Consider the following 57,671-nt stretch of genomic DNA (forward strand, 5'->3'; position numbering starts at 1 on the left):
CGGCCCCGCGCTCTGCGGCCCCGCGCTCTGCGGCCCCGCGCTCTGCGGCCCCGCGCTCTGCGGCCCCGCGCTCTGCGGCCCCGCGCTCTGCGGCCCCGCGCTCTGCGGCCCGCACCCGAGGGTCAGAACCGATCGCGAGATGGTCGGCAGATTGATCGAGGCCGATTTGAAATATTGTGTGCGTCGTCACCTTTCCGAGCGGCGAGCTGGCCCGTTATCGTTTCGGGGGAAAGACTCCCGCATTCTGGATTTGTTTTGACCAGGGCGCGTGGAGCAAGAAGGATCGGAGGCATGCTGTTGCGCGACGTACGACTGACGTCCCGCCTCGCCATCGATCTTCTCCGGTGTGCGAGCGCTCGGTGTTGCGCCCACGGGTTCTCTCGATGAGCTGACAGGGCGCGCGCCAGCGCGCCGCAGGCGATGAGGCCTGGGTGTAGGAGTCGGCCGTCCGAAGGCCGGTGGTTCTCGGTCCACTCCCGCGAGGTAGCGGAATGGGTCCGAAGTGGTCGGACGGCCTCAGTGATGAGGATGCTTCGAACGGATCCGCAGCTGCAGTGGCTCCGAGACTATGGCCGCGGATCTTATGCTCCGCAGACTCTTGAGGCCGCGAAGTTCTGTTGCCGTGGGGCTCTGAGGCCGTGAAGCCCCGGGGCCGTAGGGCTCTGAAGCCGCGAGACTCTGTGGTCACGCAGACTCTGAGGTGACGCAGACTCTGAGGCCGTGAGGCTCCGTGGCCGTGAGGCTCGGAGGCCTTGAGACTTCGAGGCCCTGGGGCTCCGTGGCCGTGAGGCTTCGAGGAGGCCGTGAGGCTTTGAGGTTCCGTGGCCGCGAGGTTCTCGTTGATCGTCCGCCGCTCCTTCTTTCGTATGAACTCACCAGCGCACCGATGCGCTTATAATCCTACCCAACACGTGGGAGAAGTATTATTCGACCGCCGTCGAGATCCGGCTGCGGTGGCATCTCCGGAGGTCCGCATGTCCGTTCTCGCCGTCGCCGACCTGTTCCCGCGCCGCGTCCCGACTGCTCGCCGTGGTCCCGGCGGCCGCCCCCGAAGCGCGCGCATGCGCCCGATCACCGGCGACCCCGTCTCGTCGGTGACCTTGACCATCACGCTCGGAGCGCCCGGTTCCGAGGACAGCGAGCGACTCCTGGCCGCGCTGCGAGACCTTGTCGAGGCCGCCGGTCCCAGCGCCGACATCGCCTTGGACACGCCGGTGGTTCCGCCGGTGGCAGCCCTCGAGCCCGAGCGGACCCGCACTGGTCTCCACCTGGACCTGCGACCGCGCACCGCCACGCTCGGCGACAAGGTGCTCGACCTGAGCCGACTGGAATACGAACTTCTGGTCTTCCTTGCCTGCAACCCCCGACAGGTCTTCGGCCGCAACCAGTTGCTCGGCCACGTCTGGGGACACACCCACACCACCGTGCGAACCGTGGACGTGCACGTGAGCCGGCTGCGCACCAAGCTGGGCGACCCGGACATCATCACCACGGTGTACGGCGTCGGCTACCGCCTCTCCGACGACGCGCCCATCACCATCAGCGAGTCCTGACCGCTGCCTGTCGCCCACGAAACGGCCCGTCCACATTGATGGACAGGATGCTGACGGTCCGTTCGCAAGCCGCCGTCGTTCGCAAGCGGCCAGCCTGCGGCTCATCCCGTCAGTGCCACCCGGCCGCTGCTTGACCCAGCGGCCGGCCCGCCTGCGTCTGGCTGGGCCGCGTCAGGCTCGCCTTTGTGCGGATGGGCTACGTCTGTGCGGAGGGGCTACGTCCGGCTTGGGTGGGCGTGGCTGGCTGGGCTAGGTTTGGCCGGGCTGCCTTTGGCTGGCTGAGCGTGGCGGGCTGGGCTGCGCGCGGTAGAGGTGTGCCCGGCTAGGCGGCGCCCGGCTCGGGCCGCCTCCCGCTCGGCTGTCTACGGCCTGCCTGCCTTGCCGGCGGGCGGCCAACGGTTCGATGGCGCGCCGCTTGGCTGCTCGACGGCACAGCGTGGCTGCTCGACGTGGCTGCTCGACGGCACAGCATGGCTGCTCGACGGCTCGGCCTGGCTGCTCGACGGCACCTGGTTGAGGGGTCCGGCTGCATGCTGTCCGGTCGTCCGTTGAGGTCCTGGTGTTGGTCGTCGGCGCAGTGATGAGAGTGCCGGTGCCCGCGATGAGGGCGAGGAGAAGCTCGACCCGCGACTTCGAGCGACCGCGCTGGCGGCGCGGGCGGGGGATGCGGATGTCGAGTATCGTGCGGGCGGCCCGCGATGTGGCGCGGCTGGCCGCATGATCGGCGCGGCGGGGTCCTGGCTTCCAAGGCCTCCATTGCCTATCGTGCTGATAGGAGATTGGGGGTGCCATGCGGCGCACGGTGGCGGTGGTCGGAGGCGGGTGTTCCGGCGTCCTGGTGATGCGGGAGTTGCTGCGATGCGGCGACGAGGACCAGGTCGTTCTCATCGAGCCCGACGAGCCCGGCGGCGGGGTCGCGTACGGGAACGCCCAGCCCTGGCACCTGCTCAACTCGCGCGCCGGGGCCATGAGCGCCTATCCGGACGACCCGGACCACTTCGTACGGTGGTCCGGCGCCGCACCCGGTGAATTCCGGCCGCGCCGTGAGTACGGCCGCTATCTGCGTGCGGTGTTCGACGAGGCCGTCGCGGCCAATCCCGGGCGGGTCGAGGTGCGGCGCGCCCGGGCGACTCGGATCGTGCCGGAGGATGGGGGTGGCGCGGTCGTGCTCGACGATGGGTCGATCGTGCGCGCCGATCACGTCGTTCTCGCCGTCGGTGGTCCCACCGTTGCCCGGCAGCCGTTCGAGCATCCCCACTACATCGACGACCCGTGGCGTCCCAGTGTGTTGGAAGCGCTTCCGACCGACCGGCCCGTGCTGCTCATCGGCACCGGTCTTACCGCGGTCGACGTGGCGCTCACTCTCACCGCCGACGACCGACGCAGCGCGCCAGTCGTGGCGATCAGCCGGCGGGGTCTGCTGCCGTTGACCCACACCGTCGACGCCGCGCCGCCCGAGGAGCCTGTCCTCGACGACTGTGCCACCCTGCGTGATGTGATCCGGGCCGTGCGGTCCGCCGCGGGCGAGGCGGGGGATTGGCGGCCGGTGGTCGATGGGATGCGGCCGTACCTGGATCAGCTCTGGACCGCGTTGACGCCGGAGGAGCAGGACGCCTTCCTGCGGCACCTGGCCCGGACCTGGGAGTGCCACCGGCACCGGATGGCGCCCGAGGTCGCCGCGCGGGTCGTGGCGTTGCGGGAGGCCGGACTGTTGGAGATCCGCCGGGGTGGAGTCGCCGCCTGGCCCGGTCTCGCCGACTATGCCGCGGTGGTCAACTGTGCCGGGCCGGGGCGCCTTCCCGGTGCCGCGGGTCCGCTCGTCGGTGGCCTGCTGGCGGAGGGGCTGGCCCGGCTGGGTCCGCACGATCTTGGGCTCGACATCGACCAGGCGGGCCGGCTTGTCGCCGCCGATGGTCGGGTCAACGAGCGGCTCTGGGTGATCGGCCCGCTGCGTCGCGGCGCGCAGTGGGAGACGACGGCCGTGCCGGAGATTCGGGCTCAAGCTCACCGGCTCGCTACCGACCTGCGCCCCCGGCCAGTGCTCGCGGGCGTCGGATAGGGCGAGAGCCGAACACCCGCCGGAAGCCGCACCGCGCGCCAGAGCCGCACGGCGGGCGGGCAGTGGCAGGGCAGGTGGGCAGTGGCACGGCCACCCGAAGTGGACGGCAGGCGGGGAGTCGCACGACCGGCTGAAGTGACGGTAGGCGGGAGCCGCACGGCCGACCAGATTTGCCCGGCGGGCGGAAAGTCGCATGACGGGCGGGGCCCGCGCGGGCGAGTGCGAACGGCTCGCCGAGCCGTTACGCGTCGCGGGTCACCCTGCGTCGGGGGGAGTCGCGCAGGAAGTCGCAGTCGCATGGCGGGCGACGAGCCGCCGTCGAGCGGTGCGAGGTGGTGCCGGGCGGTGCGAGGTGGTGCCGGGCGGTGCGAGGTGGTGCCGGGCGATGCGAGGCGGTAGCCGCAGTTGAGGACGCACGGCGGGAGTCGCATTACGGGCGAGCGGTCTCGGAATCGCATGGCGAAAGTCGCGCAGCGGCGTCGCAAAACGGGAGTGCCGGAATGTTAATCATGAACAACCGTGGCATCCCGGATGAGTGATAGCCCAGTGATATGCAAGTCACGAACCCCCAGCTCAGGGGTGATTTGAAGAACATCGTGGTGACACTCGGTACGACATTGTTGCCTTGAGTTGTCATTGATTGTTCTCAATACTACGGGTGGCACTCGGTACGCCGGGCTCCCGGCGTACCCCCCATCCCCCTGGGAGGACCCCGTGCGTATCCCCGGCTCCAAGCCTGGCCGACCGATCGCCGGCCTCGCCGTCGCCCTGCTGCTGGGCAGCGCCTTCGCGTCACCCGCGTACGCCGCCCCGGCTGGTCCCGCCGCAGACCCCACCTTCGCGACTTCCACCCTTGCCACGAGCCTGGACGCTCAGCTCGGCGACAAGGCTGCCGGATCCTATGTCGACTCGGCCGGCAAGGTCGTCGTCAACGTGACGGATGCGGCGACCGCGCAGTCAGTGACCGCCGCCGGCGCCATTCCCCGCTACGTCATTCGTAGTGGCGCCGCGCTCGCCGCCGCCGACGCCACCCTCAAGGTCGACCTCAAGACTCCCGGCACCTCATTCGCTCTTGACCCGGTGAGCAACCAGATTCTGGTGACCGCCGACAGCACCGTGACCGGCGCGAAGCTGGCAGCGGTCAAGGCCGTCGTCGCCAAGCTGGGCGACCGGGCCCGGGTCGAGTCCGTGCCCGGCACGCTGAGCCCGCTGATCTCCGGTGGCGACGCCATCTACACCGGCGGCTCGCGGTGTTCGCTGGGCTTCAACGTCCGCAGTGGCAGCACGTACTACTTCCTGACCGCCGGCCACTGCACGAACGCCGGTTCGACGTGGACGAACGGCTCGGTGACGCTCGGCACCCGGGCCGGCAGCAGCTTCCCGACCAACGACTACGGCATTGTGCGCTACACCAACACGAGCATTTCGAAGCCCGGGTACGTGGGCTCGCAGGACATCACCAACGCGGCTACCCCCGCCGTGAACACCACCGTCTACCGCCGTGGCAGCACGACGGGTACGCACTCCGGCCGGGTCACCGCCCTCAACGCGACGGTGAACTACGCCCAGGGCACCGTGTACGGCATGATCCGCACCACCGTGTGCGCCCAGCCGGGCGACTCGGGCGGCCCGCTCTACGCCGGCACCACCGCGATGGGCCTGACCTCCGGTGGTAGCGGCAACTGCTCCTCGGGCGGCACGACCTTCTTCCAGCCGGTGACGGAGCCCCTCGGCGTCTACGGCGTCTCGGTCTACTGAGCCGGTTCTCCATCCAGCAAAGAACACATAAGAGCCGTCCCCCACCAAGGAAAGGCCCCGGCCGCCCGCCGGGGTCTTTCCGCTGAGACCCGTCTGCCAGGCCCGCGAGGGAGACCGGCAGCGACACCGGAGGGGCGACGGGCAGGGAGACCGGCAGCGACACCGGAGGGGCGACGGGCAGGGAGACCGGCAGCGACACCGGAGGGCGACGGGAAAGGGGACCCGGGAGCGACACCGCAGGGGGACCGGGAAGGGAGACCGGGAGCGACGCCGGAGGGCGACCGCGAAGGAGGCAGGAACGGACGCCGGGCGCGGGAAGGGGATCGCGAAGCGGCGGAGAAAGGCGGTGGTGGCCAACCTGTTCCGGTTGGCCACCGTGGACATCGCCGTGCCAGGTGCGCAATGGTCACGCCGCCGGAGATCGCCTCCTGGCGGTCATGAACCGGTGCCGCCGGTCGCCGTGCCGCCGGTCCAGTTGGTGGCGCCGCTCGCGACGGTGCGGCCGGGGCCCAGGCTCAGGGTTCTGCCGTCGGAGAAGGTCACGGTCTGGGCCGCGCCGGTGATGTTGACCGCCACGTACGTCCGTGCGCCGTTCTTGGTGAACACCTTGGCCAGCGGATGGTTCGCGGTCACCCCGGTGTCGACCTGGCCGAGGGCGGCGAGGTTGCGGATCCAGTGGAAGGTGTGCGCCTTGCTCTCGCCCTCCTCGGACGTGTATGTGCTGTTCGCCCGGAACTTGGCCAGTGCCGCGTCCGGGTCGCCGAGAGCGAGGTACTGCCACAGCATGTCGCGCCAGACCGTCGGTTCGCCGCCGTTGTTGCGGACCAGTTCCGCGTACGTGTTGCGGACAGCCGCCGGGTAGTCGCCGAGGTAGAGCTGTCCGCCGGTCATCGGCAGCATGTTGATGCCGACGATCATCGCGTGGTCGGCGGAGAACCAGGTCGCGTACGCGCCGCCGGACCCCCACGCGATCGCCGAGTAGTTGTGTCCCCAGGTCGCGGGGAAGTTCTCGTTGCGGACGTCGAACCAGTACTCGTTGATCGCCGCGGACTGGGTGGTGTGCAGCCAGATGCCGGCGTCGCGGACGGCGGTCTTGCCGGTGGCCTGCCCCCACTGGATGAGGGCGTTGGCGAAGTTCTGGCCCTCCGACGAGGATTCCTGGTTGTTGCCGGCGCCGAACGCCCCGTGCCCGGAGGCCCAGTCGTGGCCGGCGTAGATGTCGAAGTCGCGCAGGTAGGGGAACCGCGTGTCGGCGCGGTCGTAGTTGTTGGCGTCCCGGATGAGCAGGTCGACCATGCCGCCGTAGCGGCTGTCCGTGGCCCAGCCGGGGTCGAACTTGGCGAGGGTCGCCGCCGCGGCCACGAAGTAGCCGTAGTGGAAGTGGTGGTCGTTGAGGTCCTCGTCGGAGAAGTACGACGCCGGGTAGCCGATCAGCGTTCCCCAGTTGCGGTCGTAGTAGAACAGCCGGGAGGTCTTGCCGGGTGAGGCGGTGAACCAGTCGGTGATCCGGGTGCGGATGACGGTCAGCGCCGAGTCGCGTACGGCGGTGAGACCGAGCTGGTCGGCGATTTCCGCGATCCGCGCGGCCCGGCCGAGTCCCTTGCCGGTCCAGTAGGTGTCGTCGCCGCGGAAGGCGGCCGGGTCGGCCAGTTCGTTGTTGAGGTACGTGGTGATCTGGGCCAGGTCGGCGCCGCTGGAGTCGCCCACGGCGGGGATCTCCGGCAGCACGCCGGTGTACTTCATGGACGTGCCGAACGACGTACCCGTGACGATCTTCATCGTGCCGCGGGGCGAGACGTACGTGCGCGAGAGAGGCGATCCGCTGGAGAGGTAGCGCCACTGGTGTGGGTAGAGGGCGATGACCGTCCCGGAACCGCTGCCCTCGCGGGCTGTCGTGGTGAACGAGTACGTCGTGCTCACCGTGCCGGCGCTCTGGTTGTAGGCGTACGAGACGCGGGTGTCGGTGACGTGCTGGTGCGCGTACCGGCCGAAGGTGTCGGCGAGAGCGATCTTGTCGGCGGTGCTGGTGCCGGAGTCCGTGGGCAGGACGGCGACGGAGAAGTAGCCCTTGCCGGCCAGGCTGGAGCGGATGGTGCTGCCGTTGACCGTCCAGGTCGCGCCGGTCGGGCCGTAGGCGACGTAGTCGTGGCCGCCGATCGAGAAGCCGACCCGGTCGCCGGCGTTCTGCCAGGTGGTGGGCGGTCCGGTGATGGTCAGCAGCGCGTCGCCGCCGGTGGCCTGGAAGAACGACATGGGCAGGCCGTGGCCGACGGTGGCCTTGAGGGTCCGCGTGCCGTCGTTCCAGCTCGGCGTGACCGTCCAGTCGCTCCAGTCGTCGACCAGCGCCTGCGACGCGTGAAGGCCGTCGACCCCGATGACGATGTGCTGCGCGTATGGATAGTGGTATTCACCCAGTCCGGTGCCGCTGCCGCTGATCGCGGCCTCGGTCTGGTACGACAGCCCCAGTCCGCTGGCGACCGGCCGGTAGGAGGCCGGCCCGGCGAACAGCGGCTGCGAGAAGTTGCACTCGTCGCCCTTCTTGAACAGCAGCGAGGACCACCAGTCGTTGGTGGGCACCGGTCCCGCGGGCGCGTTCGGGGTCACGTACTGCCGCGGGTTGGTGGACAGCGAGCCGCAGCCGGTGGGGAGCTTTCCGCCGGGCGGCAGGGTCTCGGTGTAGCTGCCGGCGCCGACGGGCGCGGCGTCGGCGCCGCTGGCGACGGTCACGGCGAGCACGCCGGCGGCGAGGGTGAGGGCGGCGGTGGTCAGGGCGGTGAGGCGGCGCCGGGGGGACGGCATGTCGGGTACCTCCGGGGGCTCGGGGGTCGCCGGGGGTGAGAGAGCGCTCTCACGATGCCGCCACGGTAACTGTCACCACTTTGTTTCGTCAATGTTTACGTATGTAAATAGGCGCTGGTCAGCGGGCGTCGGGCAGGTTCTCCTCGGCCACCCGCTCCTCGCCGCGGCGGCGCAGCAGCTTCAATCCCGGCAGGCCGACGATGGCCAGGTGCAGGTCGTTGGTGACCGCCAGCAGCGCGTGCAGATCCGGCCCCACCTGGTCGAGCTTGCCGAGCAGCGGCATGACGTCGTTGCTCAGGTGCTCCCGCAGCCGCGGCAGCTCGTCGATCATCTTGATCGCCGCGGTGACCTCTTCGGGCGTCAGTTCCTCGACGAAGCGGGCCGCGAGCGGGGCGGCCCGGCGCAGCGTCGGGGCGTACCCGTCAAGCAGTTCCTTCGCGGTCGTGGAGGTGCCCTCGGCCTGGCCGACCACGGCGGATGCCGCACTGGTGATCGCCGCGACCTCCTGGACCGCGAGCGCGGCCGCCGCGAGGATCGCCCTGGTCTCGCGGACGGCCTCGGCGGCGTCCACGACGGTGCCGCCGACGCCCGCGACCATCGTGTCGGCGTCCCCGGCGGTGCGGTCGACCCGCGCCACGAGGGCCTCCGCCTCCCCGGCGGTGCGATGCACCCGCGCCATCAGCGTCTCCGCCTCCCCGGCGGCGCCGTTGACCCGGGCCATGACCGTCTCGGCCGCCGCGGCCGTGCTGCCGGCCCGCCCCACCAGGGCGTCCGCGTCGGTGACCGTGCTGTCGACGCGGGTCATCAAGGCGCGGGCGCCGCCGACGGTGTCGTCGGCCTGGCCGGTCAGGGAGTCGACCCGGCCGAGCAGGGAGTCGACCCGGCCGGTCAGGGACTCGACCCGGCCGGTCAGGGACTCGACGGCGTCGACCGCGTGCTCGACCCGGTCGATCAGACCGTGCGCGCGCTCGGCGAGGACGGTGACCCTGCTCACGAGCAGCTCGGTCTGACCCAGCAGGCCGAGCAGCCGCACGGGCACGGTGGCGACGGTTGCGGCCGTTTCCACCACCTGACCGACGGCATATCGGGAGAAATCGACAAGGGCTGCGGGGGAGGGGAGCAGGGCCATGCCCACCATTGTGCCCGCACCGGTCGTGACCAACCGTGCCGGTGATCATGCGCAGCGTCAAAGGGGTTTGGGATCTCGCGGGAAGCACGGCACTATGCATGGGTGCGATCTACCCGGGCCTGGCTTCTCGCGTTCGCGATGGCGATCATCGTCGGGGGCGTTGCCCTGATCGGGTTCGGCGTGCGGGACGGCCGCGGCGGTGGCGGCCTTCTGCCCAGCGCGCTGACGGTCGGCGACGACACGCCGTCGCCCCGCCCGTCCGCGACCTCCCGTGGGCCGAGTCCCGAGGAGCTGGCGGCGGCGGAGCGCGCCCGGCGCGTCGATCGTCTCGACACCGCCCTGAAGAAGGTCGCTGCCTCCGCCCCGGAGTTCTCCGTCGCGGTTCTGGACAGGCGGACGGGCGAGCGCTACTCCTATCGCGGCTCGGCGAAGTACGACACCGCCAGCATCGTCAAGGTGCAGGTGTTGGCCTGCGTGCTGCTGCGCGCCCAGGACCAGGACCGCAACCCCACCTCGGGGGAGTTGGCACTGGCCGACCCGATGATCCGACGCAGCGACAACGACGCCACGTCCGCGCTCTTCGAGCGGCTCGGCGGCCGCGCCGGTCTCACGAAGTGCAACCAGCGCCTCGGTCTCACCCAGACGGTGGTCAGCCCGGCCTGGGGTCTGACCAGGACGACGGTCGACGATCAGGTCAAGCTGCTCGAGAAGCTGGTCGACGCCGACGGCCCGCTGGACAAGGGCTCCCGCAAGACCGCGTTCTCGCTGATGAGTACGGTCGACGACAGCCAGCAGTGGGGCGTTCCGGACGTCGCCGAGAAGGGCGAGACGGTGACGGTCAAGAACGGCTGGGACACCCGGACCGAGGACGGTGGCCTCTGGGTGATCAACTCGGTCGGCCGGGTCGTCTCGGACGACGAGCAGTCGGATGTCTCGATCGCTGTCCTGTCGCACAACAACCGTTCGATGAACGGCGGCATCGCGCTCGTCGAGAAGGTCGCCGGACTGACCCGGCAACACCTCAAGTACTGACGTCCTCGGCCTCGCTGGAGGCCGTGCGCCGCTTGGCGACCAGGTTGACCAGCTGGCCGATGACCAGCACCAGGACGATGGCCGCGACGACGCCCTGCCACGGTTCGGGGAAGATCGAGCCGCCCGCCACCCCGATGCCGGCGTACACGGCGGCCCACAGCGCGCACGCCGGTAGGTTGGCGATGACGAAGGTGCGCCAGCTCAACCCCAGGAAGGCAGCCGCCAGCAGCACCGGCACGCGGCCGCCGGGCAGCAGCCGGGAGACCAGCAGCACCGGGATCTGACTGCGCCGCAACCTCTCCTTCAGCGGCACCAGGCGCTCCTCGTCGCGCAGCCACCGCAGGCGGCGGGCGAGCTGCTCGCCGCCGGCCCGGCACATCGCGTACATGACGAGGTCGCCGACGTAGGCGCCGGCGGCGCCCGCGGCGATCACGAGGACGATCAGCAGGGGATGGTCGTGGAAGGCGAGGACCGCGGCACCGCTGACCGCCGCGCCGGTGGGGACGACCGGGACGATCGCGCCGAACGCCACGACCGCGAAGAGCCAGGCCAGGGCGCCCAGTTCGGAGATCACGCGGCCGGCTCGATCGTGAGGGTCTCGCTCTGTGCCAGGACCCGCACCCGGGCGTCCGGCGCGGCCATGGCGGCCCGGCGGGCGAACTCCGTGCCCGGGTCGCGGAACATGTGGGTACGGACGCGGCTCATGCCGACCGGCCAGAACGTGCCGTAGTGCACCGGCACCGCCCAGGTGGCCTTGACCCGGCGCAGGGCCTCCGCGCCGTCGGCCGCGTCGAGGTGGCCGTGCGCGCCCAGCGTGGGACCCCAGCCGCCGACCGGGATCAGGGCCAGGTCGAGCGGGCCGAGGGCGGACATGCCGTCGAACAGGCCGGTGTCGCCGGCGTACCAGGTGCGGTTGGCGCCCTCGACGACGAAGCCCATCGCGACCGAGCGCAGCCGCGACCAGGGACCGCGGCCGCCGTCGTGTGCCGCGGGCACGGCCCGGACCGTCACCGACCCGACCATCGTCTCCTCGCCGGGGACCAGCTCGACGCAGCGGTCGCCGTAGGCGCGGCCGAGGGACTTGGCCACGAACGCGGCCGAGCCCCGGGGGACGACCAGCAGCGGCTCGCCCGGCACCGCCTTGAGCGACGGCAGGTGGAAGTGGTCGGCGTGCAGATGCGACAGCAGCACCGCGTCCGGGGCGCCCGGCAGCACCGGCGTCGGTCCCGCCAGCCGGCGCAGGTGGATCAGCCGGTCGGTGAGCACCGGGTCGGTGAGCAGGCGGACGCCGGAATCGGCCAGCCACATGGTGCTGTGCCCCCACCAGGTGACGCTCGTCTCGGGCACGGATCAACCGTACGCCGGGAGGGCGCACAGTTTCCGCAGGGCGCGGCCGCAAGCCCGGGCGTAGAGGTGCTGGGCGAGCACGGCGGCCGGACCGCCGAGGCGCATCAGCGGGCGCGCGGGCAGGCTGAAGGCGGTCACGGAGAACCACACCTGGCCGTCGGCGTCCCGCTCGACGAGGAAGGCCTCCTCGCCGCGGGCCTGGTGGCCGGGCAGCGTCCCGTACCCGAATCCGGCGCGGTTTGGTTCCTCGGCCGTCCAGACCACCTCGCAGGGCGCGCGCAGCGGCCCGGCGCCGACGGTGAGCCGGACGCCCGGCGCGGCCCGGTCGGCGGCCGTCCGGATCTGGGCGCCGGTGCGGCGGTGCATGCGAAACGTCAGGATCGCCTCGGCCGCGCAGTCGAAGACATCGCGGCCGAGAGGGGTGCGGTAGCGCAGGTGCCGGTAGCCGACCGGCAGTGGTTCACGCAGGGTTGCGCCGACCTCGGCGTAGGTGAACATCGGTGACCTCTTTCGCTTACTGGACCATTGCCCCGACACGGCGCCAGCCCACCATGCCGCATACCGCGAATCCGAGCGCGTTCGCTATCCCGTGCGTCGCCGCCATCCAGGCCAGGGACGGGTGCGGCAGGCCCGTGGCCTCGCCCAACGCCCAGCTCACCGCGAGCACCATGGAGGCCGCGAGCACCAGCGCCGAGCCGCCCAGCAGCGCGGCGGTGAGCCGGTCGGTCGCGCCGGTGCGCGCGTGCAGCCAGGTCAGCGCCCCCACGGTCCACATGCCGGCGGTGAGCACGAGGGCGCCGGCGAGTTCGACCCACTCGGCCGTGAAGTAGCCCACGAACACGATCAGGGTGCCGGCCGGCACGGTCAGCGCCGCGGCGTCGGCGAGGGAACCGGGTCGGACGCGCGTCAGCAGCCCCGCGATGAGCGCCGCGGCGAAGCCGGCGAAGTGGAAGTGCGCCACGGTCAGGGACAACACCCCCAGCTCGAACCCGAACAGGTGATAACCGCTGCGTTCGGCGACCAGGGCGCTCGCGGCGATGGCCGGGCCGATCAGCGCGGTCAGCACGGCGGCCTCGGCGGGCCACTCGCGGCGGGGGCGGGTCGGCCGGCTGAGCGCGTACGCGCAGAGCACCGCCGTCGTGATCGCGTAGCCGGTGGCGAGCGCCGTGGCGACGGCACCGCGCGGCAACCACAGGCTGAGCGCCCCGGCCACGGCGCCGTATGGCCAGAGCCGCCGGGCGAGCTCCGCGGCCGGGTCGGCGAGCATCCGCAGGCCGGCCGGGACGACGACCAGCATGCCCACCATGACCAGAAGGTTGACGAGCACCCACATGGCGACCTCCCCGTTCTTGAACGCGTTCAACTTGATGGTGCCACTGTAACCCCTGAGTGCTCGGGTCGCCGTAACGGGCCTTGTCCGGCACACTGTCGCCGTGACCGGACCCCGTACCGCCGTCGTCGTGAACCCCGTCAAGGTTCCCGACCTGGATCTGCTGCGGCGCACCATCGTCGAGGGGCTGGCCACGGCCGGCTGGCCCGAGCCCCAGTGGCTGGAGACCACCGTCGAGGACTCGGGGCGCGGCCAGACCCTGGAGGCGATCGAGAAGGGCGCCGAGCTGGTCTTCGTCTGCGGCGGCGACGGCACTGTCATGGCGGCCGTCGGCGCGCTGGCCGGCACCGACGTCGCGCTCGCCGTCATCCCCGCCGGCACCGGCAACCTGCTCGCCGCCAACCTGGGCCTGGGCGGCGACGCCGCGACCGGCGTGGAGATCGCGCTGCAGGGCGGCCGGCGCCGGATCGACGTGGGCGTCTGCGGCGACCGGTGCTTCGCCGTCATGGCCGGGATGGGCTTCGACGCGCGGATGCTCGAGGGCACCTCCGAGACCGCCAAGAAACACATCGGCTGGATCGCGTACGTGGGCGGCGCGCTCAAGCACCTGCGCGACAAGCCCATGCCCGTGGTCATCTCGCTGGACGGCAAGCCGGCGTTGCGGCGGCGGGCCCGGACGGTCATCGTCGGCAACGTGGGACGGCTGCAGGGCGGCGTACGGCTGCTCAGCCAGGCCGACCCCGCTGACGGCCGGCTCGACGTCGCGATCCTCAGCCCGCGCAACCTCGCACATTGGGCCGCCCTCAGCTGGGCCGTGATCCGGCGCCGGGAGCGGATTCCCCGGATGGAGACGTACACGGCGAAGCGGGTCGAGATCCGCGGCATCGCGCCCCAGCCGCGCCAGCTCGACGGCGACCTCATCGAGCCGGGCGTGAGCATGTCCATCGGAATCCAACCGCGGGCCCTGCTGCTGTGCGTGCCCCAACCGGACAGCGATCCCGACCTCGCCTACGACAGCGGTGCCGCCAAGAAGGCCGCCGAGGAGGTGCGCGCCGCGGCAGAGGAGGCCAAGTGAGGGAGCTTGCGACCGAATCATGGAGCTCAGTGCATTTGTGCCTCATGGCGTCGGTGAGCGAAGCGAGGCGACGTCATGAGTAGCACATCTCCCGTGCCCGAGACCAAGATGATGCCGGGGGACGAGCTCTCGGCGGATGACGCCTTCCTCGCGCTGCGCCACTACGGGCGGTGGCATCTGCTGCGGGACGCGTTCGTCCGGTTCCGCTACGGCGACGGCTTCAGCCACTCGCGCGCCCTGGCCCTGCAGCTCTGCCTGGCCATCGTGCCGTTCATGATCGCGCTGTCCGGCCTCGCCACCGATCTGGGCGTCGAGGAGGGCGGCCAGGTCGTCGCCGACACAGTGATCGCGCTCACCCCCGGTGCTAGCGAACCACTGGTCCGGGAGCTGCTCAACGACGACGACCGCACCGAGGACGCCGGCGAGCTGGCGCTGAGCCTGGGCCTGCTGACCGGCCTGGTGGCGCTGACCACGGCGATGGCGCAGATCGAGCGTGGCGCCAACCGCATCTACGGCGTCGAACGCGACCGCAAGGCCCTGGAGAAGTACATGCGGGCCGCCGTCCTGGCCGTCGTGGCCGGCCTGCCCGCCCTCTTCGGCTTCCTGCTGCTCGTCGCGGGCCACGCGACCGGCGAATCGATAGCCCGGCAGGTGGGGTGGGATCACGGCGCCCGCGTGGCCTTCGACATCGCCCGGTGGCCGCTGAGCCTGCTGCTCATCGTCTTCGCGGTCGGGCTGCTGTTCCGGCATTCCCCGCGCCGCCGCCAGCCGGCGCTCACCTGGCTGCTCTTCGGCGCCGTCCTGGCCACCGTGCTGTGGTGGGTCGCCAGCCTGCTGTTGGCCGGGTACGTGCAGGTCAGCGGCGGCTTCGGCGCCACGTACGGCCCGCTCACCGCGATGATGGCGCTGCTGCTGTGGGCCAACCTCACCGGCATCGCGCTCTTCCTCGGCCTCGCCTTCGCCGCGCAGCTCGAGGCGCAGCGGGTGGGCGTCACCCGGCCGGCGCTGCGCGACCGCTGGGAGCCGGGCACCGACCAACCCGGTGTACCGGAACAGCGCACGGGGTAATCGGGGCGCACCCCCCGAGAAACCAGGAGCCTGGCGACATGGTGACCGAGCAGCAGGACAGGACGGCGGCCCGAGAACCGGTGCGCGGAAAGCCGCTTGCCCACTTCGCCGAACGCAGCGTTCTGGGCCTGTTCGTGGTCCTCGCGCTCGGGCTGGGCTTCGGCATTCTGCTGCTGCTCGTCCGTGGACACTGGGGCCCGTTGCAACGCCTCGACTCCGGTGTCGCGGACGGCCTTAACAGGCTGGTCTCGACGCGGCCCGCCGTGGTGGACGCGCTGGAGTTCGTCGCCCGGGCCGGCGGCCGGCCGATCATGATGTGGCTGGTCACCATCGCCGTGGTCGCGATGCTGATCCGCAGACGGTTCCGGCTCGCGATCTATCTCGTGGTCACCGGCGTCGGCGCGCTCCTGATGGACCCGTCGCTCAAGGCCCTGATCGCCCGGCTACGCCCGGTCGTCGACATCCCGGTCGCCAGCGCGCCCGGCAACAGCTTCCCCAGCGGCCACGCCCTCGGTTCGATGATCGTGTACGGGGCCCTGCTGCTCGTCTTCCTCCCGGCCGTCTCGGCGCGGCACCGCAAGTGGTTCATCACCGTGATGGCGATGATCGTCGTGGCGATCGGGATCACCCGGATCTCGCTCGGCGTGCACTACGTCTCGGACGTGCTGGCCGGCTGGATGCTCGGTGCCGCCTGGCTGGGCGTCACCGCGTACGCCTTCCGGGTCTGGCGGCGCGAGATCGGCCGCCCGGAGGTCCCGCTGGAGGACGGCCTGGAGCCGGAGGCCGCCACCGACGTGCGTCCCGGCACACCCGGCGAGCATCTGCTGCCCCACCCCTGGGCCGGCGCCATGGAGATCCTGGTCGGCTGGGTCTTCGTCTTCGGCCTGCTCTACGTGCTCGGCTGGGCCCTCACCGACTACACCGAGGGCACCTGGATCGACCGGTTCGACGACGGCGTGCCGTCCTGGCTGCAGAGCATGCGCACGCCGACCTGGGACGACGTGAGCTGGGCGTGGAGCAAGGCCGGCGACACGCACGCGATCCTGCTCGTCTCGCTCGTCTTCTGCCCCCTCGCCCTCGCCGTCTGGCGGCACTGGCGCATGGTGCTCTACGTCGTGCTCGCCATGGTCGGCGAGCTGACCCTCTTCCTCTGCGCGGCGGCGGCGGTGGACCGGCCGCGTCCGCCGGTCGAGCAACTCGACGGCAAGATGCCGACGTCGTCGTTCCCGTCCGGGCACATCGCCGCGACGATGTGCCTCTACGCCGCCATCGCCCTGCTGCTCATGCCCCGCCTGCGGCAGTACTGGTGGCGCTGGATCTTCGTCGTTCTCGCCGTGATCATGCCGCTGGGGGTGGCGGTGTCCCGGATGTACCGGGGAATGCACCACCCGACGGACGTGCTGGGCGCCATGCTGCTGACCGCCGGCTGGCTCACGGTGCTCTACTTCTCGGTCCGGCCCAACGCGGACGTGCGCCATGACGCTTAGCCTGCTCACCTGGAACATCAGGACCGGAGGCGGCGGCGGCCGGCTCGACGCGATCGTGGCGCTGCTGAAGCGGCAGCGTCCGGACATCGTCGCCCTGCAGGAGCTGCGCGACTTCGCTCGGCACGACGCTCAGCGCATGCGCGAGGTGGCGAACGCGCTCGGCATGACGGCGCACCTGTCTCCCTCCGCCTTCGGCCAGCCGGTGGCCGTGCTGGTGCGGCCGCCGCTGAACATCGCGGGCCGCTCGACGGTCCGCTGGCAACTGCACCACGCCGCGGCGGCCGTGGAGGTGCCCACCTCGGCCGGACCGCTGACGGTGGTCAGCACACATCTGAACCCGTTCCGGCCGTACCGGCGGATGCGCGAGGCGCGCTGGCTCGCCCACCGCCACCGCGGGCCGCTCACCGTGATCACCGGCGATCTCAACGCCTTGGACCCGCACACGGCGCACACCGAACGCCTCGCCCGGCTGGCCCCGCTCTTCCGCCGCCGGCATCTGGGTGCCGACGACCGGCCCGACACGCGGGCGATCGAGGCGCTGGGCGCGGCTGGGTTCGTGGACGTGTGGCGTACGGCGGGGGAGGGCGACGGTCTCACCGTGCCGACCACCCGCGGAGGCGGCCGGGAGTTCTCCAACTGCGGCATGCGGCTGGACTACATCATGGTCCGCCCGGAGCTGGCCGCCCGGGCCACCCGCGCGCGGGTCATCCGCGGCGACGAGACCGAGTGGGCCTCCGACCACTATCCGCTCGCCGTCGACCTGGACCTCACAGCACGTTGAGCAGGACGGTCAGCAGTACCGACAGCACGATCGACACGATGATCATCGTCAGGCAGCCGAGACCGCCGCCGAGGACCCGGACCTCTGTGTTTCCGATACGCATGGCACCCCGACTACCCCGTAGCGCCGGAACCACTCGTCACCGCGGCCAGATGCGCGGCGATCGCGTCCGCGGCCGCACCTCCCGCGGTCGTCAGCGCGTTGTGCGCGGCCCTCGGCACGGTCACCGAGACCCCGTCGGTGAGCTGCGCGATCCGGGTACGCCACCGCAGGGGAGCGACCGTGTCCCGGTCGCCGCCGAGCACCAGGGTCGGCACCCGTACCCGGAGGAGGTCTTCCTCGATCCGGTGCCGGACCGAGTGGCCGACGGTGGCCCACACCCGCCACGGCCGCGCCTGCCACACGTCCCGGGCCAGGATCGCGGCCTGCCGGGGATCCTCGCCCGGCAGGTCGGCGAACCACCGGGCGACGAGCGCGCGGCGGCTGCGCGCCTGCGGATCCGCCGTCGGGCTGGCCAGCACCAGCGCGGTCACCGCGTCCGGTCGCCGGACCGCGAGGGCCGCCGCGACCTGCGCCCCGAACGAATGGCCCACCACGGCCACGCCGCTGAGCCCGTGGGAGTCCAGCCAGGCGGAGACGAACTCGGCGTGGCGGACTACGTCGTAGGCGACCGGCGGTTTGCCGCTGAACCCGAAGCCGGGCAGGTCCGGCACCAGCACCGGATGGCGGTCGGCCAGCGCGTCGGCGGTCGGCATCAGATACCGGTGGGAGACGGCCAGCCCGTGCAGCATCACCACGGGCAGCCCGCCGACGGGATTGGCGCGGAGGCGTTCGTGGGTACGGACGCCGGCCACCGTCGACCAGCGGCTCACCCACCCGCGGTGCTCATCAGGCGCGGACAGGGCGAGCGGCAGCATGATCGGGGGATACCCAGCGGCGGCCGGCTCAGACGTCGGCGACGACCCGGTCTCGTCCCTCGCGCTTGGCGACGTACAGGTTGCGGTCGGCCAGCGAGAGCAGCGATGAGGGCGAGCCGCGCCCGTCGTCCGAGGTGGTCACCCCGATGCTGGCGGTCACCGGCAGGGTTCCGGTGACCGGCTCCCAGGCGTGTGCGCGGATTCGCAGGCGCAGCCGTTCGCAGCGCTCGGCGGCCTCCTCCGCGTCCGCACCCGGCATGATCAGCAGGAACTCCTCGCCACCCATCCGCGCGGCGATCATCGGCCCGCTGACCGTCTCCAGCAGGAGCTGGGCGATCTCCTGGAGGACGATGTCGCCGGTGTGGTGCGAAAGCGTGTCGTTCACCCGCTTGAAGTGGTCCAGGTCGAGGATCGCGACCGAGATCGGTGTGCGTCGCACCAGCGCCTCGCCCAGCAGGGCGGGGAGCCGCTCGTTGACGTACCGGCGGTTGTAGAGGCCGGTCAGGGCGTCACGGTGGGCCATCTCCCGGAAGTGCTCACTCGCGCGCCGCGCCTCGGTGGCCTCGAAGACCGCCTGCAGGGCCCGGGCCCGCGCCTCGCGCTGTGCCGAGTGCAGGGCGGTCGCTGACTTGTGGAAGGCGCGGTGCTCGTCGTACGCGTCCTGGAAGCGTCCGGTGGCGGCGTACAGGGCGGCCTGCTCCTCGCGGGCCTTGGCGCGTACCCGGTCGAGTCCGCGCTCCTCGGCGATCCGGACGGCCTCGTCCAGGGCCTGCTGCGCGGCGGAGTAACGGCGATCCAGCCGGCGGGCCTCGGCGAGGGTGAGCAGGCAGACAGCTGGCGCGTCGCCCTCGTGCGACTCCACCTTCGACTGGCCACCCTCGAGCAGAGCGCTCAGCGTCTCCTCGGCGGCGTCGTATCGCCCGCCCATCATCTCGATGCGCGCGATCGTGTCCAGCTCGTGCGCGCTGAACTTGCGTGAGCTGCGGGTCTCCACCTCGCGCAAGTGCCGGACAAGATCCAGGGCGGCGGCCTCGTCGTTGTTCTCGTACGCCGTGTACGCCATGTTGTTGAGGATGTTGAGGGTCAGCTCGATGTCGCCGACGGCCGTGGCGATGCTCAGCGCCTCCCGGAACCTCCGATCGCCCTCGGCGGTGGAGCCGCTCTCGTCGAGCGCGATCCCGAGCGCCATGAGGTGTCGCGCCCGGACGTCCAGCGGCTCGTCCTCGGTCAGGTGGGCGTTGCACTGGACGGCGTGGGTGAGCCCCTCGGCGAGGTCGCCGATCTGGCGGTAGAAGCTCGACAGGGTCCGGTGCGCGCGGGCGAGCAGGAACGGGTGGTCGTTCTCCTGGGCCCACGCGAGCACCTGGTGCGCCCACCGCCCACCCCGTTCCAGGCGGCCCTCCCGCACGAGGACGGCGGCGCGCAACAGCTTCGCGCGAATGGCCAGATCGTCGAAGCCGAGGGCCTCCGCCCGACGTTCGACCACGGCGGCGGGCACTGTGACGCTGCGGAACCACGACACCGGGCGCTTCTCGAGCTCCTCCAGGCTGGCCTCGAGCTGTGCGCGCGTGTCAACGGCCAGCATCGCGCCGGCCGCCTCCGCCGCCTCGGTCGTCACAAGCGTTCCGCCCTTCCCGGCCGATCCCTGTACGGGTCTTCGGTGATGCGGCTTTGATCGGGCGCCGGCGGCGATCGCTGAGGTGTTGTCCGCCACGATCTTGGTTATCTACGTCACATCATCGGCGCGTGGTGCACACCGCCTGAGAGGCGGCCACCTTGTCGACGGTGTAGACGACGGCGATCGTGAAGCAGTAATCGTTGCGCTCGTTGAGGCCGTAGACGACGTACTCGGTGGTCCCGGCGGGCAGTTGCTGGAAGGCCCGCTGCACCTGGCCCTCGCGGCCGCCGGAGATCAGCACCGGCCCCTCCGAGCCCTGCGGGTAGCGCCAGGTCAGCGAGACGCTGTCGCGGTTGTCGCGCAGTTTGACGTCGATGGGCGCGAGAGGATCGACCGGCGCCGACGGGACGGGCGGGGCGGCGCTCGCCGCGCTAGCTGAGCCGGCGCCCGCCGGGCCGGTCGCGCCGGCGCTCGCCTGGCCGGTCGCGGCGGTCGTCGGAAGCGGTGCGCCGGGCGTCTCGGCCCGGTCGCCGCGCGGCAGGGTCACCGCCACGATGGCGGCGGCTGCCGCCACGCCGGCGACCAGCACCGTGGCGAGGATGAACGGCTGCCGGCTCGCCGTCTCCGACGCGTCCACGGGTGCGGGCAGCCGACGCTCGACGACCCGGGCGGTGGCCCGGTCGACGGGCTGGCGGAACAGCCCGGGACCGCCGGTATCGCCGGTCTGGTAGACGCCGGGAGCGACGGCCGGGATGTCGCCGGTGGCTTCGGGGCCTCTCTCCTCCTGCCGAGGGACGTAGCCGGGCCGGGCGGCGGCAACCGGCTCGCCCGGCTGCTGGGGCGTCGGCGGCTCGACGCGGGCATGGCGGCCGGTGAGGTCGCCGGGCGGCTGCTCCTGGCGCACCGGATCCCCACCCGGGCCGGCCGAGCGTCGCACCCGCCCGCATTGGTGCAGCCCGGACGCCGGGCTCCCGGCCAGCCGGGCGATCTGCCGCGCCAGGGAGTGGTCGGCGGGAAGGTGGCGGGCACACAGCTCCTGAGCCAACGCCAGGTGCTCGCCGGCGTCCTCGTCGTGGCCGCATTCGCGTTCCATCGCGCCGAGCCGGGCGAGCATCTTGATCCCGGCGGCGGAGGCGTCGCCGTGCACCTCGCGGTGCCGGGTCCAGGCGTCGGTGAGCCGTGCCCTGGCCGCGGTGCACTGACCCGCGGAGTGCTCGGCGGTCGCCAGGTCGGCCTCGGCCGCGAGCACCCGCGCGGACAGCGGGCCGTCCAGCGTGGTCAGCTCGCCGACGAGATCGTGGTAGAGCTGCGCGGCGCGGCCGTGGTTGCCGACCCGGTGCAGCACCGCCGCGTGGGTCGCGGCGGCCGCGATCGTGAGCTCGTCGTGCGGGCCGTGCAGCCGCTCCTCGGCCGCGTGTGCGAAGCCCGCCCAGACCCGGGCCGCGTGCGCTTCGCCCAGCGCGATGAGGATGCGTGCCTGCAGGGCGGCGGCGAGCGCCAGATCCGGCGTGGCCTGACGCGGGTCGGTCTCGGCCGGATCGAGGACACCGGCGAGCACGGCCCGGGCGCCGGCGAGGTCACCCTCGGCCGTCAACGTCTGCGCCTGGGCGGTCAGGGCGGCGAGCGGGAGGGGCACGTGCCTCATAGTGTCTGCTCGGCAACAGAAGGTACAAGTCCCGACTCGCGTAGCGCCGCGCCGCCGTACCGGGTAGAACTCGGATATGAGCGCCGACAGCATCGCCGACGTCAAACGCGAGATTCTCGTCCGCCACCTGGAGGCGTGGGCCCCGGCGGCGCTGCACCGGTCCCGCCGAGCGGTCTACGCCCACGGGTACGCCGAGGCCACCCGTCCGCTCGCCGAGGCCGCGCTCGGTGTCTTCACCGAACAGTCCGACCTGGTCAGGGGGCGGGAGCTCGCCATGGTCGCGGTCGGCGGCGAGCTCGGCGGCACCGGCGCGGCGGGGCTGAGCGTCCACAGTGTGCCGGGTCGCACCGAGGACTCGTGGGGGCCGGCGCTCAAGGCGGCGGGTGCTGTGCGCGTACCCGTGCTGGGTTTTCTGGACGCGACCACCGTGGGTGGGCCGCCCGGCGCGAGTCTGCTCACCGCCCTGGCGGCGGGGAAGCCCGCCGAGGCCCTCGTCGTCCTGCCCGGGACGTCATCGGTGCCGCGGGCGCGCGACGACCTGCGGCAGGCGGGCTTCCCGCTCGTCGCGGCGGTCGAGTTGGCGGTCTCCGACGAGCCGGGCGAGATCCTGCTCTACGCCACCACACTCGGCAAGAGCCTCGAGGGCTTCAAGGAACTGCTGTGGGCGGTCGACGAGTACGCGGGCGTCCGCTACCGCGACCCGGGCGACCCCGAGCGGCACCTCATCGACATCTCGCTCAGCCCGCACCCCGGCCCGCTGCGGCGCGAACTCCTGGCCCATCTGGGTTCCAGGGGCGAGGCGACCGTGACCGACCTGCGGACGTTCGCGCTGACCGAGACGGTGTACCGGGCGGCGGACGCCACCCGGGTGCTGCACACGCTGCTGGACGCCGGGACGCTGACCCGGCGCCCGGAGCACGGCCGCCTCGGCGGAGACGTGGTCATCTCGGCCTGACGTGGTTATCTCGGCCTAGGACCGGGTGCCCGACTTGTCCTGCTTCCAGGAGAGCGGGCCCGGAAGGTCGACGCGGTGCGCCTTCGCCTTGGAGTTCCAGGACCAGCGGCCGATCTTGATGGTCCAGGAGGAGAGGCCCCGCTGCGTGAAATTGAGAATCAGCGGCCCGAACTTCTTGCGGCTGCGGTACATGATGCCCATTGGGGGGTCCTTCCGTCGAGTCGCCAGTTACCCGACGAATTCCCGAGGGCCGATCTTCCGAAACGCCGGTGGGGTCAGCGGGGCTGCCAGGCATCCGGGCGGGTGGTCAGCTTGCGCACGTGCGCGGGCATCCGGCCGCTGATCAGATCGGCGAGGCTTACCTCGTCCACCACCTCACGCACGGCCGCGCGCACGGCGACCCAGAGGTTGGGCAGGTTCTCCGCCGCGCCGGAATACTGGGTCTCCTCGGGGCGCAGCCCGCGGACCCCCGCGAGCGGGCCGTCGACCGCGCGCAGGATCTGGCCGATTGTCACATCGCGAGGCGGTTGTGACAGCGTGTAGCCACCCTCGGCGCCCCGTTGCGCACGGACCACCCCCGCCCGGCGCAGGTCCGCCAGCACGGCTTCGAGGAACTTTCGGGGCATGTTCTGGTCCTGGGCGACGGCCTGGGCGGACATCAGGGCCGGAAAGGCGTTGGCCAGGCTCAGCGCCGCCCGCACCGCATAGTCGCCACGCGCGGAGATCTGCACCCCACCATCATGCCGCCTCCGGCCACGCCAACCTCGTCCACCCCGGGAATTATGGGAATTCGGACATCACGCAGCGTCAGCGGGTGCTGGCTCTGTCAGTCTTTCGGGGATCTTGGCGTCGGTAATCGCCGGTTCTCGCCGGTTCTGGTCGGCTCCCGCCGGGCTCCGCCGCCCGGGTCAGTCGGCGGCCGGGCGTTGCGTCGGCACCCGGCGACCCGCATCGGCCGCGTCCGCCGATGGCTTTCCTGCCGGGGCTCCCGGGGTCCATGCCGCCGCCCAGGTGCGGAAGGCGCCCGGGCTCATCCCCGCCTCACGGTGGAAGAAGCGCCCGAAGTTGGTCGGCTCGCCGAATCCGAGCCGGCGTCCGATCTCCGCCACCGAGAGCTCCGTGCAGGCCAGCAGGCGGCGTGCCTCCAGCGCCACGCGATCGTCGACGACCTGTTTCGCCGTACGGCCGGCCAGGGCCAGACTGGCCCGGGTCAGGGTCCGCACCGAGCAGCCGATCCGGGCCGCGTAGTCCTCGACCCGGCGGCTCTGCGCGTGCCCCTCCTCGAGATCGCGCCGGAATCGCACGAAGGTCCGCGCCTCGGAGACCGAGGTCGCGGCGCGGGCGCCGGCGCCCAGCAGGGCGATGCGCAGCAGCAGGACCGCCACCTGGTGTCGCAGCAGACCCGCCGCGATCGCCCCGGACGAGTGTCGCGCGCAGTCGACGCCGAGCTGCGCCACCTCGCTGATGACCGCGTCCTCGTCCTCGCCGGCCAGCTGCCAACTGGCCGGACCCGGAAGATCGTCCACGGGTACGCCCGTGATCTCGGCCGCCGGCAGCAGGTCGCGTCGCCACGTCACCAGGGCGGCGTCGAGTCCCGGCCCGGCGCCGAACCGCACGGCCTGGCCGGGCCGGATCCACAGCAGGGTCCCGGGCCGGCACCGGTGCTCGGCGAAGTCGATCTCGACCGCGCCCTGTCCCACGGTGGTCAGGGCGAGCAGGTGGTAGGGCAGCCGCCGTGGCCGCGAGAGGTCCGCGGCGAGGTCGGTCGCGGACAGCGTGCAGGCACCCACGCCGACCCCCGGCGGGGCGGGTGCGAGCCTGCTGCGCTGCTGTCCCGGTGTGACCATCGAGGCCGACCGTATCCGGCCGTGACCTGCGATGCACGTGGGAGTTCAGAGGTCGGCGGATATCCGCCAGACGATCAGGAAAACAGGCATTGAAACGGACAAAATAGACGCCCTTTCCGTACGCAAAAAAGCGACCCGTGCGGACCGGCAGTGTCCGCACGGGTCGCCCCGTAAATCGCTTGTCGCTATCGACCGGCCAGTAACCGGTTGACGGCCGCGTCCACGTCCAGGTGATCGGACTCCCGACCCCGCGGAACCACCACATAGGTGCGCCGAAGGAACCGGACCAGAACGCTGCGTGGTACTTCGAACAGCGCATTGCCGTCGGGCGACGACAAGGCCAGAGCAACGAAGTCGCCCCGCGGCGTGGCCCACGGCCACACCCGGACGTCCCCGATCCCCGCCGGCTCATCGAGCCCGGTCACGAGCAGTTCTCGCGCAAAGGACCAGCTCACGGCTTCCCCACCGGCTGATTCTGCGTGGAACAACACGTGGACCGCGTACGGGTCGGCTGGGTCGTAACGCAGGCTGGCGCGCACGGGCAGGGCCGTGGCGTCAGGCGCTACGAGCCGCAGCGAAGTTTCGACCTCGACGGTCGTTGGACGAATGGTACTCATGGACGAACTCCCCCCGGCACCGCTGCGAGGCTGGTGAACCCCGCGTTTCCCATACTCAGGTGATCCCTGTCATTACGCTCCGCCATACGCTGATCTCACCCAGTAGTGGGAAGACGGTTCCGATAAGCTCTCCGGACGAGCCGTTAAACGGTATGTTGTCTTGTTTGCCCAAGTACTCGGTTCCGCCCGGCGTCGGGTGGGTCCAGCAGTTGACTCACTCCGGTAACGTCCATTCCTCCCGGGTAGTGACGGGGAGGCGGAACACTAGGGGATGAAATGACCGGGAGCACGCGATCTTTGCCGTGAAAGTGAACGAGATGTCCCAATCAGACCCCGTGACCGATTCCGACGCGCCCGTCGGCGTGCTGGACCGCATCCGGTCCAACCGCACCAGCCACCTGGCCCTCAAGGTCGGCATCGGCATCCTCGGCGCCGTCGTGGTCGCGGTCGGCATAGCCCTCATCCCGCTCCCCGGCCCCGGCTGGGCCATCGTGATCCTCGGCCTCGCCATCTGGGCGGTCGAGTTCGTGTGGGCGCGCCACCTGCTCCAGTTCACCAAGAAGCACGTGCAGGGATGGACCCACTGGGTCATGCGCCAGTCGCTGCCCCTGCGAGCCCTCATCGGCCTGCTCGGCTTCGTCTTCATCAGCGCGGTGGTCTGGCTCTCGGTCAAGCTCACCATGGGCATCGACCTGATCGTGAAGATCCGCGACCTCCTCACCGGCGCCTGACGCGCCGACCCCTGATTCGCCCGCCCGCTGGGTGGTCCGGTACAGTCTGCTGCGGCAAGGGCGATTAGCTCAGCGGGAGAGCGCTCCGTTCACACCGGAGAGGTCACTGGTTCGATCCCAGTATCGCCCACACAGTCATTTACCTGCTAAAACACCCGCCGTCAGGATCCACAACGGCGGGTGTTTTGTCACACTTCTCCGAAGTGTCCGGCTTCGACGGCTCACCGGAGTCGATGCGCAGGCTCCAGCTGGAATACGGCGCCGAGATCGGCCGCGCGATCGTCAACTTCGACGGCCCGATCGTATTCTGCGTGATCTCCCGCTACCACGGCGGCGCCTTCGTCGTGTTCTCCAGGGCCCTCAACCCGCGCATGACCGCGCTGGCCCTGGAAGGCGCGTTCGCCTCCGTTCTCGGCGGCGCCCGGCCGCGGCCGGGCTGTTCTCCGGCGAGGTGAACAACCGCACCGCAACCGACCCGCGGGTGGCCGAGTCGCAGGCGCAGGTCGCGCGGCCAGCGGCGTCGAGCGGGCGGCACTGAGCTCCCGGCTCGCCGAGGTGCAGTCCCTGGTGCGGGCAGGGAAGGTCGGCCAGGTGGCTGCCGAGTTCGACCGGGTGCACAGCATCCAGCGCGCGGCCGACGTCGGCTCGGTGGACGCGATCATCAGCGCCGCCGAGCTGCGCCCGCGGATCATCGAGGCGATCGAGCACGGCACGAAGCGCTGACTGCCGGGGAGGTCATCCGCTCAGGAGCGTTCGAGGCGGCGCGCCAGATAGCGCCCGGTCGCGCTGTCCCCGGCCTCGGCGATCGTGGCGGGAGGGCCGGTCGCGACGACCCGGCCGCCCGCGTTCCCGCCGCCCGGGCCGAGGTCGATGACCCAGTCGGCGCCGGCGATGGTGTCCAGGTCGTGCTCGACCAGGACGACGGTGTTGCCGGCGTCGACGAGCCGGTGCAGTTGCCGCAGCAGCAGCGCGATGTCCGCGGGGTGCAGCCCCGCGGTCGGCTCGTCGAGCAGGTAGAGCGCGTGGCCGCGGCGGGCTCGCTGCAACTCGGTGGCGAGCTTGATGCGCTGGGCCTCGCCACCGCTGAGCTCGGTCGCCGGCTGGCCCAGCCGCAGGTAGCCCAGCCCCACCTCCCGGAGCGTCTCGAGGCTGCGGGAGGCGGCCGGGACGTCGGCGAGGAACTTGGCGGCGTCGTCGACGGACATCGCCAGCACGTCCGCGATGTTCTTGCCGCGGTAGGTCACCTCCAGCGTCTCCGCGTGGTACCGCGCGCCGTGGCAGGCCGGGCACGGCGCGTAGGTCCCGGGCAGGAACAGCAGTTCGACCGCGACGAACCCCTCGCCCTGGCAGGTCTCGCACCGGCCTTCCGCGACGTTGAAGGAGAACCGCCCGGCCGTGTACCCGCGCGCCTGCGCCTCGTCCGTCGCCGCGTACAACTTGCGCACCGCGTCGAACATCCCGGTGTAGGTGGCCAGATTGGACCGGGGCGTGCGGCCGATGGGCCGCTGGTCGACCCGGACCAGCCGGTCGAACGAGTCGAGCCCCGCCGCGTCCCGGACGTCGACGTCGAGCTCCGCCTCGTCGGGCTCGTCGCTCGCCAGCCCGAGGTGGCCGCGCACGACCTCGGCGAGCACCTGCGTGACCAGTGTCGACTTCCCGGAACCGGACACCCCGGTCACCGCGGTCAGCACCCGCAGCGGCACGTCGACGGACACGCCGTGCAGGTTGTGGCGGGAGACGCCGCGCAGGTGCAGCCAGCCCTGCGGCGTACGCGGGCGATGGTCGAGCGGTTCGGCGCGGCCGAACAGGTATCGGCTGGTGGCCGACTCCTCGACCTGTTCGAGGCCGGGGACCGGACCGCTGTACAGCACGCGTCCGCCGCTCTCGCCCGCGCCGGGGCCGATGTCGACCACCCAGTCCGAGCGTCGGACCACGTCCATGTCGTGCTCCACGACGAACAGCGAGTTGCCCGCCGCCTTCAGCCGGTCCAGCACGTCCAGCAGCGGCTCCGCGTCGGCCGGGTGCAGGCCCGCGGAGGGCTCGTCGAGCACGTAGACGACCCCGAACAGCCCGGAACGCAACTGGGTGGCGATACGCAGGCGCTGCGCCTCGCCGGGCGACAGCGTCGTCGAGCGGCGCCCGAGGCTGAGGTACCCCAGGCCGAGGTCGAGCAGCACCTCGACGCGCGCGACCAGGTCGGCGCTGAGCCGGACCGCGACCTCGGTCGTCTCCCCGGACCGGGCGGTCGGCGTGGCGGCCCCGGCCCCGGACAACCCCGCGGCGGGCCGCAGGAGCGCCACGACGGCGGCGAGGGGCATCGCGTTGACCTCCGCGATGGTGCGGCCGGCGAAGGTCACCGCGAGCGCCTCCGGGCGCAGGCCGCTGCCGTGGCACACCGGGCAGGGCACGCTCCGGACGAACCGCATCGCCCGCTCGCGCATCCGGTCGCTCTTAGAGTCGGCGAGAACGTGCATGACGTGCTGACGGGCGCTCCAGAACTTCCCGTAGTAGCCGCTGTCGATACGGTCACGCTCGGGCTCGACGAGGACGGACGGCTGCTCGTCGGTGTAGAGCAGCCAGTCCCGGTCCTTCTTCCTGAGCTTGCGCCACGGTCTGTCGATGTCGATCCCCAGGCCGCTCACGACGCTGCGCAGGTTGGCGCCCTGCCAGGCTCCCGGCCAGGCCGCGATGGCGCCGTCGCGGATGCTCAAGCCCGGGTCCGGGACGAGCAGGTCCTCGGCGACGTCGTGCACGACGCCCAATCCGTGACACCGTGGGCAGGCGCCGGCCGCGGTGTTGGGGGAGAACGCCTCGGCCTCCAGCCGCGGGGCGTCCGGCGGGTAGGCCCCGGCGCGCGAGTAGAGCATCCGCAGCAGGTTGGAGAGCGTGGTGATGGTGCCGACCGTCGACCGTGAACTGGGTGCCCCGCGACGCTGTTGCAGGGCCACGGCCGGGGGCAAGCCGGTGATCTCCTGCACGTGCGGCGCACCGACCTGCTGCAACAGCCGGCGGGCGTACGGCGCGACGGACTCGAAGTACCGGCGCTGCGCCTCGGCGTAGAGCGTGCCGAAGGCCAGCGAGGACTTTCCCGAACCGGAGACGCCGGTGAAGGCGACCATGGCATCGCGAGGAATGTCGACGTCGACGTTCCGAAGGTTGTGCTCGGCGGCACCCCGGACGCGCACGAACCGGTCATGAACGTCGTTTACCACCAGGTCTGCTTACCCTGTACGGCGGCGCCGAATCACCGCCACGAGCGCTCCCATCGGAGCACGCGCCGCCTGACGAGTGATCCCCGCCCGGCAGGAACAGGGTCGCCGCCGGCAAACGTGATCAGGAAGGATGCGGCCATGACCTATCCGTCGCCCCTGCCGGACCCGGGAACTGACACCATCCGCCGCTACGTGATCGCCACACGCGCTGACGACGAGGGTCGATACGCCCGATACCTGGACCTGCTCAACGGCAACTTCATCGACCGCCCTGACGGAGGCTCAGCTGAGTTCATCAGCGCTCTGAAACAGGACGCCGAGCAGGTCAGCGACGCTGAGCTCACCTTCCTGCTGCAAATCGGCGGCTTCCCGGAATGGCGGGGACGGCTCACCGCCGCATGGCTTGTCGGTCTCGGTCAAAGAACCCAGTTCCGCGACAGTATCGGCGAACTGCTGCTGGAAAGCCGGGTCTGCTTCAGCGGCCAGGGCTACTGCGTCGCGCTGGCCGCCTTCGGCACTCAACGCGACGCAGAACTTCTGATTGGCTACCTCGACCATTACCTGCCACAGGTCGATCTGCGCTACGACCAGCACTGGGCCCTCGGCGCGCTCATGCAACTCGACACCCGCCTCGGCACCCGCCATGCTGACCGATACCTGGCACCCGATGGACTCTGGGACACCTGGAACAAGCGCTATCCCTCAGGCCAGATAGACCCAGCCAGCTATCACGACCTCATCGCCACAGCTGTTGGCTTGTGACGTCGAGCCACTGATCGAAATTTGTCGCGCTCATCCGCAGCGGTCGTTCGGAGATGTCATCCGGCCGATTCGTCGCGGCGGCGCAGCACCAGCAGCTGAGCCTGTCGCTCGGGAAACCCCTGCGCCAGAAAGAGTTCCGCCTCCGTCAGCAGGTTGTCGGTCGCTCGCTCGCCGAGTTCGACGCGCAGCCCCGGGGCGTTTTCGGGGTACGAGGCGAACAGCCTTCGCCAGAAGTCGTCGTGGTCGGTGTTGTCCAGGATCAGCTCCACGTCGAAGCCGGCGGCCGTCGCCATCGTCGGCCACCCTTCGGCGTCGGCGGGCTGCTCCCGTGCGGTCAGCACGAAGCGGCCGCCGGGTGCGAGGATCCGGGCGGCCTCCCGGATTGCCGCCTGACGGTCTGGGCTGAACGGCAACGCGTCGACGCTGAGCAGTCCGTCCGCGTACCGGTCGGGAAGGCCGGTCCGCTCGAAGCTGCCCTGCCGGAATTCCGCCCGGCCGGGGGCGACGAAGTCGTCGGCTCGTCGGGCCGCGATCTCGACCGCGACGGCGCTGAAGTCGATCCCGGTGAGCCGGGCCGACAACGCTCGGGCCAGCCAGAGGCCCGGGCCGCCGCGACCGCATCCCAGGTCGACGAGCCGCTCGTCGGGACGAAGGCGCAGCGCCGACACGGCGTGCCCCAGCAACCACCACGAGCAGGAGCTGGTGGGCTCCACGCCGGTGGGATACTCGTCGCCCATCGCCCGCTCCCACAGCTCATGGAGCAGTGGGCTGTTCTGCGCGGCGTGATGCATCGCGTCATAGTCGTCGGGCGCCGTACCGATCGTTCTGTTCTCTGCCACGGGATCATTCTGGTCGATGCGGGCCACGGATCGTCCACCGGACCGCCACGGCTTACCCGCATCGGCTCGTCGGCGCATCCGAATTTCGAATTCCGAGAGTTTCCTGCTCGGCGGCATCGGTGCGCGCGAATGGTGTCGGCTCGTGATCCACATCACGGCGTCGATCGGTTGTCATAGTGTTTCTTGACTGGTTCGATCAAAAAGGTCCAGAAGTCCTGGGATCATTCCGCGATCCCTTTCGACCTCGCCACCACGATCAGCCACCGACCCCGTCTGCCGGCGGAATCTCGAGCACCTATCCGAAGGACCTCATCTCGTGGACAGCCCGTCGATCGTGGGCATCGCCGCAATTCTGGCCATAGCCTCATTGGCGCAGGCCGTCACCGGCTTTGGCTTCTCCCTGCTTTCCGTGCCCCTTCTGGGCATCATCGTGGGCCCGATCGAAGCCGTGGTGGGTTCCTCCATCGTCGTGCTACTGCTGAACGTGCTCATCGTCTTTCGTGATCACGGGTCGGTGCAGTGGAAGACGGCACGGATCGTGCTGGTCGCCGGCATCGCGGGCCTGCCGCTGGGGCTCCTGTTGCTGCGCCTGCTTCCCTCCCGGGTCCTGTCGATGTTTATCGCTGTCGTGGTGATGGCCGGCGCCCTCGCGATCTGGCGGGGCGTTCGGGTCAGTCCGGGCCGGGCGTCCGTGGCCGCCGCCGGCGTCGTGTCCGGTGTGCTCACCACCGCCACCGGGATCAACGGTCCACCGCTCGCCGCGGCGTTCAGCGCGATGGATCTGCGGCCGCGACAGTTCCGGGCGACGCTCGCGGCCATCTTCGCCATCGTCGGAGTGTTCGGCGTCGCCGGCTTCGCCGCCACCGGTCAGATCTCCGATTCGTCGCTATGGGTTGCGCTCATCGGGGTGCCCGCGATAGCGGTCGGCGGGTACGTCGGTAACAAGGTGTTCTCGCGAATCAGTAATGAGAAGGTCTTCCGATACCTGGTGTTGTGCGGCCTCGCGCTAGCCGCGATCGCGATCCTCGCGAAGGCGTTGTTTGCCTACTAGGAAAGCAGGTTCGAAATGAATCTCGACGAGTTGCGGAATCGCCACGATGCTGTCCACGTGGTGTTGGCGCCGCCGCGGAGTGCTTCCACCGCCTTCGCGCGGGTTCTGTGGAACAGCACCGAGGTCGCGCACTATTCACACGAGCCGTATGAGACGACCTATTATCACGGCCTCGGCTCGGAAATCGCCTGGAAGCATCTGGCGGAGCCGCTCGCACTGGGCAACCTTCTCGAGCCGCGGACAGGCAACCACCTGCTGGTCAAGGAGATGACCTTTCAGGTGGGCCCGCGGTTCGCCGAGCTGGTCGAAGTGGCCACCTCACCACTGGTGTTCATCGTGCGTGATCCACGCCTGACCATCAGCTCGCGGCGGGCCGTGAAGGCGAGACAGAACGAGCCGCTCGACTTCCCGCTGGAGCAGACCGGCTGGCTCGACCTGTGGCGGCAGATTCAGTACTGCCGGGAACAGGGCGTGGCGCACCTGCTGGTGGACGCGTCAGACTTTCGCAGCGAGCCGGCTTCCGCCTTCTCGCGGATCTGCCGGGAGCTCGGTCTCGGATTCCATCCGGGCCAGCTGTCCTGGGAGCCTGCTCCGGAGCTGAACCTGAGCCGTAACAATCCCGGTGGACTCGACGAGTTCTACGTCCGGGTGCTCAACAGCAGGAAGCTCGAGGCGCCGACCGAGGAGCCGCCGCCGGTCACCGACTTTCCGGAAGAGGGAGGCCTGCGCGACCACGTGATGTGGGCGATGGACATCTACGAAAGCCTGGCACTGGCGTCGGCGCAGAGCACCATTTGCTGACCGCCCGCATAGATGCGGCCCCCGGCGGCTGCGGGAGCGCCGTACGAGTCGGTTGTCTCGCCGAGCAGCGTCCCGTCGTCACCGCGATAGAAGCCGTTGCCCCGCAGGTGGCCGTAGAGCACGATCCCGCCGGCGGCGGCCAGCCGGCCCGGCTCCTCCGGTAGGGGCTCCGAGCGCCACCGTTCGGTGCCGGTGCCGGCGTCCCACGAGACCAGGGCGCCGTCCGCGACCGCGAACACCGCGTCGCCGTCCAGCGCGGCCACGTCGCGGGCCGGCGCGGACCACCGCACGGCGAGCGTCGCCGGGTCGTGCATCCGCACGGCGCTGTCGCCCCCGCGCGACAGTGTCAGCAGCTGGTCGCCGGCCGCGATGAGGCGGGCGACCGGTTCGTCGGACACCGCCTGAGGGTCGCCGCCGTCGAGCGTCGTCCGGAACAGCCCGGGAGCGTTGTCGTCCGAGCCGTTGGCCAGCAGCAGGCTGTCGCCGAGCGGTGCCAGCGCGGTGGCCGCCCAGGGCAGCCGGTGACGTCCGCGCACGTCGCCGGTGGCCGGGTCGAGGCGATAGAGGAACTGGCCGGCGCCGGGTTCGCGGCCGAGCACGAGCAGGTCGCCCTGGGTGGCGGCGACGCTGCCACGGATCACCTGACCCGGCAGGTCGACCCGCCACGCCACGGTGCCGTCCCGACGCACCGCGATCAGGCTGGAGAGACGCTGCGGGCGGCGGATCACGTCGGTGACGAAGTGGTCGCCGACCGACACGAGACAGGTGCCGTCGCCGGTTCGGCTGCCGAGCTCGGCACGCCAGCGCTGGTCGCCCCGATCGGCGCCGAACGCCACGATCGCCTCGCCGCACCGGGCCACCACCTGGTCGCCGTCCGGCACCGGGGGTTCCCAGACCAGACAGAACGACGGGAGCGTGGCGCGCCAGCGTACGGGAAGAGGGAAGTTGTCGGTCATCGCGTGGGTGACGCTATCAACGGTGGTCTCATGGAACCAGCGTGTACGTGCCGTCGGGGTTCATCTTGGCCAGTTGGACACTGCCGTCCGGGTTCAGCACGGCGGCGCCCTCGGTGAAGCTCAGGTCCGCCGAGGACCGGATCGAGTGCGGCGCCAACGTGCCCTGCCCGAACGGGATCTCGTCGATCAGGTCGTGCAACCGGTCGTGCAGGTCCTGGTGTACGGCGACCAGCCGGCGGTGATCGCCGCCGAGCTGCAGCGGGATGATGTGGTGCAGGTCCACCTCGGCCAGCTCCTCGGCGCTGCCGGTGAAGTTCAGCCGGTAGTTGTAGGCGCGCAACTGGTCCGTGCCGCGGACGACGACGACCTGGTGGTTCGCGACGGCCTGCGCGGCGTCGATGGCCTTGTTCGCCGCGTCCGGGTCGCCGGCCCGGGTGAAGGCCTCCTGGAGCAGCACCCGCAGCCGTTCGCCGATGTCAGGCGCCAGCTGGCCGATCGTCTTCCCGGTGGTCGCGACGCCCTGCAGCGGCACCACGACCCGGCCCGCATGGGCCGCCTGGTAGGCGTTGAACGCGTCCTTCACGCCGGCCGGCCAGCCGCTCACCATGGCGATGGCCTGTTCACGACGGCTCAGGGCGCCCGCGGCGATCTTCCAGCCGCCGGCGCCGTCCGGCACCAGCGTGCGCGGCGGCACGTCCGCGGTGGTGATCCGGCACAGGATGTAGGGCGGCGACCCGCCCGGGTTGCTCCGGTAGTAGTAGCGGCTCGCGTCCGAGATCAGCGGGTCGCCGTCAAGCTTGGGCATGCCGTTGGTGATCGCCTCGGCGGTGCGCTCCTCGGCCTTGGCGACGAAACCCACACCCTGCTCGATGGTCATCGCGTCGACGACCTCGGCGTGGCGGCGGTACTCCGCCTCCAGGAACTCCACGTCCCGGCGCAGCGCCGCCTCGCTCTCGGTGCCCAGCGCGGTGCCGAGTGCCGCTCGGCGGGCCTCGATGAGCTCCGGCAGTTTGCGAAGCTCCAGATAGGACTCGAAGGCGGCGGACCCGGCCGGGAACTTGAACGGGACCAGCGGCGCGAAGCCGGCGAGGGACATCAGCCGGTCGTACAGGTGCCGGATCTTGCCGGTGACGCCCTCATACCGGCGCAGGAGCTGGATCACCTCGGCGTGGGCCAGGATGTCCGCGATCGTCGACCGGGCGCCACAGCGGATGCCCTCGACCAGGACGTCGCCGCGGGAGGTGACCGAGTAGTGCACGCGGACCTCGGTGCCCAGCGCCTCGTTGATCTCGATCGCCGCGCCGACCCGGTTGCCGACGGTGGCCTTGGTGGCCTCCGAGATCAGCTCGCCGTCGGCGACCTCGCCGGCCGCCACCCGCAGCCGCTTGGCGAGCGCCTCGTTGCCCGCGGCGAGGGCGTCGATGCCGCCGCCGATCGCGCCGGCGGCCTTGGCGGCCCGGACCGCCCGGATCACGTCGGCCGCGTCGGCGACGACGCCGAGCCAGGCGACCACCAGCCAGGCCCAGTGCCCGGCGAGATCCGGTGGGACCAGGGACTCGTCGGGGTTCATCGCGGTGTTGCCGGCGGCGGACTCGGTGAAGTACTTCTCCGTCGCCATCATCGCGTCGGCGGCGCCGAGACCCAGCGCGCCCGCGGCGAACGCCACCGAGAGCCCGCCGGTGGCGAACGCGGCCGCCAGGCCGAAGCCCACGCTCAGCACGGACATGGCGATGCTGATGATGGTGTCCTCGCGGCGCTCGGCGTCGTGCTTGGCGATCGCCCACCCGCGCCGGTCGGCGTCCGTGATGCCCAGCGCGGCCAGCGTGGACTCCACGATCGGCCGCATCGTCCACAGGTCGAGGTCGCCGTCGATGACGTTGTCGCGGGTGATGTCGATGTCGCGCAGCACCTTGCCGGCTTCGCCGTGCAACTGGTTGTTCTGCTCCTCGGGGGAGAGCTTGATGAACTCGCCCGCGTTGACCCGGGCCAACATCGGGTAGCGGGCCAGCACCACCCGACGGCGGTCCTTGAGCGCGTGGAACCGCCGCTGACGGTCCCCGAAGTCGGCCATCTCGTCCGGGAACCAGGGCAGATCCTTGGGGATCGCGTCCATCTCGGCGTCCAGGCCGGCCAGGTAGTGCGCGGTGTGGCGCATCAGCGCCATCTCCTCGGCCGGCACCTGGTTGGTGCCCGGCGCCCGCCGTTCCGCCTCCCGCTGGACCAGCGCCTGGCTGCGGGAGAGGACGGCCAGCGCGTGGTCGTGCATGGCGAGCGCGAAAGCCCCGACGAACTGGTCCTTGCCGAGCTTGTTGAAGTCGCCGTGCAGCGCCAGATGGCCGCTGAACGGGTTGTCCGCGCCCGGCATCAGCGCCTGGTCGGCCAGCCGGGACTCGGCCTCGTCCTCCGTGGTGTACATCTCGGGCCGCAAGGTGACGCCGTCCTGGGTGATGATCGCGGTCGCCGACGAGGTGAACCGGACCGCCGTCCACGGCTTGCGTTCGGTCCAACGCACGTTGTCCCAGGAGAAGTCGTAGATCCAAGAGTCGTCGCTGGCGTGATAGGCGACGTACCGCCCGTCCTCGAGAAAGACGACCCCCACCTTCGCGTACGCCCGGACGGCGGCGATCGCGGCGGCCTCGGTCGAGTAGTGCCCGACCTCCGGCGCTCCCGTTCCGCTCGCGTTGATCGCGAAGTTGACCAGCTCGCCGATCATCGAGCTGGTCCGTACGGTCGACGCCAGTGTGCTGTCCCAGACGGCGACCGCCTGGTCGCGGTGCTGCGGCTGGTGGGACACCTGATCGGGACTCTCCACGCCGGTGCTGCGGTGCACCAGCGCGCGCCGCACGCCGATGTCACCGGCGCCGCCGCGCGCGAAGGCCTCCGCCCGCCGCTCGGCCGGATCGGCGGGGTCGCTCACCGTCAGGGACTGGGCGGCGTCGACCGCCTGGCTCGGCTGCGCGGCGTGCGCCACCTCGTGCCGCAGCAGCCGCAGGCCGGCCGGGCTGGCCGGGTCGAACCGCCCCGCTCCGAAGTGGATGTCCGGCCCGATGCTGAAGGCCTCGGCGGACAGCGCGCCCGCGGCCTGGGCGGACGCCTCGTCGGTGTGCAGCCGCACCCCGGACAGGTCGGCGCCGAGCTGCTCGCTGAGCACTCCGGCCAGCTGGGTGGGCAGCGGAACGCCCGCGGACCGGCCGGGACCCAGCACGCCGGCCACCGCGCGGTTGCTCAGGCCGGCCAGCCCCCCGGCCGCGACCGGGCGCGCGGCGGCAGGCGGGAACTGCTCGCGGTCGGGCTGGTGCTCGGGCTTTTCGCGCTCCATGATTCCCACCGTCACCGCAGCCGTGACCCTGGACCCTGTCAGGCTACGCGACGCGGTCAATAGGTGGCCGTCTGTGGAGATCAGACGGGGTTGACCGGTTGACCGATCGTGACGCCGCCGTGGGTGATCTCGAATTCGTGGGTCTGGGGGAGGTGGCTGCTGGCCCGGGTCTTCAGCACGGTCAGCGCTCGGGCCACCAAGGCCTGCTTACGCACGTACTGGAGCAGGATGACGTTGTCGGACAGGTGCGACACCCCGAGTTCGGACAGTGCGGTCTGGCCGTACAACTCCCGCGTCTCGAAGGTGAGCAGGACGCTGACTCCCTCGCGGGAGCAGTGGTTGAGCATCGAGTAGATGAATTCCCGGAACCGTTTCTCGTCGGGGCAGGCCGCCGCGAGGTCGCCGAGGCTGTCGATGACCAGCCGACGCGCGTTGAGCGATTTGATGGTGTCGAACAGCTCGTAGTACCACTGGTCGATGTAGATGTCGTTCGGTGAGTCACAGCGCAGCACGGTTCCCGGTGCATCGACGTTCCACCCGAACCCGCGGATCATCCGCTCGAGCTGCACCCGGTTCTCCTGCAACGAGGCGAAGACCGCGGGCTCGCCCAGGCGCGCGCCGCCGAAGGCGAACTCCAATCCGATCACGGTCTTCCCGGCCCCGGACGGGCCGATCACCAGCGTGCCGGATCCAGGCCAGAACCCGTCGGCGAGCAGAGTGTCCAATGCGGTGATGCCCGAAGTTGCTCGGTTTTCGCCCAGCTTGTATTGAGCGTGATTGACAGAGCTGAGGCGGGGGAACACCTGCAGGCCGTCGGCGCTCACGCGGTAGGCGTGTGCGCCGGAAAGATAGTCGCTGCCGCGCAGCTTCAGCACCCGCAGCTCGCGTCTGTCGCGCTGCCCGTTGTCCTGGATGCTCAGGAGGACGGCGGCGTCGGCGACGGCGAACTCCGGGCAGACCGCCAGCTCGTCGCGGTCGTACTCGCCAAGCCACAGAGCCATCGTGCCGGTCGCGGCCAGCCGGCCGGCCAGCTGATGGACGAAGCCTTCGACTTCGCGGTTGCCCGCCTGATAGCGGAGCGCCCGGAAGCTGTCGATGATCAGCACCGAACAGGCCCGGCGCTCGACCAGGCCGCTGATGTGGTCGAGCGCGCCCGCGAGCCCCCCGTCGTTGAGCTGGCCGCCGAGGTCCTCGAACAACACGGAGCGGCCGACGCGGTCGGGCTCGAAGAACGACAGGCCCTCGGCGAAGTAGAGGATCTTGCTCAGCGGTTCCGACAGGGTGCTCAGGTAGATCGCCGGGCATTCGTCGGTGCCGTTCGCGAACGCGTACTGCTGCGCGAGAACGGTCTTGCCCGTACCCGGCAGGCCCGCGATGACGGCGACGGACGGGCTGATGAGTCCCCCGCCGAGAATCGCATCGAGCCTGGGCAGCCCACTGGACAACCGTTCACTAAGCATGGGGCGCGTTCCTTGGCGCGCCCGCGACGAGTGGTTCGATCAGCTGCCGAACCGCCGTCAGCACCTCCAGGGGATGCACCGGCTTACGCAGGAACCGGTCCGACCGCAGCGTCGGTGGTGGCCGGAGGCTCGACAGCGCCAACACCGGGATCTTCGCCCGCGCGATCTCCTCGCACAGCCCCGCCGTCGACCCGTTCGAGGTCAGGAGGTCCACGATCGCCAGTCGCGGTCGGCCCGCCAGCTCGGCGCGGCCGGCCTCCACGGATGCGGCCAGGGTGTTCTCGTAACCCTCCGCCTCAAGGAACAGCGCCAACGAGCGTCCCGCGAACCGGTCACCATCGATGATGAGAAGCCGGGACTGCCCCGGGGTTGTTGCCGGCGAGGCGTCCAACCGGGAGCCGACCCGCATATACAGCCGGATCGTGGTGCCGCGTTCGCCCGGGCGTCCAGCCCGCACGGTGACCTCGTCGGCCAGGCCCAAGACGATCTTCAAGCCGAGCCCGCGGTGGTTGGTGTCGCTCACGCCGATCGCGAACACACCCTCGTCCGCCACCGTGATCCACACGCCCTGGTCGGTGTTCTCCCAGCGCAGAGTCAGAGCGTCGGCGCCGCTGTGTTCGATGGCATTGGCCGCCATCTCGTTGGCGACCAGCACGATCCGTTCCAGTTCCGTGTTCGCGATGCCGGCCGAGTGCGCGAGCCGCGTCACGCGGGCCCGGATGTCGCCGAGCATCGCTGGACTCGCCGGGAACACGTATTCGATCGGCTCCGCCGATCCCGGGCCGGGCCATGAGGACATGGCACACGCCTCCTTCGGGCCTTTCGCCCAGAGTAAACCCGCCGACGAGGTGGACATAGAGCCGATGGTGGGTGCAAGTCCCCGTTCGGGGAGCGAACGGGCTCTCGCCCTGCTTCAGGCCCGGTGCGAGAACCTGACGGTGACGCCCATCGGCGGTCACTTGGCGGGGACGATTCGCATCCTCGGGGTGCGATAGCTGAGGTCGGCGGTCAGGCGTACGTCGCCGATGACCGTGGTCGCGTCGCGGTCGACGTTGTCGGCCGCCCAGGCCGCCGTGCGCTTGGCCACCTCGGGCTGCCCGACGACGGTCAGCTCGGCGACGCCGCGGGCCAGCGTCCGGCAGAGCGACGAGCCGAGCGGGTAACTGCAATCCGTCTCCACCAACTTGACCTTCGCCTCGTCGTCGTGCCAGAGATTGACCGACAACCTGACGTAATTCGGGGCGGAGCACGTCGTCAAGTAGGCGGCCACCGGGAAGTACCGATCATTGGTCGCTTCCGTTTCGCAGGTCCACTTGGCCTTTTGCAGAAAGTTCTTGGTGATGAAGCTGACCCTCAGCCCGGGCAGGTACTCGTCGGCGCCGGTCGGGACCTTCTCGGGGATGGCGGGCAGCGCGGTGGGCCCGAGCGGGTCGGGCGCGGTGAGCCTCGCGGCCTGGTGGCCGCCGATGATGCCGCTGCCGGCGCCGAAGCAGATTCCCAGGACGGCGCAGAGCGTGATGACGAGCACCGTGCGGGCCTTCCTCGGCGTCTTTGGTTCCGGCATCTCATTCTCGGCTGTCGTCATCCCCAGTTCTCCTGGATGCTCAGACCGACGCTCTTCCGGTCGGTGAGGCCCGGTTTCCTTTCCAGTCGGTACTCGTAACCGGCGATCGTCACCTGGACCGTCTTCTGCTCGGCGATCTGTTTGACGAGCCAGGCGTCGACCTCGTCGGCGCTCTCGCGGTCATGGGCGAAGGGCACGCCGGCGACCCAGCGCAGCAGGGCTATGCCGCCCTCGGTCGGTTCCTCGTCCGCGCGGATCCACAGGGAGGCGCTCAGCCCACTGATCCCGCCCTCGGCGATTTCCACGCCGACGTGGAACTCCGTCTCGCCGATCTCCAGCTTGCATCCCCGGGAGCCTCCGGGTTCGAAGCACTTGAAGCCGCGCTTCTTGAGCGCGGCGACCAGATCCTCGGCCTTCAGATGCGGGATGCAGGAGAAAGGGGAAGTGGAGCCCGGGGTGCAGGGACCCATGCCGGACTCGGCGTCCCGCCCACCGCCGCGGATCACGAACATCGTGATGCCGGCGACGACCATCGCGACGACGAAGGCGATGAGGCTGGCCAGCAATGCTCTGGGCACCAACATCCTCATCCTCATGCCCCGTTTCGCACGTAGCCGGTCCACTGGCGATAGAACGACGCGCTGCTCAATCCCAGGACCTCCCGACAGATGCCGTCGAAGACGGGCAGCTCGGCGACGGCCTGGTCGCCGAGGTCGGCGTGCCTGATCACGGCGGCGTAGAACTCCACCGCCGCCTTCGTACCCTTGAGCTTCTCGGCGAACATGAACGCCGTCGCCCCGACGGCGTAGTTGTGCGAGATCTTCTTGCCGTAGAAGTCGCCCGACCGGGGCAGCCGGCCGTTGAAGCCGGCACGGGCGCCGCGCAGAGCGTTGGCCGCCCGCCCGGCGTTGCCCAACGTCTCGGTCCATCGGGCGAAGCCCTCCACCGCCCACACGGGTGCGCCGCTGTCCAGCTTGCCGAGTGAGATGCCCACCTCCTGGGCGCGTGTGGTGATGCCGTGCGCCAGTTCATGGCGCATGACCAGGCGGGGGTCGTCGCCGAACGCGTCGATCCGCTTGAGGTTGACCACCGCACGGGACCCGACGAACTGGCCCTCGAACAGGTCGCCGTTGGTGCGTACGCCGTACCCGGCGGGAGAGATTCCCTCGATGCTGTCCAGGAAGTTCTTCGCCTGGCCGAACCCGTACCAGGTCTTGAACGCCGTCGCGTCGCGGGTGAGGAACATCAGGCTGCCCGGGTAGCGGGTCCGCCCGCCCCACAGGGCGTCGATCCGGTCGGCCTCGGCGGCCGCGGCGCCGACATAGGTGTCCATGTCGGTCACCGACGGATCGGCGGCGAGCCAGACGTCCCCCACCGTGGTGACCTTCAGTGACGTGGTGTTCCACGGCGCGTCCGCCAGCGGGCCCTCGACGCCGAACGAAGACGCGTTCTTTCTGGTCTTCGCGACGATGTTCCGAACCAGGAACCTTCCGCCCTGCTCGACCAGCGTGTACTGGAACGTCTCGCCCGGCATCACGCCGGTCCCGGCGTCGTCGATGGTGAGCTGGACGATCCCCACGACCGGAAGCGTCGTCAGCCCGTTGGCGATCTTGGGCTCGAAGTAGCGCTCCGGGATCACGTAGTCGAAAGTCTTGAACTTGAGCTGGCGCAGGTTGGCGAACAGCATCTTCTGCTGCTTGACCAGCGCGCCCTGGGACTGGTCCAGATCGCCCAGGAACATCCCCTCGTCGCCGGCCCGCACCGCCTTCACCCGCCGCGCGAGGATCGTCCGTAGCGCCGCCGTCGCCGCCTTCCCCGGAAGGTCGTAGCGGGTTGCCGGCTCCTCCTCGAGGATCAGCGGCTTCTTCTCATCCGGCGTGCACCCGGTCAACAGCATCGCCGTTCCCCCGAACAACAGAGCCCGCCGTGACAGATCGGACAACCTTCGCCTCCGTTTCCGCGCAGCACCGGGCGGGCGGGAACCTCTGCCCGCCCGGTGCGCAAACCCGCCTACCGCATCGCCCAGCCGCGGACCGACCCGCTCGGGCGTCGATCGGGAGGGCACGGCCGCCCATCCGACAGCCCCGGGTCCAGCCCCGGGATGATCGTTCGTCCGGCGGAGGCTAGTACAAACCCCCTGGCCACGGCGAACCCGACGCAGGCCGGGCACTGTCGTACCCCGCGGCTGACGTGCGCGTGTGAGTCGATGTGGCTGACCCGCCCGGCGAACGCGGTGACCGGGCCGCTGTGCGGCATCGGCGATCGGTACGGGTTTGTGACCTGCGCCAAGGCGCTCGAGCTGCGGTTTCGATGGGTGCGGAAGTCCGGCTACGCTGCGGGTCGAGCACCTGATCGCGGGGGAGGGGCAAAGTGGGCATACCGTCCGAAGGTAGCGGCATCGAGGTTTCTATCGATGGGCTGCGGGATCTGGCGAATCAGATGAAGGTCGAGTCGGGCAAAACGCTCGGTGACGTCCACGAGCAGGCGAACGGGGCGCTGTCTGGTGGGACGCCGTTCGGCGCCGCGTCGGCCAGCGGTTACGTCCACGCCGCCAAGCACCGCTACGACCTCACCGCGCAACGTGCGATCGCCACCTTGAACGAATATGCGACGCAGGCTGTCGCGCTGGCGAATGCCGCGCTGGCGATCGCCAACAAGTACGGCGACTCGGACGCCTTCGCCAAGGCCCAGGTCTCTGACGTGCAGCGTGAGATCGCCGCGGCCCTGGCGGCGGAGCGGGCACGCCAGCAGAACGGCACAGCGACGACGCCCGGGGAGGCGGTATGACCGACGAGAGCCCGGGTGGCTGGTGCACGAACTGGTCGGCCTACAACGTCGAGTCGATCTGGGAGATGGTCAGGCTCGAGGGCGAGAAGAAGGGCGACAATCGATGGCAGCAGGTTCATACCTGGGCGGCCATCGAAACGGCCCTCCACGCCCACGGCGCGTGGCTGACGGCCTTTCAGGCCGAGATCGAGCGCGTCTGGCCGTCGACCGGGGCAGCGTCCGCCGCCTTCGGCCGGGAGATCGACACGCTCAAGGCGAGCATGGACCAGACGGTGGTCGCCGCCGGCCGCACCAAACACGCCCTCAATGACATCCTGACCACCATCGAGGAGACCAAAGCCAAGATCCGCGAGGTGCACGAGGAGTACGACAAGAAGTCGCACGACGCGATGATCCGGCAGGTCGACGGTGCCGAGGACAAGCTGAACGAGAAGGCCCGCCGCATCATGGCGGAGTCCGAGAACGTGGTGCGCCAGCGCACGGTGAGCATCGTCCCTCCACCGGCATTCCGACGCTTGATTGACGGCGCCGGGGAGGACGACTCTCGCCCGGGCGGCGGCTCGTCTGGCTCGGGCGTAGGAGCCGGAGGCGTCTTTCCGCCGGTGCGTCACGACCCGCCCGCGCCCCTTCCCGGCGTGGATCCCGTGATGCCGGACGGCAAGGACTGGGAGCCCTCGGTTCCCGACGGCTCGAACGGTGCCGGCACGGGAAACGGTGGGCCTGCTCTGAGCGGTGTCATCTCTCCGCAGGCTCCCCCACCCACCCAATCCGCGGTCATCCCGACCACCGCCTCCACACTGCCGGCAGGCGGCGGTGGCGGCCCCACCGGCCTGCTGCCGGGAGGCATTGGACCGGTCATCGGCGGCGGACCCGCGGTGGTCGGCGGTGGCGGCGCCCGTGGCGGCGTGAAGCCGTTCGCGACCCTGCCCACGGCCGGTCGCCCGGTGAACGGCGTCATCGGCGGTGGCGTCGGTGGTCGGCCCGGCGGAGCCGGTGGTTCCGTCGCTGGGGTCGGTGGTTCCCCTGCCAGGGCCAGCGGTTCCCCCGCGGGTGGTCGGGCTGCCGGGGGTCGGACGGCCGGCATGCCGGCCAACGGCATCATCGGCGGCAATCAGGCGGGCCCGCGATCCGCTGCCGGAACCCGGGGCTTGTCCGGTGGCCCGGGCACGGGTTCGCGTGCGGCGACCGGTGCGACGGGACGTGGTCCGGGTGCCGGCATGACGCCGGGCCATGGAGCCGGTGTGACGCCGGCGCCGACCGGCCGACGCGGAGACTCGGAATCCGGGCAGGAAACGTTGTCCTGGGATCCCGACAATCCCTGGGAAGTCGCCGAGGGCGGACCGGCGGTCATCGAGCCTGACCTTCGCACCCACCACCACGACGCGGGCCCTGGCGTCATCGGCAGATGGTGATGCGGTTCGCCGCGGCATCGGCCAAGGCTGCCATCGCGGGTGCGGTGGCGGTCTTGGTGCTGGTCGTGGCGCCGCCACCTGCGCTGGCGGACAAGATCCGTGACGCCCAGTGGCACCTCGACTATCTGAAGATCGCTCAGGCACACGCCATCACCAAGGGTGCTGGTGTGACGGTCGCGGTGATCGACAGCGGGGTGGACGCCGAGCATCCCGATCTCCGGGGAGCGGTCCTGCCGGGCGCCAACGTGATGATTCTCAAGGAGGGCAGCCCGGTCGGCTGGACCGACACGGACGGCCATGGCACCGCGATGGCCGGCGTCATCGCCGCGCGCGGTAAGGGGAACACCGGTGCGCTAGGTATCGCACCCGAGTCGAAGATCCTGCCGATCCGGATCTCGATCAATCGTGAAGTACATGGCGTTGGGCTCGAGGAAGCGCTCGCCTTCGCGACGGCCCACGGCGCCAAAGTGATCAGCATGTCCTTCGTGTCGCCGGAACTCGATCCCATCGAGGCCGAGGCCTTGGAGGCGGCGCGGGCGGCGGACATCGTCCTCGTCGCCGGTGTGGGAAATCTGCCCAGAGACAAGACCGTCCGCTATCCGGCCGCGCACCCGAGCGTCATCGGGGTAGGGGCCGTCGACCGGAATGGTGACCACGCCGACTTATCGGTTACCGGCGACAAGGTGGAATTGAGCGCCCCAGGCATCGGCATCATGTCGCCGGCCATCGCGGCCAAGGATCCCAGCCGCTACAGAGCGGGCTCCGGCACCAGCCAGGCGACGGCGGTGGTCGCGGGTGCCGCTGCGTTGGTGCGGGCGAAGTATCCGCAGCTGACCGCCGATCAGGTGGTGAAGCGGCTCACGTCGACGGCGATCGACACGGGCCCGAAGGGCCGCGATTCCTCATACGGCTACGGCGTTGTCAACGTGGTCGGTGCGTTGACGGCGCCGCTCGAGGCGGAGTCGACGCCCGCTGCCGCACCCGCTGCGCCGCGGGCGGCCTCCGATCGCTCGTCGACCGGTGACGGGATCTCGGCCGGCGTGCTCGCCGCGCTGGGTGGAGGGGCACTGCTACTCATCGGCGGGCTCGTCGCCTTGGTCGTGCTGATTCGCAAGCGCCGCTCGGCGGCGTGACGGACGCCGGGCCAGGGTGCATCAGCGCCGTGGCCCGGGCGTACGGTCAGACCGCGGAGATGAGGCGCTCGAGCGCCGTCTCCAGACGTTTCGGGTCCTGCGCGAAACAGATCCGGAAGTAGCCGTCGAATCCGGGCCCGAAGGCGGTGCCCGGTGCGATGCCGACCCCCGCCCGGCGGACGACGTCCTCGGCGTAGGCCAGGGGATTCTCGTCCGCGCCGGCGATGCGGAAGAACGAGTAGAACGACGCCGGTACGTCCGGGGCCATGATGCGGTCGTGGCCCTTGAACGCGTCGGCGACGAGCTGGCGTCCGAGCGTGCAGCGTTCCCGCATCTCGGTCACGAACGGCTCGCCGTGGCGGATCGCCGCCACGCCGGCGTGCTGCACGAACGTGGCCGAGCCCGTGCTGTTGATCGCGCTGAGGTTGCCGACCTGATGGGCCAGGCCGGCCGGGTGCACCAGCCAGCCCAGTCGCCACCCGGTCATGGACCAGGTCTTCGAGAAGCTCTGGACCACGAACAGGGCGTCGTCCTCGGCGGCGACCTCGAGGAAGGAGGGCGTGGCGACCGATCCGTCGTACACGATGCGGTTGTAGACCTCGTCGGCGATCACCCAGGTCCCGCGTCGCCGGGCCAGGTCGAGGAGGTCCCGCTGTTCCTCCGACGTCATGGTCCAGCCGGTGGGGTTGCTCGGCGTGGCCACGAAGATCGCGCGGGTACGGTCGTCGCACGCGGCCTCGACGCGGCCCAGGTCGAGTGACCACACGCCGTCGTCCGCCTCCAACTGGACGAACCGGACGGTCGCTCCCATGGACTCGACGGCGATGACGATGTTCGGCCAGATCGGTGTCACGACCACGACGTTGTCGCCGGCCTCCACCAGGCACTGCAGGGAGATCATGATCGAGGTCATCCCCGATGATGTCGCCGACAGCCGTTCCAGGGGGATCTCGAGGCCGTGCGTGTGGCGGTGGTAGTCCTGGATCGCCTGGCGCAGCGGCGCGACGCCCCGTCGGTCCGCGTACGTCGTCTTGCCCTGTGCCATGGCGAGCTCGGCGGCTTCACGGACGACCAGCGGCGTGGGCAGGTCCGATTCCCCGAAGCAGAGGCTGATGGCGTCGGGATACTCCCGGCAGAGGTGCGCGATGTGGACGATCTCCTGGGTCCGCATGTGTGCGAGCGCCGAGCGGAAGGGTGGGACCTTCGTCGAGGCGGATGTCATGACGGTGTCTCCTTGGCGGCTGAAGCGTGAGCGAGGGGAGGAGGGGGTTCACCGAATCCGGGGCAACCGGATCCACGGCCACGGGTTCGCCATCTCGCCGACGGGAACCTCGATCACCGTCGGCGTCCGCGTACGGTCGAAGGCTCTTTCGATCTCGGTCCTCAGCTCCTCCGGGTTGTGCGCCCGGACTCCGACCGCGCCGAACGCCTCGGCGAAGCGGACGAAGTCGGGGTTCTGAAGGTCGGTGGCGATCGTGGATGCCATGAACTTCCGCTGCGATCGCTCGACATTGGAGAAGGAGCAATCGTTGAAGACGACGGCGACGACACCGATCCCGTGTTGGACCGCGGTCGCCAGCTCCGCCGCCGTGTAGAGGAACCCGCCGTCGCCGGAGATGGACAGGACCGCGCGCCCGGGATGGGCGATCTTGACGCCGAGTGCCGTGGCGAAGCCGAAACCGAGCGCACCGCAGTAGGTCGGGAGCACATAGGTGGAGGGCTGCCGCACCGGAAACGCCAGCCGGGCGACGTAACCCACCTGGGTCATCTCGTCGACGAAGAAGCCGTCGTCCGGCAGGGCGTCGCGCATCGCGCGGAGGAAGTCGACCTGAGGGGTGAGCTCGGCGAGCTCGGCGTCCACGCCGCGCCGCGCGTCGGCCACCCTGGCCAACCACTCTTTTCGGTCGTCCACCGGCCGCAGCCCGTCCAGCAGCGAGCGGACCACCGCCGCCGCGTCTCCCACGAGCGGCACTGCCGGCGAGGACACCCGGTGGATCTCCTCCTCGTCGAGGTCGACGCGGATGATCTGGAGGCCGTCGACGCCCCATTCGACCTGCGGCCGGTAGAGGCGGGTCCCCACGGCCAGGACGACGTCGGCGTGCGGCCACAGCCGGTGGGCGGCCGGGAGCGAGACGGACAGCTCGTGCTCGTCGCTCACGATCCCGCGGCCGCCCAGTTCGGTCGTGACGGGCGCCTTGATCAGCTCGGCCAGCTCGGTGATCTCCGCGGTGGCGGCTCGCGCTCCGCTGCCGACGAAGATGATCGGCGCGCGGGCGCCGGCCAGGGCCGCCCGAGCCGCCTCGATGGCGCGGGCCTCCACGGGCCGGGGCGCCGACGGTGGCACGCACGAGTCGGGCGAGGCGACCTCCGCGCCCAGGACGTCGGTCGGCACCTCGATCGCCAGGGGCCGGGGACGGCCGTGCCGCAGGCGGTGGAAGGCCTCATCGAGCACGCTCGTGACCCCGCCCGGCTTCTCGATCCGGGCCGCCCATCCGGTGAGCGACTGCAGCACACCCAACTGGTCGGGAATCTCATGGGGCACACCGAGATTGCGGCCGAGGAGAGGCGTGGCGATCTGGCCGGTGAGGCACAGCACCCGGGAGTCGCCCGCGTACGCCGTGGCCAGCCCGACGGTGGAATTCAGCACGCCCGGCCCGGAGATGACGGTGTAGACACCGACGCGTTGACTGGTGCGGGCGTAGCCGTAGGCCATCAGGGCCGCGGCCTGCTCGTGCCGGGCGTGCACCACCCGGATCCCGGTGCCGGCGAGCGCCTGGAAGATCGGATCCAGTTGCTCGCCGGGCACGGTGAAGACGACGTCGACGCCCTCGTCGACGAGCCGCGCGACGATGTGCTCTGCGACGTTCACGACGGGCTCCCTAGGATCGGTACGCGCTCACACCGCTGCGCCGTGGGGACGTGCCAGCTGGTCCGGCTCCGGTGCGGCGCGACGGGCCGGCCGGGCCTCGGCACTCAGCGCCTCGTCCTCGGCGTCGATGAACTTCATCAACTCGTGCAGGGGCACGGACCTTTCCGGCCCGTGGTTGCGGATGAACCGCTTCTCCCGGCGCAGGTAGTCGGAGAAGAAGTCGATCCGCTTCGCGAAGAAGCGCTCGAAAGTGGAGGGATCGTCGAAGTCCTCGTCGATGATGAAGAGCCGGTCCTGCAGCCCGAGCAGTTTCAGCATGTAGTCGGTGACCTCGCCGACGGCGGCCTCGGATCGTCCGCTTACGTGATAGATGTCCTGGCGTGGCGCCGCCAGCTCGGCCGCCACGATCGCGCGGGAGTCCTCCACGACGTGATCGACCGGGATGAAGGAGACGCGGGTGCTGCGGTCCGCCGGGTAGCGGACGGCCTCGTCGGAGTCCCCGAGCATCTCCTTGAACCTGCGCAGTTCGCTGAGATACCCGTAGAGGCCGGTGTAACTACCGCTGGGTCGGTAGTCGTGGGACGACCCCACGATGACCGACGGGCGCAGGATCAGGGTCCTCGGGCCCTCGAAGCCGGCCACGAGGTGTTCCGCGGCGCACTTGCTTTCCTCGTACACATTGCTGAAGGAGGCGGGCCGATGCAGCTCCTCGGCGATGTCGCCCTGCACCGATCCGCAGGTGTACGCGGTGGACATGTAGACGAAGAGGTCCGCGCCGAGGCTCTTAGCTAGTTCCAGTGCGTGCCGGGTGCCGTCGACGTTGGTGCGGAACACCTGCTCCCGCTGACCTCGTCGCCACTGCAGCGAGGCGGCGAGGTGCCAGAAGACGAGCGGTCCGTCGCCGGGCGGCAGGGAGTCCGGCGTGACCCCGCACAGCGGCTCGGTGAGCTCCGACTCCACCACGATCGGGCCGCGGCCGTCGGAAGGCACGGTGGGGCCGCGGCTGTCGGAAGGCACGGTGGGGCCGCGGCTGTCGGAAGGCACGGTGGGGCCGCGGCTGTCGGAAGGCACGGTGGGGCCGCGGCCGTCGGAAGGGTCGTACCCGGCGACGTCGAGCGCCGCCTGCACGCGCTCGGCGGCCGGGTGCTGGGAGTCGCCGCGGGCCAGTGCGTACACGGTGCTGGTCGGGTCGTTCGAGAGCAGGTCGGCGAGCAGGTGGCTGCCGACGAATCCGGTGGCGCCGGTGAGGACGTGAGTGGTCATGTCAGATCGCCCGCTCGACTGCTCGGGCCAGGTCGGCGGCGGAACGGGCCTCGATGTCGTCCGGCACCTCGGGCACCCGCTGGTCCTTGATGCGGGCCGTCTTCCAGCTCACCCAGCCGCCGGTGGCGCTCTTCAGGTCGAGCAGCGGGTGGATCTTGACCTCCGCGGGCACACCGAACGTGGCTGTCAGCCGTTGGGAGACCAGCGCCTTGAGCTCGGCGTGGTCGGCGCCCTCCTTGGCCTTGGCCCGTACGTGCAGCCGGTCCTCGCCGTTCTCCGAGTGCACCTCGATCTCGTACCCGTAGATCAGTTCCGGATCGGCCAGGATGGCGTTGTCGATCTCGGCGGCGCTGCGCTTCCTGCCGCCGATCATGGTCATGTCCTTGACCCGTCCGAGCACCCTGACGGTCCGCCCGCCGGCGGGATCCGCGGTGATCTCGACCAGGTCGCCGGTGCGATATCTGATGAGCGGCTTGAGGCCGGGCACCAGCGTGGTGAGGCAGAGCTCGCCGTAGCCCGCGAGCCCCAGCGTCGCCTCGGTTTCCAGATCGAGGACCTCCAGCAGGTACGTCGGTTCGATCGCCGCCACGGTGCCGTCGGGCCGGGTCACCGCCGGGCAGCCGGCCTCCTGGGACCCGTACATGAAGTTGTAGGACTCGGCGTTCCAGGTCTGGGCGAGCAGGTCCCGCATGCCGTCCGAGCACATCTCCCCGGTGGTGAGCAGGACCTTGACCGACAGATCGTCGGGCACCTCCACGCCGTAGGTGGAGCTCATCTCGGCCAGGGCCATCAGCAGGCCCGGCGAGCAGAGGATCATGTTGACCCGCAGCTCGACGAGGACCTCGAAGAAGCGGGCGAACCCGAGGGTCGGCGTGATCGGGAACAGGTCGAGCTTCGCGATGCCCAGTTGCTTCGCGGCGAACGACAGGCTCAGACAGGCCGCGTGGACGTCGTTGGGCGCGACCACGGCCAGGATGGGGCGCTCCCCGGTGCCGGTGAAGTGCTTTCGCACGATTCGGTCGAGTGCGTGGGTCAGCGGCAGCACGTTGAGGTCGAAGTCGATCGCGGCCCGGGGACACGGGGTGGGACGGCCGGTGGTTCCGGTCGTCTCGAAGTAGAACTGGGCGTCCGCCACGGTGCCGCTGAGCATGTCGTGCATGGCTTCACGGAGATCGTCCTTCGTGGTGAAGGGAATGTCCGCCAGGTCCGCGAGGTCCTTGATATCGAGGTTCACACCCGCCAGGCGCCGGCGGTAGAAGGGTGACTTGTCGTAGACGTGGCCGAGCACCGTCGCAAGGGCCGATGTCTGCCAATCGGTGAGCTCTTCCGGAGTCACCTTTCCGTCGTTCCAGCGCGTTATGAAATCAGCCCAAACAGCGTTTACCACGTTCAGGACTCTCTGTGAGTGGTGACAGGTGAACATTGCGCCGCCCGCGCGAATCCGGCCTCTGAGCTGGATGGTCGGCATCGGAACATCCACTCGCGACAGATCATGCCCCCGGTTCTGAAATAGGACCGTGTCACATCTGTATTCAAGATCACAAGGGAAAGTCCATTAACCGACGCGGATGTCTGAGGACTTTCTGAACAAGGGGGGCAAGAGTGATAACAGCCGTGTCCCGGACGCAAACGAAAAGGGGGCTCGTCCGCGGCACTCGCGGCGTGTATGTTGCGGCAATGGTGCCCGCGCCTCTTCCTCGCCGCTTCCACGAAGTGTTGGTGATCGCCGCCCATCCCGATGACGCCGAGTTCAGTTTCGGTGCCACCGTCGCCCGGCTGGTGGACGAGGGCGCGCGGGTGACCTATGTGGTCGTGACCGACGGTTCCCAGGGCGGAGAGGACCCGACGGAACCGGCGGAGGACCTGGCCGCGCGCCGCTACGCGGAGCAACGGGAAGCCGCGCGGGTGCTCGGCGTCACCGACGTGGTGTTCCTCGGTTTCCCCGACGGGTTGCTCGCCGATACGCCCGAGCTGCGGCTCGCGCTGACCCGCCAGATCCGCCGGCACCGTCCCGACCTCGTGCTCACCCATCAACCTCTCCGGTCGCTGCAATTCCCGATCGGCGCCTCCCATCCGGATCACCTGGCGGTGGGCCACTCCGCGTTGAGTGCCGTCTATCCGGACGCGCGTAATCCCCGGGCCTTTCCCGAGCTCCTCGCCGAGGGCCTCGCCGCGCACCGGGTGGCCGAGGTCTGGGTGCCGGGTCACGAGCACACCGACCTGCTGGTCGACGTCGATCGCACCGTGGAGCGCAAGGTGGCGGCGATTCTCACGCACCGCAGTCAGTTCCTGGGTTCCTCCGATCCGCGCGCGGACGTCCAATGGGTCGTCGATCGCATGCGCGGCAACGGAAAGGCCCTCGGTTGCGACTATGCCGAGGCATACAAGCGCATCATCACGGACGCGGCCGCCGCGGCGGGCCCCCCTCCTCCCGAGTCGCGCAGCGGCGACCAGGTCTCGGTCGCCGCGCGGTGACGTGAGGCCACCCCCGTCGATCACGGGCGGGCCAGGTGGCGCGGCATGGCGAAGAACTGCACCACCACGAAGGCCACCATCAGTACGGCAGCCGGTAAGAAGACGCTGGTACCCATCGCCTCGGCGAACGGTCCGCGAAGCAGTTCCGGAAGTGGCCCGGTGGATTGGGCGACGTCCTGTCCCGCCCCCGCCGGCATCGCGGCGGCGAACGGCTCGAACTTGCTCTCGATCTGGTGCTGCATGAGCACCCCGACCGCGGCGCTGCCCAGCACGGCGCCCACCTGCCGGGTGGTGTTGTAGACGCCGGATCCGGCGCCGGCGAGGTGCAGCGGCAGGTTGCGGTTGGCGGTCGCGGTCAGCGGACCCCAGATGAAGGCGTTGCCGACGCCGATCAGGGCGACCGGCGCCAGGACGTCGATCACCCGAGTGGTGCCGTCCGCCTCGAGACCGAACCAGACGAGGGCGGCGGCGCTGGCGACGAAGCCGAGACCGGTCACGTAACGGGGGTGCACCCGGTCGGCGAGCTTGCCCGCCGGTGCCGCCAGCGCTCCGGCGAGGACCGCCAACGGGATCAGCAGCGCGGCCGACTCCGTGGGGCTCAGTCCCATCGACTTCTGCGCGAACAGCATCAGGGGGATGGCCATGCCGGTGAACGCGAAGCCCATGCAGGCGACCGCCAGATTGGACAGGGTGAAGTTGAGGTCCCGGAAGAGGGAGAGCCGCATCAGCGGCTCCGGCGCCCGCGATTGCCACCACACGAACGCCACGAGCGTCAGGATGCCCGCGATGATCAGTCCCCACACCGAAACGGGCAGCGGCCCGAGGTCGCGGATGTGGCCCCAGTCGTACTGCTGACCCTCCTGCAATCCGAAGACCAACAGGAACAGGCCGACTCCGCTCAGCAGGATCCCCGGGTAGTCGATCCGATGGCGGTGGGTGGGCAGGCGGGGGACCAGCATCACCGCGGCGACGAAGGCCAGCACGCCCAGCGGAACGTTGATGAAGAACACCCAGGGCCAGCCGAACGCGTCGACAAGGAGGCCGCCGGCGAGCGGCCCCACCAGGATCGCCACCCCCGCCGCCGCGCCCCACAGGGCCATGGCGGAACCCCGCTTGTGCTCCGGGAAGGTGCGGGTGATCACGCTCATCGTCTGCGGCGCCATCAGCGCCGCACCGAGCCCCTGCACCACCCGGGCCGCGATCAACATCTCCGGGGTACGCGAGAAGCCGCACCAGGCCGACGCGGCGGTGAAGACCACCAGGCCGAGCAGGTACAGGCGCTTCGGCCCGAACATGTCGCCGAGCTTGCCGGACAACAACAGCGGCACCACGTACGCCAGGAGGTAGCCGCTGGTGACCCAGATGACCGAGTTGAGATCGGTCTTCAGATCCACCCACAGGGCGTCGGAGGCCACCGCGACGATGGTGGTATCCACCAGGATCATGAAAATGCCCGCTACCAGTGCCCAGAGAGCGGGCCAGGGTCGGTAGTCGTCGGGCAGCCCGGGCATGGTGCTCGGCGCGGTGACCGATCCGGCCCCCCGCCCGCCTTTCCGTTCGTGATCCATGTGCGCCCCTCAGGTGGCTGTCATGTCCGGCGGGCGAGCCGTCGCACGCCGAAGCCCCGTTACCGGCCGGTGATCCCCGCGCCCGTGGACACCGCCCGCTCGAGGCCGAACGCCGAGACGTCGACCGGCGAACGACCGTCGATCGCGAGGTGCGCGAGCACCTCGCCGATGCCGGGAGCGAACTTGAAGCCGTGCCCCGAACAGGCGCTCACATAGGTGACGCCGGGCACCTCCCGGGACTGTCCGATGAAGAAGCTCTCGTCCCTCGACATCGTGTAGACGCAGGACCTTCCGCGTCCAGTGCTGCGTACCCCGGGCAGTAACGTCTCGACCGCCCGCCACAACTCGAGTCGTTCCGCGTCGGTCGGCGGGCTTCTGTCGCCGCCGGGGTCCACCGGCGACAGCTGGCGGTTGTGAAACCCGATCTTCAGGCCTCCGCCGACGGCCTGCCACTGGGGCAGACCGTAGACCAGCGCCCCGGCGGCGTCCTCGAAGAGAAAGACGGGGAACCGCCCGGGCAGATGGTCGCGCTCGCACGGCTCGGCCAGGTCGAACTCGTAGACCGGGATGCGCATCGGGGTGACCAGCGCGTCGATCTCGGGCAGGAACCCGCCGATCCAGCCGCCCACCGCCAGCACGACCGCGCCGCAACTCACCTGCCACCCGTCGCCGACGACCGTCAGGGAGCCGCCGGTGGAAGGTCGCAGCGAGCGGACGGCCCGGCCATGGACGAGGTCCGCGCCGGCGCGGGTCGCCCGCGAGAGGTAACTGAGGCGGGCGCGCTCGGCGAAGAGCATCAGCGCATCCGGCTCGTAGACCGCCACGGCGTCATCCTGGACGTGGAAAGCGGGGAATCGACGGGAGATCTCGCCGGCGTCCAGGTATTCGTGGGGGATTCCGCATCGCAACGCCGTTCCCCGCGAGCCGTGCACCAGCTTCGACTCGGGTGGCCCGACGAAGAGGCCACCGGTCTTCACGGCGATGCTGTCATGGACCGCGTCGTCGAGCTCCATCCAGCCCGCGTAGGACCGGTTCAGCAGCGGGACGTAGTGGTCGCCTTCCCAGTAGGCGCGGCGGAAGATGCGCGTCTCGCCGTGGGACGAGCCCAGGTCGTTGAGTGGTCCCCGGGCCTCGATACCGAGGACCTTCAGTCCCCGTCGGGCGAGCTGGTCGAGCGTCGACGCTCCCATGATGCCCAGCCCGACGACCACGACATCGTAGGTGGCACGGGCGGCCGCGATGGTGGTTTCCATGGCTACCCGACGAGTGGCTCGGGGCCGACCGAATGCTGGAAGGCCCGCGCGGGCGTCGTACCCATCTCCACGAAGGGGAGGAGACGCAATGGCGTTGCCGGCTCTGTCACGGTGACCTCGGTGATTTCGTAGAACCAGTGAATGGTGTCGCCCTTGGTCACGTAGGTGGCCGCATAGTCGTGGCGTCCCTGCTCGAACTGGGCGAGCAGGGAACTCCGCACCTGCGACCACTCCTCGGTGTAGAACAACAGGGGGAGCTCGATGCGCTCCAACAGTCGAGAGTGGATGCTGGCGTCGTCTCCCGCTCGATCCGTCGACCGCGAACGCCCGAAGATGTCGGCGATGCCGATCAGTGAGTTCAGACCGATGATGGCGCGCCCGTTGGGGGCGAGATGGTCCGGCAGGAGCCGCAGGAACCGCAGCAGGACGCTGTCGCCGTAGAACATCGCCTCGAGGTCGAGCGAGTGATGCTTGTCTTCCAGTTCCGCCTTGAGCAGGTCGGAAGGGGTGCGCCAGCCCGGCGGGTTGAAGACGATGAGATCGAAGAGTTCGCGCTGATCGGTCCCGCCGCCGGGAAACAGGTCGCTGTGCCAGAAGTCGATGGCCGGATCACCGAAGTTCTCGAGCTCGTTCTGCCGGGCGGTCGCCACCGCCGACGCGGAGATGTCGGTGGCCGCGATCGAGGTGGCTCCCAGATCGCGAAGCAGCAGCGCGATCGCACCACTGCCGGTGCCGACGTCGAGGATGCGGCCGGTGATCTCGCTCTCGCGCAGATTGCGGACCAGGTAGTCCCCGAGTGCGAGACCCGCTTGGCTGAGGCGGAACGTCCCCTGCCGGTCGTACAGACGAAAACGATGTCCGCGGTCGAAGCATGCCTCGTAGGTCTCGCACACGGGTTCGGAGGCCGTGGCGGCATCGCCGCCTTCCAACCCCTCAGCCATCGGTCTCACCGGGGCGTGCGCCCGCACCCATGGAGGCGAGCTCCCGGGACCGGTGCGCGGACGCGGCGAGCGCCGTCAGGACGGACTTCTTCAACCCGGCCGCGTCGAAGGCGGCGATCCCGCGTTCGGTGGTGCCGTTCGGCGTCATCACCTCGCGGCACAGCTGCATCGGCGGCTTGCCGCTCTCCGCGATCAGGGTCGCGGTGCCGCCGAACACCTGCACCGCCATCTCGCGACCGGCCGCCTCGGTGAAGCCGCAGGAGGTGGCGAACTGGCAGAAAGCGTCGACGATGTAGCTGACGAACGCCGGTCCACCGCCGCAGATCGCCGTGGCGTCGTCGACCAGTTCCTCGGCGCCGACCCGGAACGCCTTGCCGATCGACCTCAGCAACTCGTCCGCCTGAGAGATCGTGCGCTGCTCCACCGCCGGCTCCGCGAAGTAGACCGACATGCCCTCGAACACCTCGGACGGTGTGTTGGGAATCGCCCGCACGACCTGTGAGGTGCCGAGCGCGGTGGCGATGGCGTGGGCCGTGAGGCCCGCCATCACCGACAGCACCGGCGTCCGCGGCGTGAACTTGTGGCGCTCGGCGTCGGCGAAGGCGCCGAAGACCTGCGGCGGCACGGCGAGGACGACGAAGTCGTCATCGGCGATCTCCAGCTCGGAGGTCATCGCGAACCCCTCGTACGTCGACAGCACCGCACGTCGATCCGCACTGGTCTCAACGACGACGATCTCGGGGCGCGGCGTCGCGCCGAGAAGCCCCCTGACGATCGCCAGCCCCATATGGCCGCAGCCGACGATGATCAGACGCGCGGCGTTCGTCATTGTCGATCCCCGTTCGTAGAAGTGTCCTGGTGCCGCGACGAACGTCGAGCCGGGTCGCCGGGAGGCCGCCGGTCAATCGACGGCACGTGGGCCGATCCCCGAGGCCCCCTGGCGCGAGTCGGCGGTGTCCCCCACCTTCGATTCCGGCTCCAGGAAGGAGGTGGCGATATCGGAGACCGTCGTGCGGTGCAGAACCCGGCGCTGCGTGGGGTCGTACGGCCGGCCGCGGTGCATGGTGCAGCGGTTGTCCCACAGGACCAGGTCGCCGACCTTCCAGTTCTGGGTGTAGACGAACTGCTCCTGGGTCGCGAAGGCGGTGAGTTCCTCGAGGAGCGCCCGCCCCTCCTCGACCGGCCAGCCGACGATGTGCGAGGCGTGCGAGGCGAGATAGAGGCTCGTCCGCCCGGACTCCGGGTAGTAGTCGACGAGTCGTTGGGGCACCGGTGGCAGGGTGGTGGCGATGTCGCTGTTGAACCCGTCGAACCCGGTCAGGCTGCGCGAGTAGGCGATGCTGTGCTCGGCGACGAGCCCGTGGAGCTGGCTCTTGCGTTCCTCCGGCAGAGCGTCGTAGGCCGAGCGCATGTCCGCGTACTGGGTCTCGCCACCCACCGGCGGAATCTCGCGGGCGGACAGGAGCGAGCACTTCGCGCGCCTCGCCTTGAACGAGCTGTCGGTGTGCCACAGCTGGTTGCCCAGGTTGTATTGATTCAGGCGGTCCTTGGGGTCCAGAATCCGACCCTCGTGATCGAGGTTGGAAATGTCGGTGAACTCATTGCGCAAGCGCAGCGCCGCCCCGGCATAGTTCGGCGCGGTCTCCAGCGGCCCGAAGCGCTTGGTGAAGTCGATCTGCTGGTCATCGGTCAGCGGCTGACCGGGAAACACCAGGATCGCGTAACGGTGGAAGGCCGCTTCGATTTTGGCGAAGACGTCATCGGGAATGGGCGAAGTCAGATCGACGCCGGTAACTTGTGCGACGAAGAGCGGGTGCAGTGGTGCAAGCTTTATAGCCACGTGTCTCCTCCTAGCGCGGTGGTATTCACGTCTGAGGTGCGGATGGAGTCAGGCTTCTCCAGTGGCTGGCGGGTTCTCCGGTTCGCATCGTCGGGCGCCGGGATCCCGCGAGTCTGTCGCGCTCGGCTTCCGCAGGGCGTGGGCCGGCCGCGCGGTCAACTTCGAGATTTGGTGCTGAGCTGGATGATCAGCATCTGATCTTCCACTCGCGACGGATCATGCCCCCGGTCATGAACCAGGACCGTGTCACACGTCAAGTCAAGATCACAAGAGACAGTCCATTAACTGACGAGGATGCATTGACCGCCCGTCCCTTTTCGGGCCGTGAAGGCGGCGGGGTCGCAGTTAACAAGTGCTTATTGCCCCATTCGGCGCCGATAGCGGAAAAGTGCCGCTTGTGCCCGTGGGCGCCGGATCG

The 57,671-nt window shown here is 70.2% G+C and carries 48 protein-coding genes, 1 tRNA gene and 1 pseudogene; 19 read left to right on the top strand and 31 right to left on the bottom strand.

The features are described from left to right. Positions 1–974: 974 nt before the first annotated feature. From AB0M36_RS02580 to AB0M36_RS02590, 3 genes are all read left to right on the top strand, one after another. On the top strand, positions 975–1,553 hold the full coding sequence (locus AB0M36_RS02580; protein WP_364151209.1) for a winged helix-turn-helix domain-containing protein: 579 nt from the start codon (positions 975–977) through the stop codon (positions 1,551–1,553). A 790-nt stretch (positions 1,554–2,343) separates the two neighbouring features. Continuing rightward, the gene (locus AB0M36_RS02585; protein ID WP_364151211.1) at positions 2,344–3,612 is read left to right on the top strand and encodes an FAD/NAD(P)-binding protein; all 1,269 of its coding nucleotides are present in this window, start codon (positions 2,344–2,346) and stop codon (positions 3,610–3,612) included. A gap of 714 nt (positions 3,613–4,326) precedes the next feature. Further along, on the top strand, positions 4,327–5,370 hold the full coding sequence (locus tag AB0M36_RS02590) for a S1 family peptidase (RefSeq protein ID WP_364151214.1): 1,044 nt from the start codon (positions 4,327–4,329) through the stop codon (positions 5,368–5,370). Between the two features lie 435 nt (positions 5,371–5,805). Here AB0M36_RS02590 and AB0M36_RS02595 read toward each other — a convergent pair whose 3' ends face one another. Beyond that, positions 5,806–8,169 (bottom strand): glycosyl hydrolase, encoded by a 2,364-nt coding sequence (locus AB0M36_RS02595; RefSeq protein ID WP_364151216.1) that lies wholly within the window; start codon positions 8,167–8,169, stop codon positions 5,806–5,808. Positions 8,170–8,287: 118 nt separating this feature from the next. Continuing rightward, positions 8,288–9,298: a hypothetical protein gene (locus AB0M36_RS02600; protein WP_364151218.1), complete on the bottom strand. Its 1,011-nt coding sequence runs from the start codon at positions 9,296–9,298 to the stop codon at positions 8,288–8,290. A 102-nt stretch (positions 9,299–9,400) separates the two neighbouring features. Here AB0M36_RS02600 and AB0M36_RS02605 point away from each other — a divergent pair, with 102 nt between their 5' ends. Then, positions 9,401–10,330, top strand: a complete 930-nt coding sequence (locus AB0M36_RS02605) for a serine hydrolase (protein ID WP_364151221.1) — start codon at positions 9,401–9,403, stop codon at positions 10,328–10,330. On the opposite strand, the gene AB0M36_RS02610 is transcribed toward AB0M36_RS02605, so the two are convergent. The 4 genes from AB0M36_RS02610 to AB0M36_RS02625 are packed head-to-tail and all read right to left on the bottom strand — an operon-like array spanning position 10,320 to position 13,040. Next, positions 10,320–10,904 (bottom strand): VTT domain-containing protein, encoded by a 585-nt coding sequence (locus tag AB0M36_RS02610; protein ID WP_364151223.1) that lies wholly within the window; start codon positions 10,902–10,904, stop codon positions 10,320–10,322. The two genes, AB0M36_RS02605 and AB0M36_RS02610, sit on opposite strands and share 11 nt — an antisense overlap. Then, complete coding sequence (locus AB0M36_RS02615; RefSeq protein ID WP_364151226.1) at positions 10,901–11,677, bottom strand: MBL fold metallo-hydrolase; 777 nt, start codon at positions 11,675–11,677, stop codon at positions 10,901–10,903. Before AB0M36_RS02615 ends, AB0M36_RS02610 begins: the two co-directional genes overlap by 4 nt. A 3-nt stretch (positions 11,678–11,680) precedes the next feature. Then, positions 11,681–12,175 carry a DUF1990 domain-containing protein gene (locus tag AB0M36_RS02620; protein ID WP_364151228.1) on the bottom strand — a complete coding sequence of 165 codons (495 nt, stop codon included), beginning with the start codon at positions 12,173–12,175 and terminating at the stop codon, positions 11,681–11,683. 16 nt (positions 12,176–12,191) lie between these two features. After that, the gene (locus AB0M36_RS02625) at positions 12,192–13,040 is read right to left on the bottom strand and encodes a YndJ family protein (protein ID WP_364151230.1); all 849 of its coding nucleotides are present in this window, start codon (positions 13,038–13,040) and stop codon (positions 12,192–12,194) included. A 70-nt stretch (positions 13,041–13,110) separates the two neighbouring features. On the opposite strand from AB0M36_RS02625, the gene AB0M36_RS02630 reads away from it, so the two are divergent. From AB0M36_RS02630 to AB0M36_RS02645, 4 genes are all read left to right on the top strand, one after another. Next, a complete protein-coding gene (locus AB0M36_RS02630; protein ID WP_364151233.1) occupies positions 13,111–14,082 on the top strand; it encodes a diacylglycerol kinase family protein in 972 nt (323 codons plus the stop codon). Positions 14,083–14,157: 75 nt separating this feature from the next. Then, positions 14,158–15,150, top strand: coding sequence for a YihY/virulence factor BrkB family protein (locus AB0M36_RS02635; RefSeq protein WP_364151235.1), 993 nt, complete (start codon positions 14,158–14,160; stop codon positions 15,148–15,150). Positions 15,151–15,188: 38 nt separating this feature from the next. Further along, positions 15,189–16,637: a phosphatase PAP2 family protein gene (locus tag AB0M36_RS02640; protein WP_364151238.1), complete on the top strand. Its 1,449-nt coding sequence runs from the start codon at positions 15,189–15,191 to the stop codon at positions 16,635–16,637. Beyond that, positions 16,627–17,418 carry an endonuclease/exonuclease/phosphatase family protein gene (locus AB0M36_RS02645; protein ID WP_364151241.1) on the top strand — a complete coding sequence of 264 codons (792 nt, stop codon included), beginning with the start codon at positions 16,627–16,629 and terminating at the stop codon, positions 17,416–17,418. Before AB0M36_RS02640 ends, AB0M36_RS02645 begins: the two co-directional genes overlap by 11 nt. A 113-nt stretch (positions 17,419–17,531) precedes the next feature. Here the strand turns inward: AB0M36_RS02645 and AB0M36_RS02650 are convergent, their stop codons facing one another. The 3 genes from AB0M36_RS02650 to AB0M36_RS02660 form a co-directional block, all read right to left on the bottom strand. Further along, entirely contained in the window at positions 17,532–18,335 is an 804-nt protein-coding gene (locus tag AB0M36_RS02650; protein ID WP_364151244.1) for an alpha/beta fold hydrolase, read from the bottom strand. A gap of 28 nt (positions 18,336–18,363) precedes the next feature. Next, positions 18,364–19,953: a diguanylate cyclase gene (locus tag AB0M36_RS02655; protein WP_364151246.1), complete on the bottom strand. Its 1,590-nt coding sequence runs from the start codon at positions 19,951–19,953 to the stop codon at positions 18,364–18,366. A 118-nt stretch (positions 19,954–20,071) separates the two neighbouring features. After that, positions 20,072–21,598: a fibronectin type III domain-containing protein gene (locus AB0M36_RS02660; RefSeq protein WP_364151248.1), complete on the bottom strand. Its 1,527-nt coding sequence runs from the start codon at positions 21,596–21,598 to the stop codon at positions 20,072–20,074. Between the two features lie 76 nt (positions 21,599–21,674). Between AB0M36_RS02660 and AB0M36_RS02665 the strand changes: the two genes are divergently transcribed. Next, a complete protein-coding gene (locus AB0M36_RS02665) occupies positions 21,675–22,553 on the top strand; it encodes a hypothetical protein (RefSeq protein ID WP_364151250.1) in 879 nt (292 codons plus the stop codon). A 15-nt stretch (positions 22,554–22,568) separates the two neighbouring features. Here AB0M36_RS02665 and AB0M36_RS02670 read toward each other — a convergent pair whose 3' ends face one another. The 4 genes from AB0M36_RS02670 to AB0M36_RS02685 all read right to left on the bottom strand — a co-directional run bounded on the left by AB0M36_RS02670 (position 22,569) and on the right by AB0M36_RS02685 (position 25,017). Then, complete coding sequence (locus AB0M36_RS02670; RefSeq protein WP_364151253.1) at positions 22,569–22,754, bottom strand: DUF4236 domain-containing protein; 186 nt, start codon at positions 22,752–22,754, stop codon at positions 22,569–22,571. A 74-nt stretch (positions 22,755–22,828) separates the two neighbouring features. Then, positions 22,829–23,284: an Rrf2 family transcriptional regulator gene (locus AB0M36_RS02675; protein WP_364151255.1), complete on the bottom strand. Its 456-nt coding sequence runs from the start codon at positions 23,282–23,284 to the stop codon at positions 22,829–22,831. Positions 23,285–23,461: 177 nt separating this feature from the next. Beyond that, positions 23,462–24,400 carry an AraC family transcriptional regulator gene (locus AB0M36_RS02680; protein WP_364151257.1) on the bottom strand — a complete coding sequence of 313 codons (939 nt, stop codon included), beginning with the start codon at positions 24,398–24,400 and terminating at the stop codon, positions 23,462–23,464. 185 nt (positions 24,401–24,585) lie between these two features. After that, positions 24,586–25,017 carry an SsgA family sporulation/cell division regulator gene (locus AB0M36_RS02685; protein WP_014446635.1) on the bottom strand — a complete coding sequence of 144 codons (432 nt, stop codon included), beginning with the start codon at positions 25,015–25,017 and terminating at the stop codon, positions 24,586–24,588. 335 nt (positions 25,018–25,352) lie between these two features. Here AB0M36_RS02685 and AB0M36_RS02690 point away from each other — a divergent pair, with 335 nt between their 5' ends. From AB0M36_RS02690 to AB0M36_RS02700, 3 genes and pseudogenes are all read left to right on the top strand, one after another. Further along, on the top strand, positions 25,353–25,748 hold the full coding sequence (locus AB0M36_RS02690; RefSeq protein WP_364151259.1) for a TIGR02611 family protein: 396 nt from the start codon (positions 25,353–25,355) through the stop codon (positions 25,746–25,748). 58 nt (positions 25,749–25,806) lie between these two features. After that, a tRNA-Val gene (locus tag AB0M36_RS02695) sits at positions 25,807–25,878 on the top strand. Positions 25,879–25,930: 52 nt separating this feature from the next. Next, a pseudogene (locus tag AB0M36_RS02700) lies at positions 25,931–26,471 on the top strand (carboxyl transferase domain-containing protein); the annotation flags it as partial. Between the two features lie 20 nt (positions 26,472–26,491). Here the strand turns inward: AB0M36_RS02700 and uvrA are convergent. Then, positions 26,492–28,960 carry an excinuclease ABC subunit UvrA gene (uvrA, locus tag AB0M36_RS02705; RefSeq protein WP_364151262.1) on the bottom strand — a complete coding sequence of 823 codons (2,469 nt, stop codon included), beginning with the start codon at positions 28,958–28,960 and terminating at the stop codon, positions 26,492–26,494. A gap of 138 nt (positions 28,961–29,098) precedes the next feature. Here uvrA and AB0M36_RS02710 point away from each other — a divergent pair, with 138 nt between their 5' ends. Next, positions 29,099–29,722 carry a DUF6000 family protein gene (locus AB0M36_RS02710; RefSeq protein WP_364151264.1) on the top strand — a complete coding sequence of 208 codons (624 nt, stop codon included), beginning with the start codon at positions 29,099–29,101 and terminating at the stop codon, positions 29,720–29,722. Between the two features lie 56 nt (positions 29,723–29,778). On the opposite strand, the gene AB0M36_RS02715 is transcribed toward AB0M36_RS02710, so the two are convergent. After that, positions 29,779–30,561, bottom strand: a complete 783-nt coding sequence (locus tag AB0M36_RS02715; RefSeq protein ID WP_364151267.1) for a class I SAM-dependent methyltransferase — start codon at positions 30,559–30,561, stop codon at positions 29,779–29,781. Positions 30,562–30,877: 316 nt separating this feature from the next. Between AB0M36_RS02715 and AB0M36_RS02720 the strand changes: the two genes are divergently transcribed. After that, positions 30,878–31,612: a sulfite exporter TauE/SafE family protein gene (locus AB0M36_RS02720; RefSeq protein ID WP_364151269.1), complete on the top strand. Its 735-nt coding sequence runs from the start codon at positions 30,878–30,880 to the stop codon at positions 31,610–31,612. A 15-nt stretch (positions 31,613–31,627) separates the two neighbouring features. Next, positions 31,628–32,413: a hypothetical protein gene (locus tag AB0M36_RS02725; RefSeq protein WP_364151272.1), complete on the top strand. Its 786-nt coding sequence runs from the start codon at positions 31,628–31,630 to the stop codon at positions 32,411–32,413. On the opposite strand, the gene AB0M36_RS02730 is transcribed toward AB0M36_RS02725, so the two are convergent. The 7 genes from AB0M36_RS02730 to AB0M36_RS02760 all read right to left on the bottom strand — a co-directional run bounded on the left by AB0M36_RS02730 (position 32,368) and on the right by AB0M36_RS02760 (position 41,654). Beyond that, on the bottom strand, positions 32,368–33,369 hold the full coding sequence (locus AB0M36_RS02730; protein WP_364151274.1) for a PQQ-binding-like beta-propeller repeat protein: 1,002 nt from the start codon (positions 33,367–33,369) through the stop codon (positions 32,368–32,370). The genes AB0M36_RS02725 and AB0M36_RS02730 overlap by 46 nt on opposite strands. Before the next feature lie 28 nt (positions 33,370–33,397). Further along, the gene (locus tag AB0M36_RS02735) at positions 33,398–36,688 is read right to left on the bottom strand and encodes a DUF4157 domain-containing protein (protein ID WP_364151277.1); all 3,291 of its coding nucleotides are present in this window, start codon (positions 36,686–36,688) and stop codon (positions 33,398–33,400) included. 80 nt (positions 36,689–36,768) lie between these two features. Next, positions 36,769–38,148: an ATPase domain-containing protein gene (locus tag AB0M36_RS02740; RefSeq protein ID WP_364151280.1), complete on the bottom strand. Its 1,380-nt coding sequence runs from the start codon at positions 38,146–38,148 to the stop codon at positions 36,769–36,771. Further along, positions 38,141–38,947, bottom strand: coding sequence for an ATP-binding protein (locus AB0M36_RS02745; protein ID WP_364151282.1), 807 nt, complete (start codon positions 38,945–38,947; stop codon positions 38,141–38,143). Before AB0M36_RS02745 ends, AB0M36_RS02740 begins: the two co-directional genes overlap by 8 nt. Positions 38,948–39,103: 156 nt before the next feature. Further along, positions 39,104–39,733 carry a hypothetical protein gene (locus tag AB0M36_RS02750; RefSeq protein WP_364151284.1) on the bottom strand — a complete coding sequence of 210 codons (630 nt, stop codon included), beginning with the start codon at positions 39,731–39,733 and terminating at the stop codon, positions 39,104–39,106. Further along, positions 39,730–40,290 (bottom strand): hypothetical protein, encoded by a 561-nt coding sequence (locus AB0M36_RS02755; protein ID WP_364151286.1) that lies wholly within the window; start codon positions 40,288–40,290, stop codon positions 39,730–39,732. The genes AB0M36_RS02750 and AB0M36_RS02755 overlap by 4 nt, the downstream gene beginning before the upstream one ends. 14 nt (positions 40,291–40,304) lie before the next feature. Beyond that, positions 40,305–41,654: a hypothetical protein gene (locus AB0M36_RS02760; protein ID WP_364151289.1), complete on the bottom strand. Its 1,350-nt coding sequence runs from the start codon at positions 41,652–41,654 to the stop codon at positions 40,305–40,307. A 428-nt stretch (positions 41,655–42,082) separates the two neighbouring features. On the opposite strand from AB0M36_RS02760, the gene AB0M36_RS02765 reads away from it, so the two are divergent. Genes AB0M36_RS02765 through AB0M36_RS02775 form a run of 3 tightly spaced genes read left to right on the top strand, consistent with a single transcriptional unit; the run spans position 42,083 to position 45,044 of the window. Further along, complete coding sequence (locus AB0M36_RS02765; protein WP_364151292.1) at positions 42,083–42,499, top strand: hypothetical protein; 417 nt, start codon at positions 42,083–42,085, stop codon at positions 42,497–42,499. After that, complete coding sequence (locus AB0M36_RS02770; protein WP_364151294.1) at positions 42,496–43,911, top strand: hypothetical protein; 1,416 nt, start codon at positions 42,496–42,498, stop codon at positions 43,909–43,911. The genes AB0M36_RS02765 and AB0M36_RS02770 overlap by 4 nt, the downstream gene beginning before the upstream one ends. Next, positions 43,905–45,044, top strand: coding sequence for a S8 family serine peptidase (locus tag AB0M36_RS02775; protein WP_364151297.1), 1,140 nt, complete (start codon positions 43,905–43,907; stop codon positions 45,042–45,044). The genes AB0M36_RS02770 and AB0M36_RS02775 overlap by 7 nt, the downstream gene beginning before the upstream one ends. A gap of 46 nt (positions 45,045–45,090) precedes the next feature. On the opposite strand, the gene AB0M36_RS02780 is transcribed toward AB0M36_RS02775, so the two are convergent. Genes AB0M36_RS02780 through AB0M36_RS02795 form a run of 4 tightly spaced genes read right to left on the bottom strand, consistent with a single transcriptional unit; the run spans position 45,091 to position 50,512 of the window. Further along, the gene (locus AB0M36_RS02780) at positions 45,091–46,266 is read right to left on the bottom strand and encodes a pyridoxal phosphate-dependent aminotransferase (protein WP_364151299.1); all 1,176 of its coding nucleotides are present in this window, start codon (positions 46,264–46,266) and stop codon (positions 45,091–45,093) included. 48 nt (positions 46,267–46,314) lie between these two features. Further along, on the bottom strand, positions 46,315–47,913 hold the full coding sequence (locus AB0M36_RS02785; RefSeq protein ID WP_364151302.1) for a thiamine pyrophosphate-dependent enzyme: 1,599 nt from the start codon (positions 47,911–47,913) through the stop codon (positions 46,315–46,317). Positions 47,914–47,940: 27 nt separating this feature from the next. Continuing rightward, complete coding sequence (locus AB0M36_RS02790) at positions 47,941–49,176, bottom strand: SDR family oxidoreductase (RefSeq protein ID WP_364151305.1); 1,236 nt, start codon at positions 49,174–49,176, stop codon at positions 47,941–47,943. A gap of 1 nt (position 49,177) precedes the next feature. Next, complete coding sequence (locus AB0M36_RS02795; RefSeq protein WP_364151307.1) at positions 49,178–50,512, bottom strand: hypothetical protein; 1,335 nt, start codon at positions 50,510–50,512, stop codon at positions 49,178–49,180. 341 nt (positions 50,513–50,853) lie between these two features. Between AB0M36_RS02795 and AB0M36_RS02800 the strand changes: the two genes are divergently transcribed. After that, entirely contained in the window at positions 50,854–51,651 is a 798-nt protein-coding gene (locus AB0M36_RS02800) for a PIG-L deacetylase family protein (RefSeq protein ID WP_364151310.1), read from the top strand. A 20-nt stretch (positions 51,652–51,671) separates the two neighbouring features. Here AB0M36_RS02800 and AB0M36_RS02805 read toward each other — a convergent pair whose 3' ends face one another. The 5 genes from AB0M36_RS02805 to AB0M36_RS02825 form a co-directional block, all read right to left on the bottom strand. Continuing rightward, positions 51,672–53,219, bottom strand: coding sequence for a DHA2 family efflux MFS transporter permease subunit (locus AB0M36_RS02805; RefSeq protein WP_364151313.1), 1,548 nt, complete (start codon positions 53,217–53,219; stop codon positions 51,672–51,674). Between the two features lie 59 nt (positions 53,220–53,278). Further along, complete coding sequence (gene solA, locus AB0M36_RS02810) at positions 53,279–54,472, bottom strand: N-methyl-L-tryptophan oxidase (protein WP_364151316.1); 1,194 nt, start codon at positions 54,470–54,472, stop codon at positions 53,279–53,281. A 2-nt stretch (positions 54,473–54,474) separates the two neighbouring features. Further along, positions 54,475–55,413, bottom strand: coding sequence for a class I SAM-dependent methyltransferase (locus tag AB0M36_RS02815; RefSeq protein WP_364151319.1), 939 nt, complete (start codon positions 55,411–55,413; stop codon positions 54,475–54,477). After that, on the bottom strand, positions 55,406–56,242 hold the full coding sequence (gene proC / locus AB0M36_RS02820; RefSeq protein WP_364151322.1) for a pyrroline-5-carboxylate reductase: 837 nt from the start codon (positions 56,240–56,242) through the stop codon (positions 55,406–55,408). Before proC ends, AB0M36_RS02815 begins: the two co-directional genes overlap by 8 nt. Positions 56,243–56,314: 72 nt before the next feature. Beyond that, positions 56,315–57,253 carry a TauD/TfdA family dioxygenase gene (locus AB0M36_RS02825; protein WP_364151325.1) on the bottom strand — a complete coding sequence of 313 codons (939 nt, stop codon included), beginning with the start codon at positions 57,251–57,253 and terminating at the stop codon, positions 56,315–56,317. Positions 57,254–57,671 lie beyond the last annotated feature (418 nt).

The sequence above is a fragment of the Actinoplanes sp. NPDC051346 genome, assembly GCF_040682215.1.
Taxonomy (GTDB): domain Bacteria; phylum Actinomycetota; class Actinomycetes; order Mycobacteriales; family Micromonosporaceae; genus Actinoplanes.

Coding starts and splice junctions, on each gene's coding strand:
- AB0M36_RS02580 (WP_364151209.1), top strand. CDS start 975: ATGTCCGTTCTCGCCGTCGCCGACCTGTTCCCGCGCCGCGTCCCGACT.
- AB0M36_RS02585 (WP_364151211.1), top strand. CDS start 2,344: ATGCGGCGCACGGTGGCGGTGGTCGGAGGCGGGTGTTCCGGCGTCCTG.
- AB0M36_RS02595 (WP_364151216.1), bottom strand. CDS start 8,169: ATGCCGTCCCCCCGGCGCCGCCTCACCGCCCTGACCACCGCCGCCCTC.
- AB0M36_RS02600 (WP_364151218.1), bottom strand. CDS start 9,298: ATGGCCCTGCTCCCCTCCCCCGCAGCCCTTGTCGATTTCTCCCGATAT.
- AB0M36_RS02620 (WP_364151228.1), bottom strand. CDS start 12,175: ATGTTCACCTACGCCGAGGTCGGCGCAACCCTGCGTGAACCACTGCCG.
- AB0M36_RS02635 (WP_364151235.1), top strand. CDS start 14,158: ATGAGTAGCACATCTCCCGTGCCCGAGACCAAGATGATGCCGGGGGAC.
- AB0M36_RS02640 (WP_364151238.1), top strand. CDS start 15,189: ATGGTGACCGAGCAGCAGGACAGGACGGCGGCCCGAGAACCGGTGCGC.
- AB0M36_RS02645 (WP_364151241.1), top strand. CDS start 16,627: ATGACGCTTAGCCTGCTCACCTGGAACATCAGGACCGGAGGCGGCGGC.
- AB0M36_RS02650 (WP_364151244.1), bottom strand. CDS start 18,335: ATGCTGCCGCTCGCCCTGTCCGCGCCTGATGAGCACCGCGGGTGGGTG.
- AB0M36_RS02660 (WP_364151248.1), bottom strand. CDS start 21,598: ATGAGGCACGTGCCCCTCCCGCTCGCCGCCCTGACCGCCCAGGCGCAG.
- AB0M36_RS02665 (WP_364151250.1), top strand. CDS start 21,675: ATGAGCGCCGACAGCATCGCCGACGTCAAACGCGAGATTCTCGTCCGC.
- AB0M36_RS02670 (WP_364151253.1), bottom strand. CDS start 22,754: ATGGGCATCATGTACCGCAGCCGCAAGAAGTTCGGGCCGCTGATTCTC.
- AB0M36_RS02680 (WP_364151257.1), bottom strand. CDS start 24,400: ATGGTCACACCGGGACAGCAGCGCAGCAGGCTCGCACCCGCCCCGCCG.
- AB0M36_RS02685 (WP_014446635.1), bottom strand. CDS start 25,017: ATGAGTACCATTCGTCCAACGACCGTCGAGGTCGAAACTTCGCTGCGG.
- AB0M36_RS02710 (WP_364151264.1), top strand. CDS start 29,099: ATGACCTATCCGTCGCCCCTGCCGGACCCGGGAACTGACACCATCCGC.
- AB0M36_RS02725 (WP_364151272.1), top strand. CDS start 31,628: ATGAATCTCGACGAGTTGCGGAATCGCCACGATGCTGTCCACGTGGTG.
- AB0M36_RS02730 (WP_364151274.1), bottom strand. CDS start 33,369: ATGACCGACAACTTCCCTCTTCCCGTACGCTGGCGCGCCACGCTCCCG.
- AB0M36_RS02735 (WP_364151277.1), bottom strand. CDS start 36,688: ATGGAGCGCGAAAAGCCCGAGCACCAGCCCGACCGCGAGCAGTTCCCG.
- AB0M36_RS02740 (WP_364151280.1), bottom strand. CDS start 38,148: ATGCTTAGTGAACGGTTGTCCAGTGGGCTGCCCAGGCTCGATGCGATT.
- AB0M36_RS02745 (WP_364151282.1), bottom strand. CDS start 38,947: ATGTCCTCATGGCCCGGCCCGGGATCGGCGGAGCCGATCGAATACGTG.
- AB0M36_RS02750 (WP_364151284.1), bottom strand. CDS start 39,733: ATGACGACAGCCGAGAATGAGATGCCGGAACCAAAGACGCCGAGGAAG.
- AB0M36_RS02770 (WP_364151294.1), top strand. CDS start 42,496: ATGACCGACGAGAGCCCGGGTGGCTGGTGCACGAACTGGTCGGCCTAC.
- AB0M36_RS02775 (WP_364151297.1), top strand. CDS start 43,905: ATGGTGATGCGGTTCGCCGCGGCATCGGCCAAGGCTGCCATCGCGGGT.
- AB0M36_RS02780 (WP_364151299.1), bottom strand. CDS start 46,266: ATGACATCCGCCTCGACGAAGGTCCCACCCTTCCGCTCGGCGCTCGCA.
- AB0M36_RS02790 (WP_364151305.1), bottom strand. CDS start 49,176: ATGACCACTCACGTCCTCACCGGCGCCACCGGATTCGTCGGCAGCCAC.
- AB0M36_RS02800 (WP_364151310.1), top strand. CDS start 50,854: ATGGTGCCCGCGCCTCTTCCTCGCCGCTTCCACGAAGTGTTGGTGATC.
- AB0M36_RS02805 (WP_364151313.1), bottom strand. CDS start 53,219: ATGGATCACGAACGGAAAGGCGGGCGGGGGGCCGGATCGGTCACCGCG.
- solA (WP_364151316.1), bottom strand. CDS start 54,472: ATGGAAACCACCATCGCGGCCGCCCGTGCCACCTACGATGTCGTGGTC.
- AB0M36_RS02815 (WP_364151319.1), bottom strand. CDS start 55,413: ATGGCTGAGGGGTTGGAAGGCGGCGATGCCGCCACGGCCTCCGAACCC.
- proC (WP_364151322.1), bottom strand. CDS start 56,242: ATGACGAACGCCGCGCGTCTGATCATCGTCGGCTGCGGCCATATGGGG.